This is a genomic window from Micromonospora phaseoli (genome assembly GCF_900109115.1).
GTDB lineage: Bacteria > Actinomycetota > Actinomycetes > Mycobacteriales > Micromonosporaceae > Micromonospora > Micromonospora phaseoli.
Genome location: NZ_FNYV01000001.1, coordinates 509,003 through 564,881, shown reverse-complemented (window position 1 = coordinate 564,881; position 55,879 = coordinate 509,003). Strand labels below are relative to the sequence as shown.

Here is a 55,879-nt window from a genome sequence, read left to right as displayed (position 1 = left end):
CCAGCCGGCAGCCGGCCGGTGCCGTAGTCCGGTTGACCTGCGACGGTTTGACTTCACATGATGTGCGACATGATCAGTTGGCGTCGGCGTCTGCCGGGCTTCAGCGTTTCGGCGGTGCAACGCGACGTGTGTCGACGATTCGCGGTCGAGCCATCGCCGCCGACCCCGCATACGATGGTCGGCTTCGCACTCTCGCGTCCACGCGAGTTGGAGCCGCTCAACGCCCTGCGGCACCCGGTCGCCGGCAACAGTAACGGCTGGTTCGTGTGGCGTGGCCCCGACATTCCCCAGGATGACGACAAGTTCTTCGCACCCTTGCATATTGAGCACCTGGACGAATACGCGCCCGAACTTGGGCCGTACCTTGCACTTCCGCCAGGTTGGGGCGTGGTGCTGGCACCCGACTACGAGGATGTCTGGTACGACGAGACTCTCCTCGATGTCTGACTCCGGCTCGACGGCACCAGTTCCGTAGGCAGGCCACTTCTAGCCGGTCATGTAGCGCATCATCACGTCCCTCAGCCCGCGAGGTCGCGGCGGATTGACGTGTCGGCACCCGGTGGTCCCTGATCGCTGGACTCGACCATTGAGACGCGGAGCGGCCTTCTTGCCGCTGACGCGGGCCAAGTCCCGCCGGCCCTCGGATCGCCCCGGCCGCTGTGCCGGTCTCCCGAATTCAATGAGCGGCCCAACACGGCCTTCCACCGTCCACGATGGCTCGGATTCGCTCACCTGCCAGGGTGGGAAGCGTGCGGCAATCCCCGCCGGGTACCGGCATCCCAGGCTCCCACCTGTGCCGGCCCAAGCACGTCTACGAGCACGAGAGGACGTATCGGCGGAGTGTTGTACATCACGATTCCGCCCTCCGGCGTGAGCCGCCCTTCCGGCGGGCCAGGAGACACGACGAACACCACCAGCGGACCCACGTCCTGACCATGGCTCAGGCTGCGACGTGAACAACGCGACAAGGCCCGAGCGCGGCTCTCGCCGCCGCGTCAGGCACGGCCACGGCAGACCCGACGTCGACCCGCGAGTCGCCAGGCAGATTTCTCCGGCATGCCCGCTTCTCCGGGCGACGAGCGGGCTCTCCCTACGATCGGCGGCGTGTCGACCGCAGGGAGGCCACGGGTGTCCGGGCGCAAGAGGTCTCAGATGAGTGCGGCGGGGGTCATCGTCGTCTCGGCGGTTCTCATCACCGCTGTCATCATGAGTGTGTTCCGCAGCGGCGAGACGCTGGCCGCGCTGCTCGATCTGGTGTGTACCGGGTCAACCTGCCCAGCGGTCGGCCTCGCCTTCACCGGCTGGGCCATCGTGGGCGGGCCGTTCCTGCTCGCCGGCCTGATCATTCTGATCTCGACTTCGGGCGCAACAGCCCGGTACGCGATGCTGGCGTGTGTGGGCCTGGGTGTCGTCGGCTTCACGATCGTGTACGCGGGAATCGACACACTCCACGGCACCTATCCAGACTTCGTACCGCTCCACGTGGGCACTACCGCAGCGGTGCTCGCGTTGATTCTGGGTGCCACGATCAGCGGCGGCCCGGCACACCACAGCTGGGAGCGGCCCCGCTACTCCTCGTCGGCCCGGCTGCCGTCGGCGGCGATGCCGCTACTCGCGGTGGGTGTCTGTGAACTGCTCGCCCTCGCCGCCGTCCTGGTCTGGGTCACCGCGTTCCGCTGACCGAGAGTCCCTCCTGCGCGGGACTCGCGTCCGGGGCAGCGAACGGGCCGCCACCTGTCGGGGTGTAGGCAGGCGGGATGCCGGGTACCTCGCGCCCGACCCCGTATCCCTGCCCAGGAGGATCCCATGACCGTCGTACTCGCCGTTGTCTGCAGCGACGGGGTGGTGATCGGCGCGGACTCCCAGATCACCGATAGCGACCGCGGTCTGAGCTTCCCCGCCCAGAAGCTGCACCCGCTGGGCTCCTGCGCCGCCTGGGGCGGCAGCGGCGCGCGGGGAGTACTCAACGACCTGCGCCCCCTCCTTCAGGACTCGGCCACCGCCATCCTCGAAGCACCCGACATCGGCGGCGAGTTGCAGGAGCGCGTCCTGCCCGTCTTCAAGAAGCACTACGAGAACTACATCCCGGACGTGCCCGGCGAGGACGACGGCGGCGGGGTGTCGGCGTACGTGCTCGCGGCCGGCTACAGCCAGGGCGGGCCGTGGATCGTGGAGATCAACCCCAACGGGCTCATCGGCCGTTACGAGGACGTGGGCTTCCACGCCATCGGCTCCGGCGCGCCCATGGCCCAGCAGGCCGGCGCGCTGCTGTCCCACTTCCGGATGACCACGCGCACCGTCGAGTACGGCGTGGTGGGCGTGGTACGGGTGCTGGAGGCGCTGGATCGGACCTCGCCGTCGGTCGGCGGGCCGTTCAGCGTCGCGTGCATCCGCGAGGAGGGCGCCCACCACCTCGACGAGAAGGAGATCGCCAAGGCGCTGAAGGACTCCCAGCGCTGGCGCGACCTCGAACAGGAAGCACTCGACCGGCTGTTCGACTGACGTCGGCGGGTGACGGCGACGACCGGCATGGTGGCGGCCGTCGGGGTGTCCACCGTGACCTGAGGGCGAGTTTTCGGCTCGGGCGGAATGCCGGCGAACTGGCCCACGAAGCCTGGCGGCACACGGCACACCCATCGAGCCGCGCAACTTCCAACGCTCCTGGCAGACCCGCGGCCAGGAGCATGAGCCAGTGCGAGGTTGCCGACCTGCGCGCATCACCGCACCGCGACCACCGCACCGCAGGGCATCCGGGGGCTCGGCCCCCGGAGCAGAAATTACGAGGCCCCCTGTTCCGCGCATTCTGCGGACAGGGGGCACCTGGGGACTTGTGGGCGATACTGGGATCGAACCAGTGACCTCTTCGGTGTGAAGCGGGACGCGGCGCCGACTCTGACCTGCAGAAACAAGAACCCGCAGGTCGTGGGGGGTGCAGTTGAGTGCCGTTCGATGCCGTTGGGCGCGGTTCAGGGCCGTTCAGCCCACCCGCCTGCTCCCACGTTGCTCCCCGATCCCCGGTAGTCGGCTGGCATCTTGGCGCGTCGCTTCGGCGCGTCTCCGAAGCAACAGCGCCGAGACTGACGGGCACTCAGCGTGACCGGTGTGCTGAGACAGCGCGCACGGTCGGCGGCATGTCCGTGCACGTCCGGCGCCAGCAACGGCGGCTTTGTCGGCTCCGTCATGTGGAACCGACTGTGCCTATCGGATACACGTCTGCCTGGACCCACCGGGCAAGCCATCTCAGATGTCACCTATCGGTGCAGCAACCCATGGTCAGACCGGTGATCTCGGGTGGTCGAAGCAAACCCGACTGTCTTCTCTCGAGGTACGGCCGGACTGGCCGACTCGTAGCGGCAACGGCCTCGGCGGCTCGCGCCACACGCAGACGCAGCCGGTCATCCAGTGCCGGTGGCGGCGTCTGCGCCGCCCGGCACGTTCTCTCGGCGGTCGGCCTCCGCGGCTTTCCGGACGGCGAGCAGCCGGCTGGGCACGACCACCACCGCGTACAGCGCGGCCATCCGCACGCCCAGGGCCCGGTGCGGGTGCGGGTGGCCGTGCCGGGCGAGCCGCGCCAGCCAGCGTCGCTCCAGCCGGCGGCCGGCCGCGGCGACGCCGACGGAGACCGCCCCGGCGGTGGCCAGCACGACGGCACCGGCCAGGACAGCCTGCCGCCGCGCTGATGCATCCCCTCCGGCCGGCTCACCGGCGGGGATCCTGATACCGGCGTCCACGAACGGCAGCCCTGAGCGGGCGCCCGGGATCACCGACTCGGCGGTGCCCGCGACGTCGGCGCGGATGGCACGGACCCCCGGGATCGCCACGGCAACGGTGACCGCCGCCAACGCCCCACGGGCGATGCGCCGGCGGGCCGGGGGCAATTCGGCGGCGGCGATCCAGGCGCCGACGGACGCGACGTCAAGCCCCGCCTCGGCGAGAGCGCGTAGATAGAGCCGCCAGGCGACGCCGGTCGGGATGCTGGTCATCCCCCCACCGTAGAAGCCAGAATCCACCGCCGCGCACCGGCGGCGGCATGATAGTGCGGTCGATCTTGGGCGCCTGTGGCCGATGCTGGTATCCCTGTACCTACTGGTGCGCAACAACCAGGTCAGCCGACCTTGTGAGGTCGCCGTCACCGGCACCGCCGACGGGGTTGGCATCAGCCGATGAAGGAGCACCGCATGAGCGCGCCCGAGCATGCCGTCATCGTTTGCTACCCCCTGACAGGCGGTGGCTTCGGTGAGGAGCAGGAACGGCAGGCAATCTACGACCTCGCAAGCCGTCTGGCAGACGCTGTCGGGGCCGCTGATGCCGGTGACTTCGACGGCCAGGAGTTCGGCGGCGGTGAAGCGGTCCTCTACGCCTACGGCCCCGACGCCACCCGACTCTTCGCGGCGATGGAGCCGCAGCTAAGAGCCTTCAGCCTCCGGCGGGCATTCGAACCTTCCCTACCCGTTCTGTGTGTGTTGCGACGGCGGCTTGGCCGGCCCGCTCAGCTAATGAGCTGGTGCGTCGAGGTTGACCGGGGGCAGTTGGTCCAGCAGCGTTGCGGTCAGCCCGCGTAGCTGTGCGGCGGTGAGTTCGGGCAGTTCGGCGATGCTCTCCTGGGCGATGTCGAGCATGATGAGGGTTCGGGTCCTGGCGTCGGCGTCTTTACACCAGACGTAGCAGCGGTAGGGCGGTGGATCGCCGTCGTGGAGTCCGTTAGCCAGGATCGGTAGCACGACGTGTCGCTCGCCGGGAGCGACGCGGTCGGCGATCGCGGCTTGGTTGAACGTGGCGCCCCAGTGGTGTTCGGCCGCGACGCGGTTGAGTTCCAGGAGTTGGTCAGTGGTGACCTTCCGTGGGACCCGGTCGCGCAGCGGGATCACGCCCGGCGGGTGGTCCCAGCATTGGTTTCGGCTCCTGTGCAGCCAGTCTTCGAGGGCCTCCAACTCGATACGCGGGAAAGGCCCGGCGTGCCACTGCTCGGCATAGCGGCGCTCGCCGAGGGCAGTCAGTAGCCGTCGAGCCGCACCGGCGATCGTGTTCACCACCGTGGTCATGTCGGTCTCAGTACTGAAAACCGGAGTCCCCTCGTGCTCGGGTCGGCTGGGGAACTGGCTGTTGAACCGCAGGACGGTCAGCTCGACCGCGTCGTCGTGCTCGCCGCCGCGGCGCAGGATCCAACGGTATTCGCCTGGTTCGGCTTCCCAGCTCGCTGCGGCGTACTGGTATCCCTGCACGAGCTTGACGAGGGCGTACAGCAGGTCGTCGAGTGCCGGGGTGAGGTACGACGCGGTCATGTGCGCCTCCTGTCCGGCGTCGTCACGGATGGTGGCGTACGCCCATCCGAGGTGGCGGAGCTGGTAGTCGAATTCGATACGGGGGGTCATACGGCCACCTCGTGACGTCGGCATCACATTGCGCGGGTAGTCAGCAGCCCCGCTGCCACCAGGGCAGGCGGGCGGACGCGAAGGAGTCGGCAACGGTGCCGCCCAGGCCGGTCTCATCCAGCAGTGCGACGCGTCGGTGCAGCTCACGTACCGCAATCCGGGGCAGCATGTTGAGAACGAGTTGGAGCCCCGGGTGATCCCGGGCCGGGTTGGCAGTGGTCACACGGCCCCCGGTCCCGCCGTAGCCGCGCGCGGGAACGTCCGCGATGTCAGAGGTGGTACCCAGCCACAACCAGGTCGGTGAGCTCGTCGAGGTCCGTTTACAGTCGGAAACCAGCGGATGCTTGTCGGATCGTTCGCCGGCGACCTCACCGTTGAGCTTTGCAGGCCGACGACGGCGGCCGACGACAGGTCATCGCGGCACGAGGCGATCAACGGAATGACCCCTCATCGGCTTGTCCGAACTGGGCGCCCTGACTCGCCCACACGCTCTGTCGCCGCTCCGAGGATGGCGATGAGGTTATCGATGGTCTGCTGTGCCTCTAACCGGTCGGTTTCGGTGGTCCAGCCTTGATGCCAGGGCCCGCCGGGACTGGCCACGAAGTGCAGCGCTTCGAGCGCGCATGCGGCGAGGCCCGCCATAGGCTCAGGCAGTTTCACCGCGCTCGAGTCGGACACTTGCGCAAGACGGTGCTGTAGGTGCTCCCCGCCGGGGAGAGCCGCGGCCACGAAGGCTGCCACCGCGACTACTTGATCGGGAAAGAATTCCCGCCAGAGGAGGTCGCGGTTGGCAAGGACGTAGCCGAACATATGCCGCAGCACCGCGGCGTGCTGCTGCGGCGGTCGCTCGGCGACATCGTCAAGGAAGTCCAACGCCCCGTCACTGCCGAACGGACCGGGTCCAAAAGTGCCCATGTCACCTCGCCTCGGCGGACGCTCCCGAATCCAACACACGAGCATGGTTCCACAGGTTCGCGCAGCGAGTTCCCGGCCATCCGCTCATTGGCAAGATCGGGTGCACGCACATCGGCTACGAGCGTGCGCCTATCGGTGGAGGTCCGAACAAGGGCCCACCATGATTTGGCTCCACGCAGCGGCGTCGTTGCCCACACCACCCGACGTTGGTGCATCATGGTTTCTCATGTTCGTGGACCAGCGGCAGTTCCCCTTCCTGGCTGACCTTCGGGCACGGTGGGATGCCGTCCGGGATGAGTGCCTTGCTCTGCCGCTTGAGACCTACCAGCCGTGGGTCCAACGCGAGATGTACGGGCAGGGCTGGAGCGTCTATGGACTTGTCGCCTTCGGGGAGCGGATCGAGGAGGCGCTCGGAGCATGCCCGAACACCGCCTCCGCGTTGGCGAAGATCCCTCACCTGACGACCGCTGGGTTCTCTCGGATGGCTCCTGGCACCCACATCAAGCCACACCAGGGATGGGTTACCACCGTTTACCGCGTGCATCTCGGACTCGTCGTGCCGCAGGACTGCGCGCTGCGAGTGGGTGATGAGACCCGGCAGTGGCGCGAAGGGAAGACCTTCGTCTTCGACGACACCGTCACGCATGAGGCGTGGAACTACGGCACCAGTGACCGCGTCGTGCTTCTGTTCGACTTCGTCCGTCCCGGCTGTGAGGACATGCCGCAGGATGAATTGCCGGCCTCGGTGGCCGGTTTCGTACGGCGCGGCGGATGAGCCAGACACGCTCGGTACAGCGCGGTACGCCGCCATGAGCGCGCACGTGATCGAGTGGCCCCGAGGGCCATGCCGCGCTCGATCGGCGGCCAGGTCCGGACACCTGCGCGTCATCCGGGTGCTCAAGTAGATAGCGCAGGAACGTCGGATACTCGCTATGGTGCTCGCGGACGTGGTCGGGACCGGCAGAGGTACGGATGACGCTGACTATCAAGGGTTCACGACACATCACCGTAGATGGCGTCGCCTTCCGCTGGTCGGTTCGGCGTAGACCGACCTACTGTCAAGCCAATGGCTGGTCTCCGCTGACCTTCGTTGTCGAGCAGGCGGAACAGCCAGGCGCCCTGCTGGTCGCATCGCTGCCCTGCGCCCATCCCGGCAACTGGTTCGGATTGCCGAGCCAGCCGGTGCTACCCGCGATGGTGGCTCTCGGTGTCCGTCAGGCTCTGGCCGCCAGTTGGCGACCCTCGCGACCAGGGCCCGCCTTCAAGATATTCCTGCACGACTCGTCGCCCGCCTGGTGACGGTGCCGCGAAGTCGGAAGCCGCACGGGCTGATGAGAGTGAAGAACTCGGACGTGAGGTCGACTACTTTGGCTTTCGGCGCCGGGCTTCCGTGCGGTTCACCGAGGACGAGGCCGTGGTTGAGTTGCCTGGTTCGTTGATGATGTGTGGGTGTATCTGCGCCGTCCAGTCGGCTCTCGCGTGTTCGCGGTGGTTGTCGCGGCGTTGCTGCTGGGGTCCGTCGGTTATCTGTTCAGCCTGCAGTCCACTGTCCGCGCCTCGATGTCCGGGCGGCTCTGCGCTGGCGTGCTCTCGCTGATCGTCCTGCTCACGGCGGCCAGTTTTCTTCATCACGGGTTGCAGCGGTTTCAGGTTGATGTCGACCGACACGGCTGGACGGTGCGGATCGGCCGGTACCGACGTGACCTGCGATGGGCCGAAGTCTCAGCGGTGGTGGTTAAAAACCGGCAGATCGAAGGGCGGGGCCACCGCCGGGCGGGCCCCGCGCTCTACCTGGTACCAGAGCTGGGCGTCAGTCTAAATGTGCCGAGTGACCTGCGAGCCACCGTGGACGGGCGACCGGCGATCGGCTGTTCGACCTGACCGACCCGAAAATCGAGGAGAAGCAGTTCGTCCGCGACCTGGCGAGTCTGGCCGGTGACCGCCTCGAGGTTCGGGTCCACCGCCTCAACCTGATGCTGCTGAGCGAGGACGCCCGGCAACGGCTGAACGGTGGGAGGACTCTCCCCGCCTTTCCACCTGGCGCGCAGGGCGTGCGGACGCAGCGCTGGCTGAACCGGCGGCGCTTCCTGGTGTTCGTCGGCTGGTACCTGTTCGCCGTCGTCCCCGCGTTGCTGCTCACCGGCGTCACGGCCCGGCTGCACGAGGTGCTCGGCGCCGCGGTCGCGGTACTGGGCCTGTTCGCGGTCGTCGCCGCGTACGCCCAGTTCGTCACGCTGTTCAGCGATGCCACCGACCTCGTCGACATCGAGGTGACGATCGCCGGCACGGAACTCGTTCGCGTGATCGGCGACCGCACTGACCGCGACGACATGCATGGCGGCACAGTCGTGGTGCTGCCACCGGGGGCGAAACGCGGCTACGGCAGGGCGTGGCTGCTCGGGTTCCCGCACACCGTGGCGCTACTCAGCGATCCACGCACCGGACGGCTTCGCCACCACGACGACCTGCACGGCCTGTCGGCAGTACTGCACTAGTCGCCACATGACACCGACCGGACCGCCGCCCGGGACATCGACAGCCTCGCCCTGCGGTCCCAGGTCGGCGACCCGACGGAGCCGGACGGCGCCGAGTACGCCCGCCTGTGGATGTCCCTGACCAAAGCCGGCCGCATCCTGCCCTGGGCCGTCGTCGTGGGCTCAGTCCTGCTTGCCGGCGGCTGGATGCTGGAGAGCACCCACTACCTGGGCGACGCGGTCATCCTCATCGGTGTGCCTGTGGCGACCGTCTGGGCGATCTACGCGCTCTACCGGATACTCGCGCTGCTCTGCGCGGCGTGGCAAGCGGTCCGGAAGAACCACTAACCAGCTTCGTGCTCTTGACCACGCTGGCGGACGTTCCACCCGCAACCACCCGCCAGTTCGCCACGACAGGAGCGGCAGCCCACGAAACGGCCACCCGGCGCTGCGCCTTCTCGCGGCATGTCAGTGCGGTGGGAGACGCCAGGAGGAAACACGGCCGGATGGGCATCACGGCCTGAAGCGCGTGGGGCCGGTGGCGCAGAACGATGTGGTCACCGCTCCCCCGCCAGGCAGGCACTGGCCATCAGCCAACGCTCTGTCCCGCAGCGGCTCACCGAGATCGACCTCATAGGGAACCTGATCGTTGCCGGGGCACGCTGCGGCACCGGGCTGCTTCGGAGCGACGCTGAAAGCCACGACGACCTCAGACTCGCTCTTGTGAATTTCCGGCGCCAGGACCTGCCCCGTGACCCCGCTGTTGCAGCCGAGTCGCGAGACGAGGGCAATGAACTTCGTGGACGATCTCTGAAGGCTCTGGTCCGGACCCAGACTCCAGACAGCAGCATCGCCGCCCGCGATCAGCGGTGTCGATGTACTCGACTGGGGCTCAGAGATTTCACCTGATCTTGCGTTGGATGGTTCATTGGCGGCGGCCCCACATGCCGCCGTCAGGGTCGCCAGGGACGCCCACACCAACACCGAGGCAAGTCGAAGTCGGGTCACCACGTCTATGAGACCTGATGCCGCCACCATCGGTTCCACCTGATCTTCGGAACACACGGATCTCGGCAAAGCCGCGAGCGCTTGCTACGGGCGGCGCCGGCAGCACGCCATCTGCGGCAGATCCGTGCGTGGCGGCTCGCGTTTTGGCACGTCGCTTCGGCGCGTTCACGAAGGAACAGCGCCGGAACTGATGGGTACTCAGCATGACCGGTGTGCTGAGACAGCGCGCGCTGTCGGCTGGCAGAAGCGTGCATCGTGGCGCTGGCCGCGAAAGCCGTTGGGCGGCGGCCGGCGAGTAGTGTTCGAGTATTGCGTCGGCTTCTCGAAGATGGGGCCTCACATGGCATCGGGTTCGGTCGACGTCCATGCTCAGCGGGAAGCCGAGGACATCAAGGTCTGGTTCCGGTTCATCCCGCGCGAGGGCTGGTTGCCATTCGATACGGAAGGGTTGTGGGCAACACGGGTTGGCGAGGATCTGGCCCAGGTCCGCAACGTACCGTTCCTGCAGGACGGAGTGGCTGAGGATGACATCATACGTTTCGTGACGGACGCCGACGGGTGGTTCTGGTCTGTGGAACAGGTCCAGGCCTCCGGCAACTGCACGGTGCGAGTGCTTCCGAATCCCGCTGGGCCACTCGGCCGGTCGGCGCGGGCCGTGCACGCCGAGTTCGCGGCTTTCAATCTCGGCGGTGAAGTCTTCAGCGAGCAGTTGCCGCTGGTGGCGTTCAATATTCCGGCCGACGCGGACTTCGCCGCCATCAAGCTGGTGCTGGAACGTGGCCAGAACAGCGGCTGGTGGCACTACGAGGTGGGATCCGGGAGCACACGATGGTGGGACGCCTGACTTCCCTGCATCGATCCACGATTCGCGCCGGGCGACAACTCGACGATCTGCGGCAGATCCAGATGGGTCAGCCAGTGGCTGTCACTGCGGCTTGTAGGTGCTTTCGGGTGTCGTCGTCGAATGCGACGAGTCTTGCAAGTTGGACGTTTGTCGAAGTGGACCTGATCGTTGCTACGGCGATCCGGGCGGCCTGGTCGGCGGGGAAGCCGTACACGCCGGTGGCGATGGCCGGGAAGGCGATGCTGCGGGCGCCGAGTTCGTCGGCGACCTGCAGGCTCCTGCAGTAGCAGGAGGCCAGAAGGTCGGCCTCACCGTGATCGCCGCCTTCCCAGATCGGCCCGACAGCATGGATGATGTGCCGCACCGGTGGGTCGAGGTCGAACGCCGGGGTAGCCACTGCGTCTCCCGGCTCGCAGGGGCCGATCGCACCTCCAGCCTGCGCCAGGCGAGGCCCGGCAGCGCGGTGGACCGCGCCGTCGACGCCACCACCGCCGAGTAGCGACTCGTTCGCGGCCGTGACGATGGCGTCCACGTGCTCCCGCGTGATGTCACCCATCACAATCTCGATCACGACCACAGCAGGATCCTGGCACACCAGACGACGGCGTGCCGGCCCACCGTCGCCAACCGCGCAGCTACTTCATCCGGACAGATCGAAAGCTCCCGCCGCACGATCTGCGGCTAGATCCGTGCACTGTTGGAACCCCCGCGCGGTGCGGTGTAGCTGGCGGGATTGGGAGCGGCCACGTGCCGCCCGAAGGGCGGCCCAGACACGGACCCGGTAGCGAGCGGTACGCGGCAATTCGGATGCGTGCGGCCACAGTGCCCCGCGCGGCGTAAGCCGCGGCGCGTTCGGTATTCGCCCCCGCGAAGTCACGGAGTCAGACCGGCGTCCCGGGCGGAGACTTCAGATGCCGCGTCGCTTCGGCCGTGTAGCCACCGCGACCTGACCGCAGAGCGGTAACGGCAGTGCGGATGAGATCGATGTTGACACCGGCGGCGCCGCTCGGGTCGTGGACCTTGAGCCGGATGTCCAAGCTCACCGCCGTTTCGCCCCATCCCTGTGCCTCGATGTTGATGTGAGCAACTTTGTGTGATTTCAGGTGAGGCAGGTACCCCAGGGGAGCCAGTTCGACCTTATCGGAGCCCAGAGCGTTCATCTTGGACCGCTTCTTGCCGTTGGAGTTCTCGGTTAGGTTGCGGAAGTCTTCGGTCCCTCCCAGGTTGACCTGATAAGAGCTGACCAAGGTCAAGCCGCGCTCCTGCAGCAGATGCAGCAAGGCTTTGTGAACGACGGAGGTACCGAACTGGCTGGCCAGGTCATCGCCGATGAGCGGTAGACCTGCTTGCTCGAAGCGCTTGAGCAGCGACGAGTCCCGTGCGATCGGGTCTGCAGTGGTGTTGACGAATGCCACACCCGCTAGCAGGGCGGCCTCCGCATAGGCTCGCGCGGTATCGGGCCGGCCACTCGGCGCGGAGTAGAGCAGAACCTCTGAACCCCTCAGCGCCTCTGTCACCCGCTGGATCTCTGTCGAGTCCGTCAGCCCTCGCTGCACGTTCACGCCCGATGGGGCAAGGTCCGCATCCAAGCGAGGGAAGTTGTTCGGCGGCGCGAAGATCGCGTGGTGGAGATCCTTGCCGACCTTGCCTTCGGAGAGGGCAAAGGCTGCGACGAGGTCGATATCGCCAACGCCCAGCCCGTTCAACCGGGGCTGATGGACGCCAACCAAGCTACCGGTGCTGCGATAGAGGTTGATTCCCTGTACCAGTGCCGACGTGTTGTTGCCTACACCGACGACTGCCACCCTCGCGTTGTTGATCACAATATGAGGCTACCGTCAGGCGTCCACAAACGAGGCTCCCGCCGCCGCCTGTGTCCGGGGTGGCCTCCAACTGATGTTCGGTACTGCGGTTCACGAAGCACGTTGGCACGTACCCAGCGACAGAGAGCCGCGCGCTGTTGACGACTGAGAGACTCAGTGCCTCTGGTCGACGACAAGTCGGGAGGCATACCACTCTCGCACGAGTGTGCGCCGACGCCACCCGCTCGAGGATCACGCCGCGCGACCCGCGATGGCCGGCGCGCACGCTCCGCGGCAAATCCGCGCACTACGCGTTCGCGGAGCCGGTCCTGCGGACCAGCATGTACCCGTACGGGGGCTCTGCCTCTTCGGGTGGGGTGCTGCCCTGGAAAACCAGGGCGAAACCGGCGGCGGTGAAGCGGTCCTCCATTTCCCGGGCCGAGAGCCAGTACCGATCGAAGTCGATGCCAAGACTGCCGACGCGGCTACCGGGACCGTTACGATGCCCGGTCCCGTCGCCGTGCTTGAACGCCGCCACCAGGTAGCCGCCCGGCCGCACGACTCGGGCCAGCTCGGCGAACGCCCGTACCCGGGCGTCCGGCGCCAGGAAGATCAACGAATACCAGCACACCACCCCGGCCAGCGACGCGTCCCCGAACGGCAGCTCCCGCAGATCGGCGACGTCGTACTCGAAACCCGGATGCTCCCGCCGCGCCACCTCCACCATCCCTGGCGACAGATCCACCCCGCGCGGCGACAGGCCCCGGCCCGCGAGGTACGGAAGAAGTCGCCCGGTGCCGCAGCCCACGTCCGCGACCTCCGCACCCACGGCCGAGGTCAGCTCGGCGAACAGGTCGAGCATCGCCCGCTCGACCGGCATGCTCTCCAGCACCCCGACCAGGTTCTCCGCATACCACTCCGACAGCACATTGTGCGCGTCCCGCAGTTCCTCGGTACTGGCGTCCATCCCCCGCTGGCCCTCCCCGTCGTCGGCCGTCGCGGCGGCGAATCTACCTCAGGACGCCGAGCTGAACACAGAAGGGAACGTTCGACTCCACCCACAGCCGAAGTTGCATTGTGTAACGACCCGATCACGGCAGAGCCGGATGTCTGCGCGTGCCCTCTGGCTGGAGCGAGCTTGTCCTATCCCTGTGCTCCAATCCCGTCATGCATGTCGTCGTTTGCGGCGCACTCGTGGAGAACGGCGCGGTCCTGCTGGTACACCGCAGCCCGACCCGCCGGGCATACCCGGACCTCTGGGATCTGCCCGGGGGGCACGTCGAAGCGGGTGAGTCGGAACTACAGGCCCTCGCGCGTGAGATGCACGAGGAGCTAGGGGTGCACATTTTGGCGGAGTCCTCGTCACGGTTGGGCGACCTGCATGCCAGCAGTGGCGAGGACGCCGTCCACGTGGGCGTCTGGCAAATCAGAGACTGGGTCGGCTCTCCCACCAACCGCGCACCTGAGGAGCATGACGGCATCGCATGGGTCGGGATCAGCGAGCTGGGCGGCCTTCTGCTCGTGTTTGGCGCATTGCCGGCATTGTTTCGTTCCCTGCCTGAGCCTGACCGGCTGCCTCGTCGCGACGAAGCACCGACAACCGCATCGCCGAGCGGCCCGTAGATCCGTCGCTGCTCGGCACTTCCGTCCGGTTGAATCCCCTACATCCGGTCATCGGCATGAGCGAGCGCGCATCCCGGGGCGATGACCTGAACCTTCGAAGGTCGACGCCTTCGGGACCTGCCGAAGAGCTCTCCGGTGGTGGCGACGTCGGTAACCGCGCCCAGTCCGCGGATGCCCTCGATCGTCCAGACGGACGAGGACGGTGGGGCGCTCAGGAAATGCTTGTGGGCCGCGCCATCATGGCATTTGTCCATCCTGAAGCGCGAAGTGGGCTCGCCCCCCCCGGCGGGTGGCGAACCCACTTTGGGACAGGGTGGCGGCGTTTCGCAGAAGCAGGCGTCCGCCTGCGTCTGAGGTCGTCTCGGGAGGGGGAAGAGACTCGCGCGATGAACTCGGGTGTTCCGCGTACGGTCAAGGCGGTCAGCACCTCGCAGTTGATCCGACTGGATACGGAAGCGATCGAGTGCGGGCTGAACCGCAATCCCAGCGCCCGATGGTTGGTCGCGATCGCTAATCTCGCAGCGGTGCACTATCTGTGGCCGGTGCTGGTGCATCCGGCCGCGCACCGGCCTGAGTTCTCGCCGCCCACGCGACCGGCACCCCGCCGCATTACGCAACCTGTTCAACCGGCTCCTCGGCTGTCTGTATCACTGCCTGGCCACCGGCCAGCGATACGACCCTGCAAGGCATTCGCGGCGCGGCAAGACACCGCCGCTGCATAAATCACGACCAGCTCTGTGCCTTTCGCCAGGTCACGTACTCATCGAAGATGTCAGCCAGGCCGCCATGCTCTGTTCGTCGCTGCAGATACTCATCAAGCAGCCGAAACAGCGCTTCGACAGCCACCCGGTTGAGCTCGACCTCCGCCTCAAGCTGCTCGCGCTGCGGTTGCCCATCCGGGAACGCCTGGTGCAGCACCAGCGCCTCCCAGATCAGGTTGTCTCCGCGCCCGCAGCGGGTCACCAGCCACTCCCTGAAGCCTGCAAGCAGCTGCCAGTCGTTGCCGGCATCACAGCCCCGGATAAAGACCGTGAAGTCGTGGAACGAACCGTCCAGCGTGAACATCCCCGGGCGCCGATGCACGTCCGCGAAGAGCTTTCGGTAGTCCATTCGGCCATCCAACCAACCTGAGTGGTCACCGATCCGCCGCCTCGCCGTCGTCTGATGTCGTGTAGCTCGGCACGAGGTGGCACGTGCGGAATGAGAACCGGGCCACCACAGGCGCCCAGCGCCGCCAGGCACCGATCATGTCGCCGGCTGCGTCGATTCGCCCGGCCCGCGTCATCGCCAGCCTGCTCCCAAACTGCTCCCAATTTAAGGGGTGACAGCGAGGAAGCTCGTTACCGACCCTTCCGGTAACGAGCTTCTGACCTGCACATATCGATGGTGGGCGATACTGGGATCGAACCAGTGACCTCTTCGGTGTGAACGAAGCGCTCTCCCGCTGAGCTAATCGCCCTCAGCGCGGACGACTCTACCCGATCCGGCGATCGGAGCGCGAACCCGGGGTCAGTTCGTGGCGAGGTAGCGCAGCACCTGGGCGATCACGTCGATGCCCAGGCTGTACTTGATCGACATCAGGGCGACGGCGCCGACGAAGACGAGGCCGACCGAGCCGATCACCAGGCGTACGGCGAGCGACTGTTTCTTGACCCAGGCCGTCCAGCCGTGGACGTGGCGGCGGGTGAAGGCGAGGAGCCGCTTGGCCCAGTGGAACTCCACGGCCCAGATGCCCAGGCCGGCGATAACGAGCAGCCAGCCGGGACCGGGCAGCGGGATGAGCGCGATGCCGATGGTGACCACGAGGGCACCGAGCACCCCTATCATGATCTTGAGTGCGACGCGCCCGGTGGGATTGGCGCGGATCAGCGCAAGGGTGGTGGATATCCGCTGCCGCCAGAGCGGCGGTTCGCGGCGCTCTGACACGGCTACACCCCCCTGACGCTCCGCGGCTCCGGTCACCCCACCGTGATCACCCTGCCCTAACGGTTTACCCCGTCCGGTGGATCCATTCCCCTCGGCATGGCCGCGTCCCTTCCGTCCGGGCCGACCCCCGGCCACCTGGCCGCGTTGGCCCGCCCGGCCGCGATCGACCACCGAACGGCCACGCCGATCGCCCTGCTCCTTCGGCACCCCGTACCCCCGCTGTTCGGTTGCGCGACCCGTGACGTTCGACGGATCCCGGGCGGTCATCGGCTCCACTGAGGATCGCTTCTTGACCATTTCACCCCCCAGTGTTGCGCGGGCCCGTCACTGCAACGGCCGACTGGACGTTACCGGAGTAAGTCGAGCACTCAACAAACCCGATGCCGGGCGGAATGAACCCACTGGGCAGAACCGGAAATCCTAGATGAATTTTCACGTTCACGTGGTCCTTCCGACTCCCTTCCCACCACTGGGTGAAGTCAGCGCATGGCGGAGCGTAGCCAGGAGTAGCGGCTGAGTATGGGAAAAGCGGGACACGCGCGTTCCGCAGCGGTGCCGGGGGGAGAACGTTCATGAGTGTCATTCGACCGACGACCGTCGAGGTCGAGACGTCGCTGAGGCTAGTCGCACCTGACGCCACCGCCTTGCCGGTGCGCGCCAGTCTGCGCTACGACCCTGCTGACCCGTATGCGGTCCACGTCCTGTTTCATGCCGAATCGGCCGGCGGCGAGGCGGTGAGCTGGTCCTTCGCCCGCGAACTGCTGGTCACCGGGCTCGACGAGCCGGCGGGCATCGGAGACGTGCGGGTCTGGCCCTGGGCCACCCCGCGCGGCGATTTCGTCGCGCTGGCGCTGTCGTCGCCGGACGGCAACGCCCTGTTCGAGGTGCCGCGCAGCGTGCTGGTGCGCTTCCTGCGGCGGACCTACGTCGTCGTCCCGCGCGGTCGCGAGGCCGAGCACCTGGACGTCGACACGGCGGTGAACCGGCTGCTCGCCGGTCGCTGACCTCCGCGAACCACCGGGCCGCGCGGCACTGCCGAGTCCGCGCGGCCCCGGCCTGTCCAGAAGTACGCGGACAGCCTCGACCGCCCCACCAGGCGACCCGGCCCAGACCCGGCCCAGCCGCCGCACCGGTGGATCGCCGGATCAGCCGTGGGTGGTGATGCCGCCGTCGACGGGGATCACCGCGCCGGTCAGGTAGGCGCCGGCCCGGGACGCCAGGTAGATCGCCGTGCCGGCCATGTCCTCGGGGCGGCCGATCCGGCCGAGCGGCACCTGGGTCTCGATGGCCGCCCGGGAGTCCGCGTCGTCCAGCGCGAAGGCCATCATCTTGCTCTCGAACGGTCCCGGCGCGATGGCGTTGACGGTGATCTGCTCGCCGGCCAGCTGGTGGGCCAGGCTGCGGGTCAGCATGTGCACCGCCGCCTTGGTGGCCGAGTACGCGTACACCTCCATGGACGGGACGCGGATGCCGTCGATCGAGCCGATGTTGATCACGCGCGCCGGGTCGTCGGGGGCGGCGGCGGCCCGCAGGGCGGGCAGCAGTGCGGTGGTGAGCCGGAAGACGGCCTTCACGTTGACCGCCCACAGCTTGTCGAAGGCGCTCTCGGGATAACCCTCCAGCGGCGCGCCCCAGGTCGCGCCGGCATTGTTGACCAGCACGTCGAGCCGGTCGTACCGGTCCCGGACCGCCGCGGCGAGCTGCTGCGCGCCCTCGTCAGCGCCGAGGTCGGCGGGGATCGCCTCGCAGCTGCCGTGGGCGGACAACTCCTTCGCGACGGCCTCGCAGACGTCCGCCTTGCGCGAGGAGATGATGACGTGTGCGCCGGCGGCGACGAAGCCACGGGCGATCATCAACCCGATTCCCCGCGAACCACCGGTAATCAGGACGGTTTTGCCGTCGACCGAGAACAGATCCTGCATGCCCATCCCCTCACGGACCGGCCGGACCTGGCCGGTTGTCGGGGCCGTCGCCACTGACCGCTCGGGCGCCACGACGACCAGATCACTACCGCTCGGTAACGTAACCGTCCGGTCGCGCCGGGGACAACCCCGCTCGCCGGAAGCCACTCCGGGGCGGCAGCGGAACTGGACCGGCAGACCGGGGACGGTGGGACGCCACGGCGACCGCAGAGATGCGTCCGGGCCCGTTGCGGGCTAACGTCGCAGGTGATGGTCCCTCCCGGTCACCTCGCCACGGCCCTGCCCGCCGCCGGAGCCGGTCCGGCCGAGATCGATACAGTCACGCTGTGTGACCTTACTTCTGACCCTGAGTGGCGGCGCCACGTGCTGCTCGACCGCGAGTTGATCGTGTTGACCACGGGTGGTCACGGTCTCGCCGAGGTGGACTTCCGTGCACTGCCCTGTCGGCCCGGCACCCTGCTGCGGGTACGGGCCGGGCAGGTGTTGCGCTGCGCGGTGCCCAGGCTGACCGCCACGGTGGTCCGCTGGCATCCGGAGGCGCTGCACGGGCTGGACGTCGACGACGACGTGCCGACCTGGGTTCAGCTCGCCGGCGAGGACGAGGACGCGGTCATCAACGAGGTGAGCCAACTGACCGTCGACTCCCGCCGGCATCAGGGCACCCCGGCCGCCCGCAGCCTGCTGCGGCACCAGTTGAGCGTGCTGCTGCTGCGACTCGGCATGCTGCCGTCCGGGGCGGGGCGGGTGGCGCGTCCGGAGGAGGACACCTTCCACCGGTTGCGCCGGGAGGTGGAGCGCGGCTACCAACACACCCGGCGGGTCGAGGACTACGCCGACCGGCTGGGCTGCTCGGTGCGTACCCTCACCCGAGCCTGCCTGGCGGTGAGCGGGCGCAGCGCCAAGCAGGTGGTGGACGAGCGGGTCGCGCTCCAGGCCAGCCGGCTGCTCGCCGCCACCGACGAGCCGATCGCCCGGATCGGCCGGCAGCTCGGCTTCAGCGAGCCGACCAACTTCGGCCGCTTCTTCACCCGTGAGGTCGGGGTCAGCCCGGGGGCGTTCCGGGCCGCCCGGGAGCAACCCGCACCGGCTCCGATGGTGCGCCCCCGCCCACCCGTCGACGCGCGCAGCGACGCCCACCGGAGATGACGGGGATCTCGGTAGCGCCGGGCGGGTGCTGAGTCGGCCGGCAGGCGCACCGGCCGGTGCGGGTTCGGCATGATGGAGGAGTGCAGATCTCCGCGCGTGGCGACTACGCGGTACGGGCAGCGCTGAGCCTCGCCGCCGCGTACCCGTCACTGCTTTCCACTCAGGCCATCTCCGTGGAGCAGGACATGCCCCGCAAGTTCCTCGAAGCGGTCCTGGCCGACCTGCGCCGGGCCGGCATCGTCCGGGCCCAACGGGGTGCCGAGGGTGGCTACGCGCTGGCCCGGCCGCCCGGCGAGGTGACCATCGGGGCGGTGCTGCGGGCGGTGGAGGGGCCGCTGGCCGGCGTCCGCGGGATGCGGCCGGAGGAGACGAGGTACGAAGGGGTGGCCCAGCACCTGCCGGAGTTCTGGGTGGCGGTCCGCGCGGCGCTGCGCCGGGTGGTCGACGAGGTAAGCCTGGCGGACCTGGTCGGCGGCCGGCTGCCCGCCCACGTCCGGCGGCTGACCACAGTGCCCGACGCCTGGGAACCCCGCTGACTTCCACTGCGGACTGCCCTGGTTTGCCGAATCGGCGTTCAGGGCATCTTCGAGCCCGCAGGGGGACACGACGAAGGGAGCCCGCGATGGGTGTCATGTTGCGCAAGCGCAAGAAGTTTGGGCCGCTGATCCTGCACTTCACGCAGAACGGCTTCTCGTCCTGGAGCATCAAGATCGGTCGGTGGTCCTGGAACTCCCGAGCAAAGGCACACCGGGTCGACCTGCCCGGCCCCCTGCACTGGAAGCAGGACAAGTCCGGGACGTGATGTCCCGAGGTCGAGCGGGGCGCCGGAGTTCACCGGCGCCCCGCTCGACGTTGCGGGCCGAAGGCTGCGATCGGATCGCCAACGTTGTCTCGCTGGTGGTCAGGTTGACCGGGCGGGTGTGACCAGGACGTCGCCGCCGAGCCGCCCGTGCTCCGGTGACCGGGTCACCGCACCCGCGTCGAGCAGCGCGGCCAGTGCCCGCGCCGCGTCCACGGCCCGGTACGCGGTTCCGGTGACGGCGAAGCGGCGCAGCTCGGTGACCGTACGCGGGCCGTGTCGGGTCAACTCGTCCAGCAGGGCGCGGCCCAGCGGCTGCGGATCCACCTCCGGTCCGGGCGACAGCGGTAGGCCCTGCGGATCGCGGCACCGCAGCCCGGCCGCCCACACACTCTCCTTGATGGCCTCCAGGCTGCGGTCCGAGCCGGTGCCGAAGCCGATCCGTCGGTCGACGTCGACCAGTTCCACGTCGGTGGTCAGCGGGAACCCGGCATCGGCCAGCGCCGGCCGCAGCGGGGTGCCCGCGCCGGCGACCACCAGCGCCTCGGCCGGCCGGCCGGTCGCGGCGGCGGCGGTCAGCGCCGCCAGGTTCACCGGGCCGTCGACTTCCAGGTAGGACAGCACCGGCGCACCGGCGGCGCCGGCCGCCCGCAGCGCGACCGGCAGTCGGCTGGCGTCACCGGGCATCAGGTGTACGGCCACGTCGGCCGGCAGTCCCGCCTCGGCGGTGCCGAGCCGGGCCGGCAGCTCTTCGGTGCCGTCGGCGAGCACCAGCACGGTGAGCCGGCCGCCGCGCAGCCGCGTGGCGTGCTCACCGGCCAGCCGCAGGGTCTCCTCGGCCAGCCGCGGGTCGCCACCGTCGTACCCGAGGACGACGGTGGCCCGCCGGGCGCGGCGCAGCGCGGCCGGCACCCAGCTGTCCAGGTGTCGGAGGAACAGTTCGTGCGCTACGGCGTCGGTCGGCATCCTGCTGTTCTACCGCAACCGGCTGCCCGGGCCGGACGGTACCGGTCAGGCCGGCACCGAGATCCCGACGCCGCCGCGGGTGTCCCCGCCGTAGCGCCGGACCTCAGCGGCCAGGTCCAGCCGGCCGATCCTGGTGCGGGCGGCGAGCGCGCTGTCGTCCAACCGGTCGGCCGGCACCAGCCAGACCACCTCGAACTCCAGCCCGTCCGGATCCTGGCCGTAGAGGCTCTTGGTGGTGCCGTGGTCGGAGGTGCCGACCAGCGCGCCCGCCCCGGCCAGCCGGCGGGCGGTGGCGGCCAGTTCGTCGAGCGTGTCCACCTCCCAGGCCAGGTGGTAGAGCCCGACGGTGGCCCGGCCGGCGGTCGACCGGCCGGCGCCCGCGCCGATGGCGAACAGACCGAGGTCGTGGTCGTTGGTGGAGCCGGGTGCCTGGAGGAAGGCGGCGCCATCGAACCCCTCCGGGGTCATCGGCACCCGACGGAAGCCCAGCACGTCGCGGTAGAAGGCGACGCTGCGGTCGAGATCACTGACGTAGAGGACGGCGTGGTTGAGGCGATGGATTCCCATGACGCCAAGGGTAGCCCGCTTTAGTTGAACGTTCAACCATCACCGTATGATGGTGGTCATGACCCGCTGGCTCACCCCGGACGAACAGCGCACCTGGCGGGCGTTCCTGACCGCCTCACGGGCGTTGATGGACACCCTCGACCGCGAACTGCAACGCGACGCCGGCATGCCGCACGCCTACTACGAGATCCTGGTGCGGCTCTCCGAGGCACCCGAGCGCCGGCTCCGGATGAGCGAACTGGCCGACGCCAGCGGCTCCTCACGCAGCCGGCTCTCCCACGCCGTGGCCCGACTGGAGGCGGCCGGCTGGGTCCGCCGCGAGGACTGCCCGACCGATCGGCGCGGCCAGATCGCGCTGCTCACCGACGCCGGCTTCGCCGAGCTGGCGGCCGCCGCGCCCGGCCACGTCGAGGGGGTACGCCGGCATCTGTTCGACGCGCTGCGCCCGACCCAGGTCGAGCAGTTACGCCAAATCAGCGAAGCGCTGACCGAACACCTGAGCAGGCCCTGACCGGATCCTGACCGAACCACTCCGGCGCGGGTCTTGTACATAACGTCGTCGAATGAGCACGATGGGGCGTGCCCTCCGGCTTCGGTGAACTGACTGATCAGGCGCACGACCTGGTTTCCGCCGGCGATCTCGCCGGCGCCCAACGGCTGCTCGCCGACGCGCTGACCGGCGCCGACCCGCGCCCGGCCAATGCGAGCCCCGACATGGCCGAGGCGGCCAGCCTGCACGCGCGGGTGCTGCTCGCGCTGGGCGAGCCGCACTCGGCGCGCGGTTGGGCCGCCTACGCGTACGCCGCCACCGGCGGTCTGCACGGCCGCTCCGATCCGCGTACGGTGGCCGCCGCGGCCACCCTGGCGGCGGTGCTGCACCGGGTGGGCAGCTGGTCCCGGGCCGCCCGGCTGTACCAAGAAGTGATCATCGAACTGACCGCGTCGGACGGGCCGGAGTCGCTGCGGGTGCTCGCCGCCCACGCCGACCTGGCCACCGTGGAGTACGCCCGAGGCCAGTGCCAGGTCGCCCGCGACCGCCTGCAGGACGCCTGGGAGCTGCACCGCGAGGTCTACGGTGACGGGCATCCGAGCGGCATCAAGATGCTGGCCCGACTCGGGTCGATGCAACGCGACTGTGGTCAGTTCGCCGAGGCCCACGACAACCTGGCCCTGGCCCGCGAGTTGGCCCGACAGCACCTCGCCTCCGACGACCCGCTGACCGCCCAGGTGGCGACGTTGGCCCGGGCAGCGGCGAGCCCCGATCACGTCTGCGCCGAGAACCCACCGGTCAGTGTGGAGGACCCGGTCGTACCGTCCGCCCGGGTCCCACCCGCCGGCGACGCCCCACCCGCCCGCACCCCACCCGCCGGCGACGAGACGCAGTCCGCCTGGCGTGCCGCCGAGCCGAGCTGGGCCGCACCGGCCGAGTTCCCACCCGCGACGGCCGAGTTCCCGCCCACGCCAGGGGAGTTCCCGCCCGCGACGGCCGACTCCCGGGCCGCGTGGTCGGCGCCCTCGGAGCCGGACCGGGCCACCTCGGGCGAGGGGCCGGCGAGCTGGTCCGGTCCCGACGACGGCGGCCAGCAGTGGCCGGTGACCCACCACGCCGACGAGCAGCAGCATCCCGCCGAGGGCTACCACCCGAGCCAGGGATACCAGCCGGCGGCTCACTCCCCCGCCGGTGCGGCACATGCGGTCCCCACGCCCCGGCAGCCGGCCGACGGCCCGGCCGGGCCACCGGAGGACTGGTGGGTGGGGCAGCCCGAGCCGGATCCGTATCCCGCCGAGCCGCCGACCGGCGCTCCCGTACCACCGAACGTGGTCGGGCTGACCGGCCCACCGCAGGCGCCCGGGGTGTACCGGCTGCGTCGGGAAGTCGAGCCCGCCCGCCCGCAGTCACCGTCGCGGCTGCTTCCGGTCCCGGTACGCCGCGCCGCCACCCCGCCGCCACCGAACCGGCCGAACCGGCTGGTGCCGATCGTCGCCGCGGGAGTCATCGTGGTGCTGCTCGGTGCCGCCGCGGTCATCGCCGGGGTCTCCCGCGTCGGCGGTGACGATCCGGCGCCCCCGGCCGCGAGCGGCGTCCCCGGCGACTCGACCGCCCCGACGGCCGCCGCCTCCGATGCGCCACCGGTCTCCCCCGGCGCCCCGCCCACCGGGCTCTCGCTGCGCGACAACCGGGACAGCGTGGCGTTGCGGTGGACGTACCCGGCCGGGGCGGAGGGACCGGTGATCGTCGCCGGTGGCCGGACGGGACAGCCGCAGAACGCCTTCGCCGACCTACCGGCCGGCACCGACAGCTTCGTCGTCTACGGCCTCAACCGCAGCCTCGACTACTGCTTCACCGTGGCGGTCGCCTGGTCCACCGACACCATCGCCCGCTCCGGCGAGGTCTGCACCGAGCGTCGCTGACAGTGACGGTCGAGGTCGGGTGGAGGCTGTGTCAGGATCGGCCTCGCCTGGCCGCGCCGTTCGCCGCCCGGTATCTTTGGCAGTTCAGGCACAAAAAAGAACGGCTCTGAAAAGCCGTTCTGAATGCGAATTCTAGCCAACCGGGAGACCGATTGTCAAGGCACTCCGGCGGTTCGCCGTCCGACGACGAGATCGGCCGCGAGCAGGAGTACGTCTCGATGCTCTACCAGCGCCTGGACGACCTGCGGGAGCAGGCGTCGCAGCGGCTCACCGAGCAACTGCGGGCGACCGGCGGCACATTGCAGGCCCGTTCCCAGCGGGACGGCACGGTACGCATGTACGCCGAGCAGGTGGAGCAGTTCTCGGCGGTGGAGAACGGGCTGTGTTTCGGCCGGTTGGACACCGACGGCGGTGACCGCCACTACATCGGCCGGATCGGCATCTTCGACACCGACGGTGACTACGAGCCGCTGCTGATGGACTGGCGTGCCCCGGCCGCCCGAGCCTTCTACCTCGCCACCGCCGCCAATCCGCAGGGCATTAGACGACGCCGGCACCTGCGTACCCGGCAACGCAAAGTGGTGGGCGTCAACGACGAGGTGCTCGACCTGGCCACCGCCTCCCCCACCGCCCACGAGGAGCTGACCGGCGAGGCGTCGCTGCTGGCCGCGCTCAACGCGGGGCGCACCGGCCGGATGCGCGACATCGTCGAGACCATCCAGGTCGAACAGGACCGGATCATCCGCGCCGACCTGCCCGGTGTGCTGGTGGTGCAGGGCGGCCCCGGCACCGGCAAGACCGCGGTGGCGCTGCACCGCGCCGCGTACCTGCTCTACACCCACCGCCGGGAGCTCTCCACCCGTGGTGTGCTGCTGGTCGGTCCGAACCTCACCTTCCTGCGCTACATCTCGCAGGTGCTGCCGGCGCTGGCCGAGACCGGCGTGCTGCTGCGTACCCAGGGAGATCTCTTCCCGGGGGTCAGCGCCCGCCGGACCGAGCCCGCCACCACCGCCGCCCTGAAGGGGCGGTCTGCGATGGTCGAGGTGCTGGCCAACGCCGTACGCGATCGGCAACAGGTGCCCGACGAGCCGCTGGAGATCGAGCTGCCGCAGCGAGAGATCCTCGTGCTCGACCCGCGGACCGTGCAGGCGGCGCGCGACCGGGCCCGGCGCAGTGGCCGGCCGCACAATCTGGCCCGCGCCGTCTTCGACATCGAGGTCATCCATGCGCTGGCCGGTCAGGTGGCCGACCGGATCGGCGCCGACCCGCTCGGCGGGGAGAACCTGCTGGAGGAGGCGGACCTCGCCGAGATCCGCCGCGAGCTGGGCGAGGAGCCGCAGGTCCGGGCCGCGCTGGACGAGCTGTGGCCGTTGCTCACCCCGCAGCGCCTGCTCGCCGACCTGTACGCCTCGACCGACCGGATCGCCACCGCCGGGCCGCAGCTCACCGCCGAGGAGCGGGCCGCCCTGCACCGCGAGCCGGGTGGCTGGACACCGGCGGACGTGCCGCTGCTGGACGAGGCGGCGGAGCTGCTCGGTGAGGACGACCGGGCCGCCGCCGCCCGCCGGGAGCGGATCCGTGCCGTCCAACGCGAGTACGCCGAGGGTGTGCTGGAGATCGCCCGGGGTTCCCGGTCGATCGACGTCGAGGACGAGGCCGAGGGTGGCGAGATCCTCGGCGTGACCGACCTGATCGACGCCGATCGGCTGCTGGAACGGCAGGAGGAGACGGATCGGCTGACCACCGCGCAGCGGGCGGCGGCCGACCGGGGCTGGGCGTTCGGCCACGTCATCGTCGACGAGGCGCAGGAGTTGTCGCCGATGGCCTGGCGGCTGCTCATGCGCCGCTGCCCGAGCCGTTCGATGACCATCGTGGGTGACGTGGCGCAGACCGGGGCGCTGGCCGGCACACCGTCGTGGGCCGATGCGCTGGCGCCGTACGTGGCGGACCGCTGGCGGCTGACCGAGCTGACCGTCAGCTACCGCACCCCCGCCGAGATCATGGCGGTCGCCGCTGGTGTGCTCGCCGAGATCGACCCGACGCTGCGCCCGCCGCGCGCCGTACGCTCCAGCGGCTTCGCGCCGCAGACCCGTGCGGTGCCGGCGGCGCGGCTGGCGGCGGAGTTGGTCGAGGTCGCCACGGCGGAGGCGGCCGGCCTGACCGACGGGCGGCTCGGCGTGATCGTCCCGGCCGGCCGGGTCGACGACCTCGGCGCCACCCTGACCCGGGCGCTACCGGAGGCGGCCGTCGGTGAGCAACCGGACCTGGAGAGCCGGGTCGTGGTGCTGACCGTCGCCGAGGCCAAGGGCCTGGAATTCGACTCGGTCGTCGTGGTCGACCCCGACCGCATCGTCGCCGAGTCACCCCGAGGCCGCAGCGACCTCTACGTGGCCCTGACCCGAGCCACCCAACACCTGACCACCCTCACCCCCACCCCCTGACCACCCACCCCACCCCGTGTTGATCAAGAAGTTCTGGCCAATTTGATCTCTTGATCCCGACCAGAACTTCTTGATCAACTGGGGCGGGTGGGGCGTTTACTCGAAGCTGCCCAGGTGGGTGGCGGGGGCGGACTGGTCGCTGGTGCTGCCGCCGGCCGGGGTGCTCAGGCCGCCGGTGGTGGCGTCGCCGGTGGTGGTCGGGGCGACCTTGCCCCGGTGACGCTCCGGCTGTCGGGCCACCCGGCGGGCGCTGGCCGGACCGGCGGTGCCGCCGGTCGTGGTGATCGCGCCCTGCCCACGGGTCGGCCCGCCGTCGCGCAGCACGGTCGGGTCGATCGGCACGTCAGCCGGATCATCCGGGTCCTGGCGCTGCAGCTCACTCTCCACATCGGTCGGCGGCACGGTCACCTCGTCCAGGGCGCCCTCGCCGTACACCCCGCCGGCGATCCGATCCTCGGCCCGACGGGCGGCGTCCTGTCGCATGTCGTCCTCACGCACGATCCATCACCTCGCAGAAGGGTCGGTCACGGTGCGTGCCCGGTGACCGGCGCGGCAAACCCGCATCCCCGGTTCACCGGTCCGACGCACTGCGCTTGCCTGCCCGCCGTGCCGGCTGCCGATGCTGTGCAGCGGATTCGGCGGGAGATCCCCGCGGGAAGGAGAGGACAGCGTGCGCACCGTACGCCGTACCGCCGTCGCGGCCCTGGCCGCGACGATCGTGACGACCATGCTGGCGGCACCTGCCGCGGCACGCCCGCGACCAGACCGGGACTTCGACCTACAGGCCCACCGCGGCGGACTCGGGCTGCGGGTGGAGAGCACCCTCGCATCGTTCGGCAACGCCCTCCAACTCGGGGTGAGCACCCTCGAACTGGACGTCCAGATCACCGAGGACGGCCAGGCCGTGGTCACGCACGACCGGCGGGTCAGCGCGGCGAAGTGCGCCGACACCGCCGCCGTCACGCCGGGCGACCCCGAGTTCCCGTACGTCGGGAAGTACGTCAACACGCTCAGCCTGGCCCAGGTGCGCACTCTCGACTGCGGCTCGCAGACGCTGCCCGACCGGCCCGGGCAACTCGCCGTCCCGGGTGCCCGGATGCCCCTGCTGCGCGAGGTGTTCGACCTGGTCAAGCGGTACCGCGCGGACGATGTGACGCTCAACATCGAGACCAAGGTGGAGGCCGGCGCGCCGAGCGAGACCGCCCCGCGCGAGCAGTTCGTGCAGGTCACGGCCAGGGAGATCCGGGCCGCCGGGCTGTTGAGGCAGGTGACCATCCAGAGCTTCGACTGGGGCGCGCTGATGCGGATGCGCCGGGTCGAGCCGCGTCTGCCGCTGGTGGCGCTGACCAACTACGACTTCCTCCAGGTGGGACAGCCGGGCGCGTCACCGTGGCTGGGCGGCATGGACATCGACGACTTCGACGGCGACCCGATCGCCGCGATCCGCAGCTTCGGCGCCACCGCCTTCTCACCGGTGCACGGCTTCCCGCAGAACGGCACGGTCACCGATCCCGACTACCGCCCGTACGTGACGAAGCAGATGGTCACGCACGCCCACCGCAACGGGATCAAGGTGATCCCGTGGACGGTGAATGACGCGCCGACCATGGCGAAGCTCGTCGACGACGGGGTGGACGGCATCATCACGGACTACCCGGACCGGCTGCGCGGCCTGCTCACGCAGCGCGGCTACCGGCTGCCCAAGGCGTACGCCTCGCCGTTCGACATCCAGGCGCACCGGGGTGGCCGGGCCAGCCGGCCGGAGAACACCCTGCCCGCCTTCGCGAACGCGCTGGCGAACCGGGCGATCTCCACGCTCGAACTGGACACCGGGGTCACCTCCGACGGCAAGCTGGTGGTGCTGCACGACCGTACGGTCAACGGCGCACACTGCACCGACACCGCCCCGGCCAGACCCCGCGACCCGGAGTTTCCGTACGTGGGCAGGCTGGTGCACCAGCTGAGCCTCGCGCAGCTCAAGACGCTCGACTGCGGCACGAAGACCGCGCCGGACATGCCCGCGCAGGTGCCGGTCCCGGGCGCCCAGATTCCGACCCTGGACGAGGTCTTCGCGCTGGCGAGGGCCAGCGGTCGCGCGGACGTCCGGTTCAACATCGAGACGAAGATCAGCCCGCTGGTCGACGACACCGAGCCGTACCGCAGCTTCACCCGCAAGCTGGTCACCGCGATCCAGCGGGCCGGCCTGACCGGCCGCGCCACCATCCAGTCCTTCGACTGGCGCACCATCACCTACGCCCGGCAGCTGGACCGGCGGATCGAGACGGTGGCCCTGGTGTGGCAGTACGGTCCGGCGGAGTGCGTCACCCTCGCGGACGAGTGCTCGCTGCAGGCGGTGTACGGCGACCGGTCGGTACGCAGCCCGTGGACCGCCGACCTGGACTGGTGGAAGCACCGGAACCTGGGCAAGCTCACCCGGTCGGCCGGCGCCTCGACCATTTCGGCGAACTGGCAGGTGCACGATCCGGCGCAGGGCACCGTCACCGAACCGGACTGGTACCTGCGGCAGAACCCGGCATACTTCCACGGACCGGACGTACGCACCCTGCAGACGCGGTACGGGCTGAAGGTCGTGCCGTACACCGTCAATGACGCCACGGTGATGCAGCGGGTCATCGACCTCGGCGTCGACGGCATCATCACCGACGACCCGGAACTGCTCGTCGGCGTGGCCATCCGCAACGGTCTGCGGTAGCGGGTTACTGCCCGCGACCCCCGGGTAGACCCCTGGTGCCCCCGCCGAGGACGCGAACCGTGCCGTGGCCGACACGCGGTAGCGGGGCGAGGGTCGCAGGTTACGCCTCATCACATCCGAGGAGGACAGATGAGCACGCAGGCTGCATCCACCAGGCCGATGAACCGCCCGGCGCAGGACGTGCAGAATCGCGCGTCCATGCAGGACGCACCCACCCGTCAGATGCCGATGATGCATGACGGGCACCGGGAGCAGATGCCGGCACCGGGTACGGAGACCAAGCAGTCGTTCCTGACGACGGAGTTCTGGATCTACGCCGCCGCCGTCACCGCCGTGGTCATCGCCGCGTTCTGGCGTGGCACCACCGACTACGGGCTGAACCTGAACAACCCGGGCCAGGCGTGGTTCTTCATCACCCTGCTGACCCTCGGTTACCTGGGTAGCCGTGGTCTCGCCAAGGCCGGTAGCCAGCGGCACTCCGGCGAGGAGCGTAAGCGCGGGCGTTGATCCGCACAGGCGGAGCCAGTAGGCCCGCGTACGACGGTGGCCCTCCGGGAAGTCCCGGAGGGCCACCGTTTGATATGTCTAGAACTCCTCGAAGCCGCCGAAGTCCTCGCCACCACCGAAGTCACCGGCGGCCTCGGCGACCTCCTCGTCAGCACCGTCGAAGGCGTTGCCGATCATGTGGCCGGCGAGCATACCGCCCGCTGCGCCCAGCGCCGCGCCGGCGACGACCCCGCCCATGCCGACCCCGCCGCGCCGCTGCGGGTGGCCGAACTTCTGCGCAGCACCGTAGCCCTGCGGGCCGTAGCCGGGCGCGCCGTAGCCCTGCGGGCCGAACGCCTGGGAGCGCAGACTGCCGAAGCGCCCGATCGTCTCCTGCAACCAGCCGTCGACCACCTGCATCCAGTCGGAGCGCTCCGCGTCGGTGTGCGCGACCTGGTAGCGCCCGAAGACATCCTGGCCGGGGACCATGAACCCGCCGCGCTTGTCGCACTCCAGCACCACATCCACGCCGTGCGGGTTGGTGACGAAGGTCAGTTCGAGTTCGTTGATGGTCTGCGCGTACTGCGGTGCGGCGAAGAACTCGATCTCCTGGTAGAACGGCAGCATCTGCTGCACCCCGTGGATCAGGCCGCGCTCCAGGTCAGCCTTCTTGAACCGGAAACCGAGCTGGAGGAACGCCTCCAGGATCCGCTCCTGCACCGGCAGCGGGTGCACGTTGATCTCGTCCAGGTCACCCTTGTCGACCGCGCGGGCGACCGCCAGCTCGGTGCGCAGTCCCAGCGACATGCCGTGCAGACGCTGGCCGTACACCGCGGTGATCGGCGTCTCCCACGGCATCGGCAGCTGGAACGGGATGGACAGCGCCTGCTTAGCGGCGAGTTGCAGTGGGCCGCTGACCACCTGCCGGTGGAACTCCATCACGCCGGCCTGCTCACCGATCTCGACCCGGGTCACCAAGCCGATGGCGATCTGCTCGATGCTCGCCGGCGCCTCCCCGCCGAGCAGGTTCACCTGACCGTCGAGGGCCAGCCCGGGCCTGGTATTCGGGTTGGCCAGGACGGTGTCCACACTCGGACCGCCCACACCCAACGCGCTCAACATCTTCTTGAAGACCATCGGTACTCCTGCGGGGTCTGGTGCCCGTACTCCTCTGAGGAGCGGACGCTGACGGCGGCACTTTATCGAGTGGGGCTGTGAGGTCGCTGAAAACTCTCCGTAGCCGAGCCGGACGGATGACCGGAGAACTTTCTCCGCAAAGTTGTCGAGAACCGGCTCGGCGGCTTCGACCTGCTCGTGAAGGCACCGACAATGGTGCGCAGTCGTGAGGAGACAGCCGTGAAATACATGCTGCTGATGCAGTTCAGCGCCGCCGGGGGCGACTTCCCGCAGCTCCACACCTGGAAGCCGGAGGAGCTTCACGCGCACATCGGCTTCATGGGCGAGGTCGGCGCGAAGCTGGTCGCCGACGGCGAGTTCGTCGACGGGCAGGGGCTCGCCGGGCCGGCGCAGGCCCGGATCGTACGCGCCGGTGCCGGTGGCACCCCGGTGGTGACCGAAGGCCCGTTCGCCGAGACGAAGGAGTTTCTCGCCGGCTACTGGATCGTCGACACCGACACTCCGGAGCGGGCGGTGGAGATCGCCGCCTGGATCTCCACCGCCCCCGGTCCGGGTGGCAAGCCGCTGAACATGCCGATCGAGGTGCACCCGGTGATGTCCGCACCGCCGCAGGACGTGTGACGAACGACCCACTGACCGAGGACCTGCTGCGCGAACTGGCGCCGCAGGTCCTCGGTGTGCTCGCCCGCCGGTTCGGTGACTTCGCCACCGCCGAGGACGCGACCCAGGAGGCGCTGCTGGCCGCCGCCACCGGCTGGCCCCGCGACGGCGTACCGGACAATCCGCGCGGCTGGCTGATCCAGGTCGCGTACCGGCGGATGGTTGAGATGGTGCGGGCCGAGCAGGCCCGGCGGGCCCGGGAGGAGCGGGCCGCGCGGTGGGAGCCGGCAGACCGGCGCAGCGTACCGGCGGCGGACGCGCAGCTGGTCGCGGAGCGCGACGACACCCTGGTGCTGTTCCTGCTCTGCTGTCACCCGGCGCTCTCCCCCGCGTCGGCGATCGCGCTCACCCTGCGGGCCGTCGGCGGCCTGAGCACCGCCGAGATCGCGCGGGCGTTCCTGGTGCCGGAGCCCACCATGGCGCAGCGGATCGGCCGCGCCAAGCAACGCATCCGGGATTCCGGTACGCCGTTCCGGATGCCCGCGGCGGCCGAACTGCCGGCCCGACTGGCCTCGGTGCTGCACGTGCTCTACCTGGTCTTCACCGAGGGACACGTGGCCAGTGCCGGGGACCGGCTGCACCGGGTCGACCTGGCGCACGAGGCGATCCGGCTGGTCCGGGCCCTGCGTGACCGGCTGCCGGACGACAGCGAGCTTGCCGGGCTGCTGGCGCTGATGCTGCTCACGCAGGCCCGCAGTGCGGCGCGCACCGGTGCGTCCGGCGAACTGATCCCCCTCGCCGAGCAGGATCGGGACCGGTGGGACACGAAGGCGATCGCCGAGGGGGTCGCCCTGGTCACCTGGGCCCTGCCCCGGGGGCCGATCGGCCCCTACCAGGTGCAGGCCGCCATCGCCGCCCTGCATGACGAGGCACCGACGGCCGAGAAGACGGACTGGGCACAGATCCTCGCGCTCTACGAGGTGCTGGAGGGCCTGTCGGCCAGCCCGGTGGTGGCCCTCAACCGGGCCGTCGCCACCGCGATGGTGCACGGGCCGGCGGCCGGCCTGGCCGCCCTCGCCACGCTGGACGACGAGGCCCGGCTGGTGGACCATCACCGCCTGCACGCCGCCCGCGCCCACCTGTACGAGATGGCCGGTGACCACGATCGCGCGGTCGCCCAGTACCGTTCCGCCGCCGCGCTGACCGCCAGCCTTCCCGAGCAGCGCTACCTCCTCATGCGAGCCGCCCGCCTCAGCTGAGCCGCCACCGCACAGGCCGGCGCGCACAGCGGGAGCGGGCCTGCGCGGCGGGGTACGACTGGTGGTGGCCGGGTCCGTGGGGACCCGGCCACCGGTGGGGTCAGCGGGGTTCAGCTGGCGGTGCAGGTGGGGGTGGGGGCGGAATTGGTGCCGTTCCAACTGCCGATGAAGCCGAAGTTGGTGCTGGCCCCGGAGCCGAGCCGGCCGTTGTAGTCGACGTTGCGGGCGGTCACGGTTGATCCGCTGCTGGTGACAGCGGCGTTCCAGGACTGGCTCACCGACTGGCCGTTGGCGAACGTCCAACGAACCGTCCAGCCGGTGATGGCGCTGCTGCCGGCGGTCACCCGCACGTCACCCTGGAATCCGCCCTGCCACTGGCCGACGATCGAGTACGTCGCCGTGCAACCGGCGCCCGGCGGCGGGGTCGTCGGCGGAGGCGTGGTGGGCGGAGGCGTCGTGGGCGGCGGGGTCGTGGGCGGCGGGGTGGTGGGCGGAGGCGTCGTCGGCGGCGGCGTGGTGGGCGGCGGGACGCTGTCGTAGACGCTGGCCTGCCGCGAGGTCTGCCGGATGCCGTTGGTGCCGTTGAACAACCGCGTGCCCCAACTGGTCAGCTGGTTCGGGTTGAAGTTGGTGGCCATGTCGAGGTACTCGACGCCACCGCTGTTGCCGCTCCACGACCAGCCCAGCCAGCCGATGCCGTTGGCCTGGGTGTACGAGAGGATGGCATCCTCGTCGGGGTCACCGTCGGAGTGGTTGTGGCCGAACTCGCCGACCACGATGGGCAGTCCCCGGCTGCGGAAGCGCCCCAGGTAGTCACTGATCTCGGCGGCGGTGTCGAAGACGCCGTACATGTGGATCGAGAAGACCGTGTTGCGGGCCGGGTCGGCGTTGAACACCGTCGGCGCGTTGTCACGCATGGTGAAGGACCAGTCCTGACCCCAGTTCGGCGCGTCCACCATGATGGTGTGTTCGATGCCTCCGTTGCGCAGGCGACGGATCGCGTTGGAGGTGTCGGTGGCCCAGGAGGAGTAGTTCTGGTTGCCGTACGGCTCGTTGCCGATGTTGACGATCACGTACGCTTCCTGGCCGTTCAAGGCGCTGGCGATGCTGAGCCAGTAGTCGACCGCGCGGTCGAGGGTGATCGCGCCGCTCTGCTCGCCGTACCCGGTGGTGTCGTGCACCTCCAGCACACAGATCAGCCGGTTGGCCTTGCACAGCTGGATCACGTTGCTGACGTCGGCGGCGCTGTTGCGGGTCCACCGGTCACCGCTGGACAGCACGACCCGCACCGAGTTGGCGCCGAGCGCCTTGACGTTGGCAAAGGAACTGGTCTGAGTCGCGTACCAGGTGTGCGCGTGGTTGACACCGCGCATGATGAACTCGCTGCCGTTGGCGTCGAAGAGCTTGCCGCCGCTGACCGTGAAGCCGGTCGCGGCGTGCGCCGGCGGACCGAAGGCGAACACTGCGGCGACGGTCGCCAGCAGGACGGCGCCGACGCCCGCGAACAGTTTTCTCATGGATTCCTCGCAGGAAGGGTCTCTTTCCCGTGCCCAGGGGGATCAGGTGGTGGCAGGTGTGGTGCGGCTGCAGCCCAACAGCCGCTGACCGTGGCCCGGCGAGGCAGGCATCAGCGTATGCCGATGGCTTTACGAAAGCAACCGGTTCAGTAGACCGGCGGCCCGTGACGACCCAGAAATAACAAGTCGTCACGGGGGCGAACATCCCCACCACAGGATGTGCACCATGCCGGCGTCTGAACCGGTTCAGGTAGACGGTAGGCAGGCATCCGGCGAACCGTCAAGCATCGGGCAGGGTTGACCGAACCGGGCGCGGGTATCCGGAACGGTCCGTCGGGGCATCGGAAGGAGACGTCCATGGTCAGCGTCGGCTACACCCTGATGTGCGAACAGGCAGGCCCCAAGGAACTCGTCGACTACGCGGTGCGGGCGGAGGCGGCCGGTTTCGACCACCTCGTCATGTCCGACCACTACTATCCCTGGCTGGAGTCGCAGGGTCACTCACCGTACGCCTGGTCGGTGCTGGGCGCGGTCGCGCACGCCACCTCCCGCGCGGAGCTGATGTCCTTCGTTACCTGCCCGATCCGCCGCTACCACCCGGCGGTGGTGGCGCAGAAGGCCGCCACCCTCGGGGTGCTCTCCGACGGCCGGTTCACCCTCGGCCTCGGCGCCGGGGAGAACCTCAACGAGCACGTCGTCGGCGGCTGGCCGCACGTGCAGCAGCGCCACGAGATGTTCGAGGAGGCGTTGCAGATCATCCGGCCGCTGCTGAACGGGGAGACGCTGACCTTCTCCGGCAACCACTACGACGTGCCGGACGCGTACGTGTGGGACCGGCCCGACACACCGGTGCCGATGGCGGTGGCCGCGTCCGGCCGGCAGTCGGCCACCCTCGCCGCCGAGTACGCCGACGGGATGATCGCCACCGATCCGGAACCGCACCTCGTGGAGATGTACGAGCAGGCCGGCGGCGCCGGGCGGCCCCGCTACGGGCAGGTGGCCATCTGTTACGGCCCGGACGAGGCCGAATGCCGCAAGATCGCCCACGACCAGTTCCGCTGGTTCGGCCTGGGCTGGAAGGTCAACACCGACCTGCCCGGACCCGACTCGTTCACCGCCGCCACCCAGTTCGTCCGCGAGGACGACGTGGCGCAGGGCATCTCCTGCGGCCCCGACATCGACCGGCACGTCGAGGCGTTCGGGAAGTTCGTCGACGCCGGCTTCACCCACGTGGCGCTGGTGCAGATCGGCGGCGACAGCCAGCCGATGTTCCTGGACTGGGCTCAGGAGCAGCTGCTGCCCCGGCTGCGCGAGCTGTGATCCGGTCTGGCGGGCGGCACCCGGCCACCTCGCTACGGACCACGGAGTGCGGTGCCGCCGCCAGCCGTTCCGGCCCGACGCTGCTGCGTCTCGCCCTGTCCGCGCCACGGGCCGCGACCGGTCTGACCAGCGAGTGGCGCACGGTCGACGGTCTGCGCACCCACGTGCGCCGAAGCGACGACCTCGGCCAGTCGACCCTGCCGGTGCTACTGGTGCACGGGCTGGCCGTGTCGCACCGCTACCTGACACCGCTGGCGGTGACACTGGCCGGCACCCACCCGGTGTACGCGCCGGACCTGCCCGGCTTCGGTCTCAGTGCCCGCCCTCCGCGCGCCTACGACGCCCAGCAGCACTCCGACCACCTGGCTGCCCTGCTCACCGCGTACCGGCTGCCACCGGTCTGCGTGGTGGGCCACTCGTTCGGCGCGGAGGTCGCCGCCGCGCTCGCCGCACGCCACCCGGGCAGGGTACGCGCGGTGGTGCTGGCCGGGCCGACCAGCGATCCGCAGGCCCGCTCGCGGCGGGCCCAGGTGGGCCGCTGGCTGGTCGACACCACCCGAGAGGCGCTCTGGCAGGCCCCCGTTCTGCTACGCGACGTGGTCGACGCCCGTCCGTGGCGGGTGTGGGCCACCTTGTCGCACTCGATCCACAACCGAGTCGAGGACGACCTCACCCGGATCGCCGCCCCCACTGTGGTGGTCACGGGCGCACGCGATCCCCTCGTGCCGACGGCCTGGCGGGCGCGGGTCACCCAGCTGGTGCCCCGGGCCCGAACCGTGGTGGTGCCCGGCGCGGCACACAACGTCGCGACCACGGCACCGCGGCAGGTCGCCGACACCGTCCGGGCCCTGCTCGGTACGAGCATCCCGACGAGCTGACAGAAGGACGAGACCATGCGCATCGGCAACACGGAGATCCGCCCCGCCGGCGGCGGCGTCGGCTGCCTCCTGATGATCCTCTTCTCGATCGTCGCCTCGATCGTCCTGACCGTCCTGCTCAACCTGCTCGTCTGACGCGCGCCACGATCAGCGGCGCACGCCACGATCAGCGGCGCACGCCACGATCAGCGGCGCACGCCACGATCAGCGGCGCACGCCACGATCAGCGGCGCACGCCGAGGACGCTCAGTGCCTCGCGGGTCGCCTGACGGGCCGGGTCGAGGACGCCCCGGCGCAGCCACCGGGCGGCCGGTGAAACGGTCGCCCGCCAGGCAGCGCCGACCGCCCGGCCCGCCGGTACGACGGCGTGCCGCCACACCCAGCGCCCGGCCCACAGCATCGGACGCCCGGTGAGCGCCCAGCACCACCACAGGACACGGCCAGCCGCCCGCCAGGCCCAGCCGAGCACGACGACCACCAGACCGGCCAGAGTGGCGAGCCCCCGGCCGACCAACCGCCCGGCCGGGGTGAGCACCCGGACCAGCCAGACCAGCGGCACCCACAGCAGGTAGTAGAGCGGCACCAGGACCATGACCCGCAGCAACCAGGCCAGGGCCAGGCCGCAGCCACGCAGCAGCCTCCCGAGGAGCTGGCCGCACCACCGCAGCGGAGGCCACAGGGTGCCGCGCCAGAGCCGGACCAGACTGCGCCACAGCCAGGTCAACGGCGACCAGACCAGGTTGCGCCACGCCCAGGTCAGCGGCAGCCAGACCAGGGTTTGCCAGAGCCATCCGGCGGCCCGCAGCGACCAGCGCAGCGGAATCCAGAGCAGGTGGCGCAGCAACCAACCGAACGGGCGCAGCAGCCAACGATCCAGGAACCGCATCGTCGGGGCGAACACCCAGCGGGACAGGCCACGGCCGGTGGCCACCAGCGCTTCCCAGACCAGCCGCACCGGCAGCACCACCACCAGTGCGATCCCCCGCGCCAGCAACGTCACCGGCGACGAGGTGCCGGACGCCCGCTCAGCCCGCCGAGGCGGCGACGATTCGATCACGACCGAAGAGGCTAGCCGTCCCCGGCCCCTGATCGGGTGATCCGCCAAGTCCGCCTGTGCTGTCTTTCGGTCAGTACCGCGCGGGGTAGCCCTCGAACAGACGCGGTTCGGCCAGGACCCACCGGTCAGCGGGGAGGGAGCGGGGGCGGCGACAGGTCGAACTCCGCCAGCACCGGATAGTGGTCGGAGGCGAGTTCGGTCTCGGCGTCGCGGACCACCCGGACGCGGGTGAGACGGGCGGCCAGCGCGCCGGTGCCGAGCAGGTAGTCCAGGCGCATGTCGGCGAACTCCGCCCCGCCGTGTCCGGTCGGCGCGGTCGGCCCGGTGGCGGCGCCGAGGTCGACCAGCCCGGTGGCGAGCAGCCGGGCCACCGCGCGGCTGTCCACCGTCCGCCCGTCGGAGCGCAGGTGCCGGCGGCGGTACCCGGGCGGCAACCGGCCGACCCGCTCGACGTGCTCGTCGTACGGGTCGAGGGTGTTCAGGTCGCCGGCGAGCAGTGCCGGGCCGGCACGGGAGCGACGCAGCGCGGCGGCCGCCCAGCCCGCCTCGACCAGCCGGCGGGTCCCCGAGTACGGACAGAGGTGGGTGCCGAGCACGGTCAGCGGCCCGGCGTCGGTGCCGACCACCACCCGCTGCGCCGCGTGGTGGAACGGCCGGCGGACCGGCCCGGCGGTCAACACCGGCCAGGCCGGGCGCACCAGCACCGCGACCGGCTGCCCCAGCCAGGAGTTGGCCAGATACGGCCGCAGCCCGACGCGGGCGGCGAACCCCGGTACGTCGAGGCCACGCAGTTCCTGGACCGCGAGCACGTCCGGCCGCTGCTCGGCGACGACCTGGGCCACCCGGTCGCGCCGGTCGGGACCACCACGGTCCTGCCCGCCGGTACGGATGTTCCAGGTCATCACCCGCAGCACGGCCGGCTCAGCCCGGTCGTCCGGCCCGGGCCAACTCGTCGTCGAGGGTGTCCACGTCCTCCGACTCGATGGCCGGCTGGTTGCCCTCGTCGACGTCCTCGTTGGGGCGGATCACCCAGTAGAGCAGTCCGATCCATGCCGTGGTCAGCAGGATCGCGCCCATGAAGTCCGTGGGGTGGTGCATGCCCCGGTACATCCGGGAGACCGCCACCCCGACCGGCATGACCACGGCGAGCGCTACGAAGATCCACCGCCACCAACGGTCGGTGCGCGGGAAGACGATCACGGCGATGGCGACCCACAGGCAGAGGGTGGCGGCGATGTGGCCGGAGGGGAACGAGGAGGTCGGCATCGGACCATCCAGGTTCTCCACCGGCGGACGCGGCCGGTCCACCGCCGCGGCGGTGGCGAGGAAGAGGGTCAGCTCCCCGAACATGGTCAACGCCACGAACAGCAGTGGCCGCCAGCGCCGCCAGATCGCCAGCACCAGCGGGCAGAAGATCAGCGAGATGAGCATGATGGCGTGGGTGTCGCCGGCCTTGCTCCACCACCAGCTCAGGTCGTCGAGGGAAGCAGTCCCGTGTTCGGCGAACCAGGCCGGCACCGTCTCGTCGAGCCGGGCGAGGAAGGTGCCGTCGGCGTAGTAGCTGACGAACATGCCGAAGCCGTAGAGGGCGCCGAAGACCAGCACCCAGCCGACCATGATCTCGGCGATACCGGCGCGGGCGTGCGGCAGCAGCTTCTCCTCGTCCGGCGCGGGCGCCACCTCGTGCGCGGCCTCCGGCTCCAGCCCCTCCGTCAGCGGCGTCGCCGGCCGGCCCCGCTCCAGACGCCAGAGCCGGAAGGCGTACGCGGTGACGCCGAGCCAGGCCGCGCCGAGCAGCCAGGCACCGATCACGTCGGAGAGGAAGTGCACGCCCAGCGCGACCCGGGTGAACCCGATCAGGAAGACGACGGCGCCGACTCCGATCATCGCCGGCCGGCGCCAGCGAGGGGCCATCGCCGGCAGGAACACCAGCAGCAGCGCCCCGTAGGCGACCAGCGACCCGAGGGCGTGCCCGCTGGGAAAGCTCTGTCCCGCGTACGCGCCGATCGGCACGTCGACCTCGGGGCGCAACCTGTCGACCAGCGTCTTGAGCGACGGGTCGAGGATCAGCGCGCCCGCACCGGTGGCGATCAGGAAGACCGCGAGCCGGCCCTGCCGGCGGATCAGCAGCCCGACCACGGCCACGGTGACCAGCCAGATGATGACCGAGCGTCCGCCGAGGTCGGTGATCGCGTTGAGCACCGTGACCAGTGGGCCGATCGGCGCCACCTGGTCGTTGAGCCACCGCGCGACGCCATGGTCCACGTCGTACAGCGGCGACCACTTCACGCGCACCAGCACCAGCACCAGTCCGAAGCCGACCCCGGCACCGAGCACGAGCGCCAAGCCGGCGAGCGTACGTTCGGTGAAATGCCCGAGGGGTCGTCGCAATGTGTCCCGCACCGCGCCCACCGCAGCCTCCTTCGCCTCCGGCGTGCCGCGATACCCGCGGACGGCGCCTCTGGCGACGCGCTGTACCCGATCGGGCGCCTGAGTACACCCGCGACGCGCGGATCTAGAGCGCGGTCATCTCGCCGGTGTCGTGCACGGGGACCCGCTGCGGGTTCGGTTCCCACAGGTCCGGCCTCGCCGGCTCCTGCACGCCGATGCGCACCGCCTCCAGTTGAGCGGCGAAGGCGAGCCCGCCGAAGAGCGCCATTCCGGTGAGGTTTGCCCAGAGCAGCAGCGCCATGATCCCGGTCAGCGCACCGTAGGTCTGCCCGAAGTCCTCGCTGAACCGCACGTAGCCGGCGAGCAGCAGGCTGGCCAGCCACCACAGGGCGGTGGCGATGCCGGCGCCGAAGAGGAGCCAGGACAGGCCCGGCTGGTGGCGTCGGGGCGCGTGGCGGAACAGCACCGCCACGGCGAGCACCGTCAGCGCGAGACTGAGTGGCCAGCGCACCACGTCCCAGACCGTGCTGGCGAGGTCACCCCAGGCGTAGTGGCGTTCGACCGAGTCACCCAACGGCCCACCGCCGACCAGGATGAGGAAGCCGGCCAGCGCCGGCAGGCCCGCGGTGACGGCGAGGACGGCGGCCCGCAGGTACTTCCACAGGGCCGGGCGGTCCCGCTCGACGCCGTAGATCCGGTTGGCACCCCGTTCGATCTGCGCCATGGTGCTGGTCAGCGCCACCAGACCGGTGAGCAGGCCCAGGGTGAGCGCCACCTCGCCGATCTCCTCGACCTGCTCGGCGCCCGTGCCTTCGCCCTCGCCGAGCAGGTCGGCGACCATCTGTTGGCTGGCGCCGGGGGTCAGCGCCAGCACGGTGTCGGCGACCACCTCGCCGCCCTCCGCCACGCCCAGCTCGGAGATCAGCCCGGTCAGCGCGATCAGGAAGGGCACCACGGCGAGGCAGAGCTGGAACGCGAAGGCCCGGGAGTGGCTGAACCCGTCGCCGTAGCGGAACCGGGTGAAGGCGTCGCGCAGCAGATGCCAGCCGCCCTCCCGGCGCAGCGTCTGCCACGCGTGGTCGGCACAGAGCTGCTCGTCGGACATCAGCCGGGTCTCCGGCACGATCCGGGTACTACTCACGGGTGCAGCCTTCCGTTCGCGACTGCGGGGCTCGCAAGCTCACTCCTCGCGCTCACCGGGGCAGCCCTTCCGTTCGCGACTGCGGGGCTCGCAAGCTCACTCCTCGCGCTCACCGTGACCCTGCTCTACGAGGCGCTCGCCTCGCTTGGCGGCGGCAGCCGCGTCGTCGGCCAGGTCGGCTGCCTGTGCCGGCCGTGGTACACACAGCCACAGCGCCCGCCGGCGAATCTGCACCCGCAGTTCGCGGCCGGGCTCGATCAGGTCGCCGTCCAACTCGCGCGGCTGAGTTCGGTTGCTGGTTATCTCCACCCGGCGGGCGCGGTACACCTCCAGCCGCGGGACCCGGTCGCTACGGCGCAGCACCGCCCAGCCGAGGGCGAGCCAGTGCCGCAGCGTCCGTGGGGTGAGCACGGCGACGTCAAGGTAGCCGTCATCCGGCTCGGCCTCGGTGAGCAGCGTCAACCCGCCCTGGAGCCGGCCGACGTTGGCGACCAGCACCGAGCGGGCCCGGCGGCGCAGCGGCGGCTGGTCGTCGAGCCGGATCCACACCCTCATCGGCCGGTCCCGCAGGTGCCGTGCGGCACCCACCACGTACGCCGGCCAGCCGATCCGCCGTTTGGTCGTCTCGCTGGTGGCGTCCAGCATCTGGGCGTCGAAGCCCATGCCGGCCATCACCGCGAAGTGGTGTCCATCCACCTCGCCGACGTCCAGCAGCCGCCGTCCGCGCTCCACGGCCACCGCCAGCCCGGCGGCCAGGTCGTCGGAGAGTCCCAGGTTGGCCGCGAGCAGGTTGCCGGTGCCCTGGGGCAGCACGGCGAGCGCCACCTCGGTGCCGACCAGGGCGCTGACGCAGGCCATCACGGTGCCGTCGCCGCCGCAGGCGAAGACCACGTCCACGCCGGCGGCGAGGGCCTGCTCGGTCTGGCCGCGACCGGGATCGTCCACGGTCGTCTCGAACCAGAGCGGCTCGGGCCAGCCGGCCGCGGCGAGCGTGTCGCCGACGGTGCGGCGCAACGCGTCGGGATCGGTCACCTTGACCGGGTTGACTACCACTGCGCTACGCAGCGGCCCTTCCTGCCGTCCAGCTTCCACGGCGTCAGTGTGCAGCACGGTGCGGGGTTGGGCGACCCGACGCCGATGTGGGTCGGTTCACCCGGGCGGCGTCGGTCGACGACGTTTAGAACGGCGGCCCGCCGGGCACGGCGAGCCCTCAGGCGGCGGTCCGCAGGGCGGCCTCCACTCGGCGACGCGTGTCGGCCAGGTCGACGCCGGCCTCGGTGAGCACCAGCGCGGCGAGGCCGTTGCCCTCGCGCAGCAGTCCGAGCAGGATGTGCTCGGTGCCGATGTGCTTGTGGCGCAGCCGCACCGCCTCACGCAGGGACAGCTCCAGCACCTTCTTCGCCCGGGGCGAGAACGGGCCACCGACGTGCCGTCGTCGGCCCCAGCGGCGGCGCGGCGCCGGCATGGCCTCGCGCAGCGCGTCCGGGCCGAAGGATTCCTCGATCCTGGCCACGATGGCCGACAGGTCAATGCCGATCTCGCGCAGTGCGGCGGCGTCGGCCTCGCCCAGGCCGCTGCGGCCGGTCTCAGCGTGTCGACGGATGCGCTCGCGCAGGTCTTCGGCGGTGACGCCGACGTCGCGGAGCACCCGGACCGCCAGGCCGACATCCTCGCCGTCGCCGTCGCCGCCGAGGATGGCGAGCAGCAGATGCTCGGTGCCGACAGGCCGCTCGCCTTCGGCGCGGGCCTCGGCGCGGGCCTGCCGCACGACGCCGCGGGCGCGGTCGGTGAACCGTTCGAACATCACGCCTCCCAGGAGGATTCGACCGCCGGTCGTCCGGCGTGCTTCTTGTGGACCGCCTGCCGGCTGACCTCGAGGGCGTCGGCGATCTCCTGCCAGGACCAGCCCTGCCGTCGGGCGTTGTCCACCTGGACCACCTCAAGCCGTTCGAGGAGCCGGCGCAGGGCGCGAACCGCGCGCAGGCCGACCCGGGGGTCGGTGCTGCCGGCCGCGGCCGCGAGTTCCGTCGCCTGACTCATGCCGTCAACCTACATTGACGCCACACATCTGTCAACCTATGTTGACGCGACCGTGGTCGAGTGGGCCGTGGAGCGGATGGCACAACGAGCCTGTCGAGGTGAGCCCACAAGTCGAGGTGAGCGCCGATCCCGCCCCGAGCGCGTACCGCCGCGACTAGCCTCGGAAACAGGCCGGGCGCGACAGCGGCGGAGGTGATGCCAGATGGCCGCAGCCAGCGACGCGCCGGTGCTGGTCGGGGTCGGTCCCGACGACGCGCTGCCGGTGGTCCGGCTCGCCGCCCAGGTGGCCGCCGCCCACGGACGCGCACTGCACCTGCTGCACGCGTTCAACTGGGCCGCGTTCGACGCGCCGGCCGTATCCGGCTCCCGCACCGATGCCGAGCAGTTGATCGCGCAGGCCGTCGCGGCGGTCAACGAGAGCGAGCCGGGCCTACCGGTCACCACCGAGATCGCCGAGGGTTCCGCCGTGGCGAACCTCGTCCGCAGGTCCGAGGTGGCCTTCCTGGTGGTCGTCGGTGACGGCGGGATGGCGCACTGCGACCGATGCATCCCGGCCGACAGCCCTGCGGTGCAGGTGGCCGCCCGCGCCGACTGCCCGGTGCTGGTCGCCCGGCGGGACCCGCCGCCAGCCGGTCCGGTACTGGTCGGGGTGGACGGCTCGGCGTCCGCCGAGGTCGCCCTGAGCTGGGCGTTCGCCTGCGCCGCCCGGCACAGCTCGCGGCTGCTGGCGATCTGGGTGGTCAACTCCGACGAGGCGATCGAGGAGGCCACCGAGCGACTCGGCGAGCTGGTGTCCCGCTACCGCCTCGGCCACCACGACACCGCCGTTGAGTGCCACGTCATCCGGGGCGAGCCCGGTGAAGTGCTGGTCGACCAGTCGCGATCGGCGCAGCTGGTGGTGGTCGCCGCCCGGGGCGAAGAGCCGTGGCGCGGCATGCTCGGGGCGGTCAGCCAGTCGCTTCTCTATCACGCACCGGCCCCGGTGATCGTGGTCCGTGGCGTCTCCGGCCCACCGAGCCGCAACAGGTCGTGACACCCGAGCCGGTAGGACCAACGGCCCTGATCCATGACCGCCGATCTGGGCCAAGCTGATACAGGAAACCGCGCGTTGCGGATGCAGGATTCACCGACCCGGGAGAGGCTCACGCAGTATGGACACCGCGATAGACCCGCAGAGCACCCTGACCGATGACGAACTGCGCCGGCTGGACGCCTACTGGCGGGCCGCGAACTATCTCACCGTCGGGCAGATCTACCTGCTGGACAACCCGCTGCTGCGCGAACCGCTGTCCGCCGAGCACATCAAGCCGCGGCTGCTGGGGCACTGGGGCACGTCACCCGGCCTGAACCTGATCTACGCCCACCTCAACCGGGTCATCGTCGCCCGCGACCTGTCGGCCATCTACATCACCGGCCCGGGGCACGGCGGCCCGGCGCTCGTGGCCAACACCTGGTTGGAGGGCACCTGGAGCGAGCGGTACCCCGGCACCGGCCGCGACGAGGCCGGCATGGCCCGGCTGTTCCGTCAGTTCTCCTTCCCCGGCGGTATCCCCAGCCACGTGGCGGCCGAGGTGCCGGGCTCGATCCACGAGGGCGGCGAGCTGGGGTACGCGCTCAGCCACGCCTACGGTGCCGCGTTCGACAACCCGGACCTGCTGGTCGCCTGCGTCATCGGGGACGGGGAGGCGGAGACCGGGCCACTGGCCGGCAGCTGGCTGTCCAACGTCTTCCTCAACCCCGCCCGCGACGGCGCCGTGCTGCCCATCCTGCACCTCAACGGGTACAAGATCGCCAACCCGACCGTGCTGGACCGGATCCCCGAGTCCGACCTGCTCGACCTGATGCGCGGCAACGGCTACCAGCCGTACGTGGTGGCTGGTGACGAACCGGCCGAGGTACACCGGGCGCTCGCCGCCACCCTCGACCGGGCGCTGGACGAGATCGCCGCGATCCAGCGCCGCGCCCGCTCGGGAGCGCCCGCCGAACGTCCCCGCTGGCCGATGATCGTCCTGCGTACCCCGAAGGGCTGGACCGGCCCCAGCAAGGTGGACGGCAAACAGGTCGAGGGGACCTACCGCGCCCACCAGGTACCCCTGTCCGGGGTCCGCGACAACCCGGATCACGTGGCCGAACTGGAGCGTTGGCTGCGCAGCTACCGGCCGGAGGAGCTGTTCGACGCCACCGGCGCCCCGGTCGCCGAACTCGCCGCGCTGCCGCCCACCGGAGAACGCCGGATGAGCGCCAACCCGGTGGCCAACGGCGGCGTGCTGCTGCGGGACCTCAACCTGCCCGACTTCCGGGACTACGCCGTCGACGTGCCGCACCCGGGCTCGACCGTCACCAGCGCCACCGGTGAACTCGGCAAGTGGGTACGCGACGTCATCGCCGCCAACCCGCAGACCTTCCGCCTCTTCGGACCGGACGAGGTCGCCTCGAACCGGCTCCAGGCGGCCTTCGAGGTCACCGACCGGGTCTGGATGGCGGGTACGGTCCCCGGCGACGACCATCTCTCCCCCGACGGGCGGGTGATGGAGGTCCTCTCCGAGCACCTCTGCCAGGGCTGGCTCGAGGCCTACCTGCTGACCGGTCGGCACGGCATCTTCACCAGCTACGAGGCGTTCATCCACATCGTCGACGCCATGGTCAACCAGCACGCCAAATGGCTGAAGGTGACCCGGGACATCCCGTGGCGGATGCCGGTGGCGTCGCTGAACTATCTGCTCTCCAGCCACGTGTGGCGGCAGGACCACAACGGCTTCTCCCACCAGGACCCGGGCTTCATCGACCACGTGATGAACAAGAAGGCCGAAGTCGTCCGGGTCTACCTGCCCCCGGACGCCAACACCCTGCTCTCCACCATGGACCACTGCCTGCGCAGCCGGCACTACATCAACGTGGTGGTGGCCGGTAAGCAGGCCGCCCCCAGCTGGCTGACCATGGACGAGGCCATCGCACACTGCCGACGCGGCGTGGGCATCTGGGACTGGGCCGGCACCGACGACGGCAGCGAACCGGACGTCGTCCTCGCCTGCGCCGGAGACGTGCCGACGCTGGAGACCCTCGCCGCGGCGGACCTGCTGCGTCGGCACCTGCCGGAGCTGAAGGTACGGGTGATCAACGTGGTCGACCTGATGCGGCTCCAGCCGCCGAGCGAACACCCGCACGGCCTGCCGGACTCCGAGTTCGACACCCTGTTCACCCAGGACAAGCCGATCATCTTCGCCTACCACGGCTACCCGTGGCTGGTCCACCGCCTCACCTACCGCCGCACCAACCACGACAACCTGCACGTCCGTGGGTACAAGGAGGAGGGCACCACCACCACGCCCTTCGACATGGTGATGCTCAACGACCTGGACCGCTTCCACCTGGTGATCGACGTGATCGACCGGGTGCCCGGCCTGGCCGCCCGCGCCGCGCACCTGCGGCAGGAGATGACCGACGCCCGCCAGGCGGCCCGCGACTACACCCGCCGGTACGGCGAGGACGACCCCAAGGTCGCCGAATGGCGTTGGATACGTGAAACCGACGAGGGAGCACCGTCATGAGTGACACGGAGATCGTGGTGGGCTACGACGGCTCACCGGACGCCACGGCGGCGCTGCAGTGGGCGCTGCAACAGGCCCGGCAGGACGACCGCGCGGTCCGACTGGCGTACGTCTTCGAATGGCTCACCGTGGCCGGCTGGGTCGGGCCGGGCGTGACGCCGGGAATGTGGCCCGACGAGCAGGCCCGGCGGCAGGTCGAGGAGCTGGTCGGCAAGGCGGCGGCCGACGCCGCCGCTGCGCACCCCGAGCTGACCGTACGCGGGGATGTGCTCGACGGGCCGCCCGCCCTGGTCCTGGAGGAGATCTCGGCGCAGGCCGGCCTGCTGGTGCTGGGCAGCCGCGGGCACGGCGGCTTCGCCGGTCTGCTCGCCGGCTCGACCGCCGTCACCGTCACCGCGCACGCGCACTGCCCGGTGGTCGTGGTGCGCAGCGACTCGGCCGCGGGTGCCCGCACCGGGCACGTCGCGGTCGGCGTGGACGGTTCGGAACCTTCGCTGCTGGCCCTCGGCTTCGCCGTCGAGCAGGCGTCGCTGCGCCGGGTGCCGCTGCACGTGGTGCGCGCCTGGCAGCCCCGCCGTGACCAGTGGAGCCTCACCGGCGAGCAGGCCCGCGACGCGGCGCTGGCCGACCAGCGCGCCGATCTGGACGAAGCGCTGCACCGCTGGCAGGGAACCTTCCCGGACGTCGAGGTCAGCGTCGAGACGGCCGCCGCCGCGCCGGCCGGCCTGCTGATCGACGCCAGCCGCAACGCCCAGCTGATCGTCGTCGGCACCCGGGGGCGCGGCGGGCTGCGCGGAATGCTGCTCGGCTCGGTCAGCCAGCAGCTCATCCAGCACGCGCACTGCCCGGTGGCGGTGGTCCGGGAACGCTGATCCCGACCGCGTCGGCCGGCCCGGATCAGGCCGGCCGCCGCGGGCCGGGATCAGGCCGGCCGCCGCGGGCCACCGCCGAGCGCGCGCAGCGCGTTGAGGATCACCAGCACGTCGATCCCCTCCTGAAGGAACGCCCCGGCCACCGGGGGTAGCCGGCCGGCCGCCGCGAATCCCATCGCGAGCACCGCCAGGCCCATCCCCACCGTGGCGCTCTGCACGGCGATCCGGCGGGCGTACCGGGCCACCTCGACCGCGTCGGCGAGCGGATCGAGCCGGTCGACGGTCAGCACGGCGTCGGCGACGTCGGCCGAGGCGGTCGCCCCGGTGGCACCCATAGCCACGCCCACGTGGGCCTCCGCCAGTGCAGGCGCGTCGTTCACCCCGTCGCCGACCATCACCGTGACCGCCCGCCCCGCCTCGGCACGTACCCGGCTCACCTTCTCCTGCGGCGTGCACCGGGCCAGCACCTCGTCCACGCCGACGGCCTCGCCGACCCGCCGGGCGACCTCCGGCCGGTCCCCGGTGACCATCACGATCCGGGCCAGCCCGGCCGCGCGCAGCCGGTCCACCGCGCGGCGGGCGTCGGGGCGTACCGGATCCTCCAGCAGCACCGCGCCGAGCGGCCCGGCGTCGTCGGTCACCCAGACCACGGAATGCCCCGCATCCTGCGCCCGGGAGCGGGCCTGCCCGGCCCACTGCGGCGGTTCCCCACCCAGCTGCCCGACCCGGATCCGCCGCCCGGCCACCCGCCCGCTGACTCCCCGGCCGGGCTCCTCGGTCACCTCTGTCGGTGTGTCCAGCCGAACCCTCTGGTCATGGGCGTGGCGTACCAGGGCCGCCGCCAGCACGTGCGGAGACAACTGCTCCACCGAGGCGGCCAGACGCAGCACCTCGTCGGGTTCGCCGCCCGGCGCCACGACGATCTCGGCGACCCGGGGACGGCCGGCGGTGAGGGTGCCGGTCTTGTCCACCAGCAGGGTGCGTGCCCGCCCCAGCGTCTCCAGCGATGCGCCGTCGCGCACCAGCACCCCCCGCCGGGCCACCCGCGACAAACCGGAGACGATGGCGATGGGGGTGGCCAGCAGCAGCGGGCACGGGGTGGCCACCACCAGCACCGCCACCGCCCGGACGAACTCCCCGGACACCGCCCAGCCCAGGCCCGACAGAGCGAGGGTGAACGGCACGAAGGCGGCGGCGTACCGGTCGGCCAACCGCACCGTCGGGGCCTTGCGGGCGGTCGCCTCCTCGGCCAACCGGACGATCCCGGCGTACGTGCTGCGACCGGCGCTCTCGGTGGCCCGCAACCCGAACCCGGCGCCCGCGTTGACCACGCCACTGGCCACCTTCTCGCCCGCCGCCCGCTCCACCAGCCGGGACTCGCCGGTGACCACCGACTCGTCCAGCGTGGCCGGCGACTCGGCCACCCCGTCGACCGCCACCACGTCGCCGGGGCCGACCAGCAGCCGGTCGGCCACCGCCACCCGGTCTGACGGCACCACCTCCACGCCGCCGTCGGCGGTACGTCGCCGCGCGGTACGGGGGGCCCGAGCGAGCAGGGCACGCAGGTCACGGGTCGCCCGGCGCTGCGCGTACGCCTCCAGGGTCCGGCCGGTGGCCAGCATCAGCGCGATCACCGCACCGGCCAGATACTCGCCGACGCCGAGCGCGCCGGCCAGCGCCAGTACCGCGATCACGTCCACCCCGAACCGCCGACGCCAGAGGTCACGCAGCACCGAGGCGGCGGCCGGCAGCAGCGCGATCACGGTCGCCAGCGCCCATACCGCGTCGGCGGCACCGGGCTGCCCGGACAGCCGTACCGCCGCGCCGGCCAGCACCAGCGCGGTGAGACCGGTCAGCGGCGTGAACAGCAACCACCGGCGGCGCCGAGCAGGCCGCTCGGGTTCGGGCCGCGCCGGCCGTGCCGGCAGGCACTCGGGCGCGTCGCGATCCGGTCCACCCGCGGCCGACGGCTCTGTCACCCGCGAATCGTCCCAACCTCCGGGGAGCGGTGTCGGGCGCTCCGGTCAGAATGCGGGCCCAAGTGCCCGCCGACGCGGGGCATCCGGGACGTGCGGGCGGCCTGCCGATGGCGCACGATGAACCGGACCGGCCCACGGCCGTACCGAGGTGCGGCACGATGGGCAGAGACGGAAAGGTCGTGAGGATGAGCCAACAGACGCCGGCTACCCACCGCCCGCTGACCACCGCCCTCGCGGAGGCCGCCGCGATGGCCGGTCACGCGCCGTCGGTGCACAACAGCCAGCCGTGGCGCTGGCGGGTGCTTCCCGACGCGCTGGAGTTGCGGGTGGTCCGCGACCGCCAGTTGGCGGCGACCGATCCGGAGGGCGAGCTGATCACGCTGAGCTGCGGGGCGGCGCTGCACCACGCCCGGCTGGCGCTGGCCGCCGAGGGGTGGGCGGCGACCGTGCAGCGGATGCCCGACCCGGCCCAGCCCGAACTGCTCGCCCGGCTGACCGACCTCCGCTCCACCGGGGTCGACCCGGACGCGATGCGGATGGTGCAGTGCATGCAGGTGCGGCACACCGACCGGCGGCCGGTCAGCGACGAGCCGGTCGGGGAGGAGCAGCTGAACGCGATCGCGGAGGCCACCGCCGGGGAGGGCGCCCGGTTGGAGATCCTCGACCGCGACCAGGTGCTGCAGTTGGCGGCCGCCGCCTCGCACGCCGCCACGGTCGAGGCGGACGATTCGCAGCTGCGTGCGGAGCTGGACTACTGGACCGGCCGCACCGGCGGCGTCGGGCTCAGCCCGGAGGTGCTGCCCGAGCAGCCGCCGCAGACCACCGTGCCGGGGCGGGACTTCCGCCGCCCCGGCACCCTGCCGGCCGGTCCGGGGCATGATCAGGCGGCATCGTACGGGGTGCTGTACGGCGACGAGGACACGCCGACCAGTTGGCTGCGGGCCGGCGAGGCGCTCTCGGCCGCCTGGCTGGTGGGCACCCGGCTGGGCATCTCCATGGTGCCGCTCAGTGGGGTGGTGGAGGTCCCCGGCACCCGGCAGATCCTGCGCCAGGTGCTGGCCGGGATGGGCCACCCGTACCTCGCCCTGCGCATCGGCGTCGCGGACCCGGACCACGCCGGACCGCCGCACACCTCCCGACTGCCGCGCGAGCAGGTGGTGGACACCTCGGCGGTGGACGGTGGCGCCTGACCGCAACCGCACACCGCTGGGCGTTCTGTCCGGGCGGCCCGCCCGCTAGCATCGCTGGGTGACCGTCGGCGCACCCAACCCCCGGCACGAGCCACCGTCGCTCGGGCTGAGTCCGCTGTCCAGGGTCCGTCTGGACGAGCTGCTCCAGGAGATGCTGGACCGCGTCGGCGAGGTGGTGACCAGCCGGGAGCGGCTGCGGGCGCTGCTCGACGCGGTCGTCGGCATCGGCACCGACCTGGATCTGCGCAGCACCCTGCAACGGATCGTGCAGTCGGCCTGCGACCTGGCCGGCGCCCGCTACGGCGCCCTCGGTGTGATCGGCCCGGACCGACTGCTGTACGACTTCATCACCCACGGAATCTCTGCCGAACTGCACGCGCAGATCGGGGACCTGCCGCACGGTCGGGGCGTGCTCGGTCTGCTGATCGACGACCCGAAGCCGCTACGGATGCCGGACATCACCCAGCACCCGCAGTCCTACGGGTTCCCGCAACACCATCCGCCGATGCACACCTTCCTCGGCGTGCCGGTACGCATCCGCGACCAGGTCTTCGGCAACCTCTACCTGGCCGAGAAGCAGGGCGGCGCCCAGTTCACCGACGACGACGAGGAGATCGTCGTGGCGCTCGCGGCGGCGGCCGGCGTGGCGATCGAGAACGCCCGGCTGTACGCGCTGGCCCATCGGCGGGAACGCTGGCTCGCCGCCACCGCCGAGATCACCTCGCTGCTGCTCGGCGAGGTGCGCCGCACCGACGCGCTGACCCTGGTGGCGCGCCGTGCCCGGGAGGTCGCCGAGGCCGAGCTGGCCCTGGTGCTTCTCTACGACGACGACGCGGAGCACTTCACGGTGGAGGTCGTGGACGGCGTCGGCGCTCAGGCCCGTGCGTTGGTCGGTGCGGTGCTACCGGCCGCGGACACCAGTTTCGCCGGTCATGTGGCCCAGCGCCGGCACGACTCGGTGGACGACCTGGCCCACGCCGCCCCCTGGCCGGCGATGCTGCACACCGGGCCGGCGGTGATCTCGCCGCTCGCCACCGCGGACACCCTGCACGGCGTGCTGGTGATCGCGCACAGCGCCGAGCACAGCGGTGTCACCGACGACGACGTGACCCTGCTCGGCAGCTTCGCCGGACAGGCCGCGCTGGCCATGGAACGCGCCCGCGGTCAGGAGGAGCGGGAGCAACTGGTGGTCCTCGAGGACCGCGAGCGGATCGCCCGGGATCTGCACGATGTGGTGATCCAGCGGCTGTTCGCCACCGGCCTGCAACTGCAGAGCTCGGTGCCGCTGACCGCGCGGCCGGAGGTCGCCAAGCGGATCAACGCCGCGGTCGACGACCTGGACACCACCATCAAGGACATCCGCCGCACCATCTTCGAGCTGCGGACCCCGATGAGCGCGGCGCTGCGCACCGAGATCCGGGAGGCGGTGGAGGCGGCCGCGGAGTCGCTGGGTTTCCGGCCGAGGCTGGAGCTGACCGGTCCGGTCGACAGCGCCATACCGGACGAGGTCCGTCCCGACCTCACCGCCGTGCTCCGCGAGGCGCTGTCCAACGCGGTACGGCACGCCGGAGCCTCCCGGGTGTCGGTGGCGGTGAGCGTCGACGCCGCCCAGGTAACCGTCACCGTCACCGACGACGGGGTGGGGTGCGACCCGGCCGCCGCCCGGGGTGGGCTGGTGAACCTGCGCGAGCGCGCCGAGCGGCACGACGGCACCTTCGAGGTACGCCCAGCCGAGCCGCGCGGCACCGAGCTGCGCTGGTCCGTCCCGCTGCGCGACTGACCGCCGTAACTGGCAGCCCTCGGCTGGCGCGCCGGACGGGCGGACGTCAGCGGTTCTTGCCCAGCAGGCGAGTGGCCAGCACGGCTGCCTGGGTACGCCGTTCCAGGCCCAGCTTGGCCAGCACGCTGGAGACGTAGTTCTTGACCGTCTTCTCGGCCAGGAACATCTTGCCGGCGATCTCCCGGTTGGTCAGCCCCTCGGCGACGTACTCCAGGATCCGCCGCTCCTGCTCGGTGAGCGCCTGCAGCTCGCGGGGCTGCTCCACACCGCTGCGGATGCGTTCCAGCACCCGTGTGGTGATCGCCGGGTCGAGCAGCGACTGACCCGCCGCCACCCGGCGTACCGCGTCGACCAGGTCGGTGCCGCGGATCTGCTTGAGCACGTACCCGGAGGCCCCGGCCATGATGGCCGCGAACAGCGCCTCGTCGTCCTCGTACGAGGTGAGGATCAGCCCCTTGATCGAGGAGTCCACGGCCCGGATGTCCCGGCAGACGTCGATGCCGTTGCCGTCGGGCAGCCGGGCGTCGAGGATCGCCACGTCGGGCCGCAGTGCCGGAATCCGGCGGGCCGCCTCCGGTGCGGAGCCGGACTCACCGACCACCTCGATGTCGCCACTGGCGTGCAGCAGGTCGGCGAGGCCACGACGGACGACCTCGTGGTCGTCAAGCAGAAACACCCGGATCATCCCCTGTTTCTACCCGCTCCCCGCCACCCCTCACACGGGCCAAAGGTCCCAACCCCCACCCCCCAACCCTGTTGATCAAGAACTTTGCGTCTGGTATCGGGCCGGATCCCGACCAAAACTTCTTGATCAACAAGGGGGTGGGCGGGGTGGGGTGGGTGGGGCGGGTGTCCTGGGGGTTCGGGACGTGTGGCCCTGCTCGGCCGGGGAGCGGCGGGGGCACCGTTGGGCTGTACCAGGTGAGCGCGAGGGGGCACGACCATGGAAAACGGCTACACCGTCGAGCAGCTGCGGTCCGCCGCGACCGATGCGATCCGGGCACCGTCCCTGCACAACGTCCAGCCGTGGCGGTTCCGGCTGCGCGACGGCGGGATCGAGGTGCTCGTCGACCCGACCCGGCGGCTGCCCGCCACCGATCCGAGCGGCTGGGGCGCCCGCGTCGCCTGCGGGGCGGCGCTGTTCAACCTGCGTCTGGCCCTCGCGGCGGCGGGTGCGCCGGCGACGGTGCGGCTGCGCCCCTACCCGGCGGAGCCCGACGTGCTGGCCCGGCTACTGCCGGACCTGCCACGGCGGCCCTCCCCCGCCGAGCAGGACCTCTACTCGGCCATCCCCCGCCGGTTCAGCAACCGCGCCCCGTTCTGGCCGGACCCGGTCCCCGCCGACGCCCGCTGGCGGCTCGGTGAGGCGGCTCGCGCCGAGCACTGCTGGCTGGAGCTGCTGATCGGGGTGAGCGCGGTCAACGCGTTCGCCGAGATCGCGCACGGCGCGCACCGGGTCCTCGAACGTGACCCCGCCTACGGGGCGGAGCGGGAGGCGTGGGTACGCGCCGAGCACGCCCCCGACGGGATTCCCGCCGCCGCCGGGGGCGTGCAGGCCGAGCCGCAGGACCTGCTGCCGTCCCGCGGCTTCGGCGGCGTGCAGCGGGCGCCCGGCCGCGACTTCGAGCCGGAGCCGCTGGTCGCGGTGCTCGGTTCGGCCGGCAACACCGCCGTCGACCAGGTCGTCGCCGGTCAGGCGTTGCAGCGGATGCTGCTGACCGCCACCGACGCCGGGCTGTCGGTGTCGATGCTGTCCCAGCCGATCGAGGTGCCGTCGGCCCGGGAGCAGCTTCGGATGTCACTGGGCCGGTTCGGTACACCGCAGATGGTGATGCGGATCGGGTACGGCCAGCCCGGCTGGCCCACCCCCCGCCGCCCGGTCGACGAGGTGCTGGACCTGCCCGTACACCTGGCGTGACGCGCCGGCGCGGCAGCGCGCAGGCCCGCGTCAGGCGGACGTCAGGCGGACGTCGCCGGTTCGCCGAGCGCGCCGAGCAGCTCGGTCTCCCGCGCCGGGTCGAGGCCGATCGGTTCCCGGGCCGGACGACCGGCGCGAGCCGGCACGCCGCCTACCTGCCGCAGCCAGGCCCAGGTGTCGGCCACGGTGTCGGCCACCGGCCGACAGGTCAGCCCAGCGGTGTGGGCGCGGCCTACATCGATCTGCTGCATCCACCGGTACTCGTGCCCCGCCGGGATCCAGACGGGCAGATCGTTCCAGGGCTCCACGCCCGCCGCGAGCAGGCGCTCCGGGTCGACCCAGTGCAACCGGGCGGCGGCGCCGGTGGCCGTCACGCAGGCGGTCAGCAACTCCCCCATGGTGGTGTGGCCGGGCCGGCTCACCACGTTGACCGGTCCGCCCAGGCCCGCGGTCGCGGCGTCCAGCAGGAAGACGGCCAGGTCGCGGACGTCGACGTACTGCACCGGCAGGTCGGCGGGGCCGGGCACGAGCACGTCGCCGCCCCGGGTGATGCGGTGCAGCCACCATGGCAACCGGCCGATGTCCTCCCCGGGGCCGAGGATCAGCCCGGCCCGGGCGAGCAGCACCCGGTCACCGAAGACCGCCCGCAGGGCCTTCTCCGCACCCGCCTTCAGGGTCGGGTAGTCGCCGTCGAGGGCGTCCGGGTCGGCGTCCACCAGCGGGGCCTGCTCGGTGACGCCGGTCGCCACCGGGGGCGCGTAGACCGAGCCGCTGGAGACGTAGACGTAGTGCCCTACCCGCGCGGACAACGCCTGCGCCGCCGTCCGCGCGGCCTGGGGCGCGCCGTCCCAGGTGTCGACGACGAGGTCCCACTCTCCGTCGGCCAGCGCGGCGAGCCCGCCGGGCGTCGTCCGGTCACCCACCAGCCGCCGTACGCCCGCCGGAGGCGCCCCGTGCCGTCCCCGGTTGAACACCGTCACCGACCAGCCTCGGTGGACCGCCTCGGCGACCGTCGCCCCGCCCACGAATCCAGTTCCGCCCAGCATGAGGAGTCTCATCTGCCTCATCCTGCCCATGGTCGACCCGGTGCAGAATGCCGTTTCACCCTCAGCAGATCTGCTGAGGACAGATCCGGCCGTGGTCGACGGACCGGCACCGTGTCCGGCGGACGCAGAACGAGTCCGCCGGACACGGCCGGGCGGCGCCGCGGGCACGGCGGGCACCACCAGCCAGCTCCTTCATCGAAGGTTGGCGAATCCAATCGTCGGCCGTCCGCCGTGAGGACGTCAACAACTTCCGGAAAAGTATCGATAGTTTAACGTCGGGCGACCGGGGCGGCGGCGCTGTCGCGGACGACGAGTTCGGTGGCCAGCTCCAGCCGAGGACTCTCCACCTTCTCGCCCCTGGCCAGCCGCAACACCGTACGAGCCGCCAACATCCCCATCTCCGCCAACGGCTGCCGCACCGTGGTCAACGGCGGCGAACACCACCGCACCTCCGGCAGGTCGTCGAAACCCACCACACTGATGTCGTCCGGCACCCGCAACCCCCGCTGACGCACCGCCTCGTACACACCCAGCGCCATCTGGTCACTCGACGCGAAGATCGCCGTCGGCGGGTCGGTCAACCCCAGCAACCGCCCCCCACCGGTGAAGCCCGCCTCGTGGTAGAAGTCCCCGGGGCAGACCAGGTCCTCGTCGAAGGAGAGCCCGGCGGCCTCCAGGGCGGCCCGGTAGCCGTCCATCCGCGCCCGGCTGCACATCAACTGCGGCGGACCGGCGATGAAACCGATCCGCCGATGCCCCAGACCGATCAGGTACTCCGTCGCCCGCAGGC

55 protein-coding genes, 1 tRNA gene and 2 pseudogenes are annotated in these 55,879 nt (G+C 70.9%); 29 read left to right on the top strand and 29 right to left on the bottom strand.

Features of this window, described 5'->3' with window-relative positions; translation table 11 throughout:
- Window positions 1–69: 69 nt before the first annotated feature.
- The 3 genes from BMY89_RS02660 (at window position 70) to BMY89_RS02650 (ending at window position 2,502) form a co-directional block, all read left to right on the top strand.
- A complete protein-coding gene (locus tag BMY89_RS02660; protein WP_232521016.1) occupies window positions 70–447 on the top strand; it encodes an immunity protein Imm33 domain-containing protein in 378 nt (125 codons plus the stop codon).
- A gap of 705 nt (window positions 448–1,152) precedes the next feature.
- Window positions 1,153–1,680, top strand: coding sequence for a hypothetical protein (locus tag BMY89_RS02655; protein WP_092374211.1), 528 nt, complete (start codon window positions 1,153–1,155; stop codon window positions 1,678–1,680).
- Window positions 1,681–1,806: 126 nt separating this feature from the next.
- Complete coding sequence (locus BMY89_RS02650) at window positions 1,807–2,502, top strand: proteasome protein (RefSeq protein ID WP_092374208.1); 696 nt, start codon at window positions 1,807–1,809, stop codon at window positions 2,500–2,502.
- Between the two features lie 893 nt (window positions 2,503–3,395).
- Here the strand turns inward: BMY89_RS02650 and BMY89_RS02645 are convergent.
- Complete coding sequence (locus tag BMY89_RS02645) at window positions 3,396–3,983, bottom strand: hypothetical protein (RefSeq protein WP_092374206.1); 588 nt, start codon at window positions 3,981–3,983, stop codon at window positions 3,396–3,398.
- 195 nt (window positions 3,984–4,178) lie between these two features.
- On the opposite strand from BMY89_RS02645, the gene BMY89_RS29755 reads away from it, so the two are divergent.
- Window positions 4,179–4,562, top strand: a complete 384-nt coding sequence (locus BMY89_RS29755) for a hypothetical protein (protein ID WP_139217885.1) — start codon at window positions 4,179–4,181, stop codon at window positions 4,560–4,562.
- Here BMY89_RS29755 and BMY89_RS02640 read toward each other — a convergent pair.
- From BMY89_RS02640 to BMY89_RS02630, 3 genes are all read right to left on the bottom strand, one after another.
- Window positions 4,494–5,372 carry a hypothetical protein gene (locus tag BMY89_RS02640; protein ID WP_092374203.1) on the bottom strand — a complete coding sequence of 293 codons (879 nt, stop codon included), beginning with the start codon at window positions 5,370–5,372 and terminating at the stop codon, window positions 4,494–4,496. The genes BMY89_RS29755 and BMY89_RS02640 overlap by 69 nt on opposite strands.
- Window positions 5,373–5,412: 40 nt before the next feature.
- Window positions 5,413–5,595 (bottom strand): hypothetical protein, encoded by a 183-nt coding sequence (locus tag BMY89_RS02635; protein ID WP_139217884.1) that lies wholly within the window; start codon window positions 5,593–5,595, stop codon window positions 5,413–5,415.
- Window positions 5,596–5,819: 224 nt separating this feature from the next.
- Window positions 5,820–6,287, bottom strand: coding sequence for a DUF4259 domain-containing protein (locus BMY89_RS02630; RefSeq protein ID WP_175510266.1), 468 nt, complete (start codon window positions 6,285–6,287; stop codon window positions 5,820–5,822).
- Window positions 6,288–6,513: 226 nt separating this feature from the next.
- Between BMY89_RS02630 and BMY89_RS02625 the strand changes: the two genes are divergently transcribed.
- From BMY89_RS02625 to BMY89_RS30765, 4 genes are all read left to right on the top strand, one after another.
- Window positions 6,514–7,062, top strand: a complete 549-nt coding sequence (locus tag BMY89_RS02625) for an aspartyl/asparaginyl beta-hydroxylase domain-containing protein (RefSeq protein WP_092374194.1) — start codon at window positions 6,514–6,516, stop codon at window positions 7,060–7,062.
- A gap of 674 nt (window positions 7,063–7,736) precedes the next feature.
- On the top strand, window positions 7,737–8,168 hold the full coding sequence (locus BMY89_RS30775; RefSeq protein ID WP_232521015.1) for a hypothetical protein: 432 nt from the start codon (window positions 7,737–7,739) through the stop codon (window positions 8,166–8,168).
- A gap of 92 nt (window positions 8,169–8,260) precedes the next feature.
- Window positions 8,261–8,782, top strand: coding sequence for a hypothetical protein (locus tag BMY89_RS30770; protein WP_232521014.1), 522 nt, complete (start codon window positions 8,261–8,263; stop codon window positions 8,780–8,782).
- Between the two features lie 111 nt (window positions 8,783–8,893).
- On the top strand, window positions 8,894–9,109 hold the full coding sequence (locus tag BMY89_RS30765; RefSeq protein WP_232521013.1) for a hypothetical protein: 216 nt from the start codon (window positions 8,894–8,896) through the stop codon (window positions 9,107–9,109).
- 165 nt (window positions 9,110–9,274) lie between these two features.
- Here BMY89_RS30765 and BMY89_RS29750 read toward each other — a convergent pair whose 3' ends face one another.
- Window positions 9,275–9,808: a hypothetical protein gene (locus BMY89_RS29750; RefSeq protein WP_139217883.1), complete on the bottom strand. Its 534-nt coding sequence runs from the start codon at window positions 9,806–9,808 to the stop codon at window positions 9,275–9,277.
- A gap of 301 nt (window positions 9,809–10,109) precedes the next feature.
- Between BMY89_RS29750 and BMY89_RS02610 the strand changes: the two genes are divergently transcribed.
- Entirely contained in the window at window positions 10,110–10,613 is a 504-nt protein-coding gene (locus tag BMY89_RS02610; RefSeq protein WP_170147590.1) for a DUF4265 domain-containing protein, read from the top strand.
- A gap of 67 nt (window positions 10,614–10,680) precedes the next feature.
- Here the strand turns inward: BMY89_RS02610 and BMY89_RS02605 are convergent, their stop codons facing one another.
- The 3 genes from BMY89_RS02605 to BMY89_RS02595 form a co-directional block, all read right to left on the bottom strand.
- Window positions 10,681–11,190 carry an O-acetyl-ADP-ribose deacetylase gene (locus BMY89_RS02605; RefSeq protein WP_092374189.1) on the bottom strand — a complete coding sequence of 170 codons (510 nt, stop codon included), beginning with the start codon at window positions 11,188–11,190 and terminating at the stop codon, window positions 10,681–10,683.
- Window positions 11,191–11,494: 304 nt separating this feature from the next.
- Entirely contained in the window at window positions 11,495–12,436 is a 942-nt protein-coding gene (locus BMY89_RS02600; RefSeq protein ID WP_092374186.1) for an inositol-3-phosphate synthase, read from the bottom strand.
- Window positions 12,437–12,722: 286 nt separating this feature from the next.
- Complete coding sequence (locus BMY89_RS02595; protein ID WP_092374183.1) at window positions 12,723–13,382, bottom strand: class I SAM-dependent methyltransferase; 660 nt, start codon at window positions 13,380–13,382, stop codon at window positions 12,723–12,725.
- 200 nt (window positions 13,383–13,582) lie between these two features.
- Between BMY89_RS02595 and BMY89_RS02590 the strand changes: the two genes are divergently transcribed.
- Window positions 13,583–14,038: an NUDIX domain-containing protein gene (locus BMY89_RS02590; RefSeq protein WP_092375443.1), complete on the top strand. Its 456-nt coding sequence runs from the start codon at window positions 13,583–13,585 to the stop codon at window positions 14,036–14,038.
- A 723-nt stretch (window positions 14,039–14,761) separates the two neighbouring features.
- Here BMY89_RS02590 and BMY89_RS02575 read toward each other — a convergent pair.
- The 3 genes from BMY89_RS02575 to BMY89_RS02565 form a co-directional block, all read right to left on the bottom strand.
- The gene (locus tag BMY89_RS02575; protein ID WP_092374177.1) at window positions 14,762–15,148 is read right to left on the bottom strand and encodes a hypothetical protein; all 387 of its coding nucleotides are present in this window, start codon (window positions 15,146–15,148) and stop codon (window positions 14,762–14,764) included.
- 274 nt (window positions 15,149–15,422) lie between these two features.
- Window positions 15,423–15,497 (bottom strand) — tRNA-Val (locus tag BMY89_RS02570).
- Window positions 15,498–15,547: 50 nt separating this feature from the next.
- Entirely contained in the window at window positions 15,548–16,099 is a 552-nt protein-coding gene (locus BMY89_RS02565; protein ID WP_092375441.1) for a TIGR02611 family protein, read from the bottom strand.
- A gap of 437 nt (window positions 16,100–16,536) precedes the next feature.
- On the opposite strand from BMY89_RS02565, the gene BMY89_RS02560 reads away from it, so the two are divergent.
- Entirely contained in the window at window positions 16,537–16,968 is a 432-nt protein-coding gene (locus tag BMY89_RS02560) for an SsgA family sporulation/cell division regulator (protein ID WP_007457244.1), read from the top strand.
- Window positions 16,969–17,109: 141 nt separating this feature from the next.
- Here BMY89_RS02560 and BMY89_RS02555 read toward each other — a convergent pair whose 3' ends face one another.
- Window positions 17,110–17,886: a glucose 1-dehydrogenase gene (locus tag BMY89_RS02555; protein ID WP_092375439.1), complete on the bottom strand. Its 777-nt coding sequence runs from the start codon at window positions 17,884–17,886 to the stop codon at window positions 17,110–17,112.
- A 249-nt stretch (window positions 17,887–18,135) separates the two neighbouring features.
- Between BMY89_RS02555 and BMY89_RS02550 the strand changes: the two genes are divergently transcribed.
- The 3 genes from BMY89_RS02550 to BMY89_RS02540 all read left to right on the top strand — a co-directional run bounded on the left by BMY89_RS02550 (window position 18,136) and on the right by BMY89_RS02540 (window position 19,834).
- The gene (locus tag BMY89_RS02550) at window positions 18,136–19,032 is read left to right on the top strand and encodes a helix-turn-helix transcriptional regulator (protein WP_092374174.1); all 897 of its coding nucleotides are present in this window, start codon (window positions 18,136–18,138) and stop codon (window positions 19,030–19,032) included.
- 80 nt (window positions 19,033–19,112) lie between these two features.
- The gene (locus BMY89_RS02545) at window positions 19,113–19,568 is read left to right on the top strand and encodes an RrF2 family transcriptional regulator (protein ID WP_092374171.1); all 456 of its coding nucleotides are present in this window, start codon (window positions 19,113–19,115) and stop codon (window positions 19,566–19,568) included.
- Between the two features lie 86 nt (window positions 19,569–19,654).
- Window positions 19,655–19,834, top strand: coding sequence for a DUF4236 domain-containing protein (locus BMY89_RS02540; protein ID WP_092374168.1), 180 nt, complete (start codon window positions 19,655–19,657; stop codon window positions 19,832–19,834).
- A 99-nt stretch (window positions 19,835–19,933) separates the two neighbouring features.
- Here the strand turns inward: BMY89_RS02540 and BMY89_RS02535 are convergent, their stop codons facing one another.
- Both BMY89_RS02535 and BMY89_RS02530 read right to left on the bottom strand, forming a co-directional pair.
- Window positions 19,934–20,797, bottom strand: coding sequence for a hypothetical protein (locus tag BMY89_RS02535; RefSeq protein WP_092374165.1), 864 nt, complete (start codon window positions 20,795–20,797; stop codon window positions 19,934–19,936).
- Window positions 20,798–20,842: 45 nt separating this feature from the next.
- Window positions 20,843–21,364: a VOC family protein gene (locus BMY89_RS02530; protein ID WP_092374162.1), complete on the bottom strand. Its 522-nt coding sequence runs from the start codon at window positions 21,362–21,364 to the stop codon at window positions 20,843–20,845.
- Between the two features lie 49 nt (window positions 21,365–21,413).
- Between BMY89_RS02530 and BMY89_RS02525 the strand changes: the two genes are divergently transcribed.
- The 3 genes from BMY89_RS02525 (at window position 21,414) to BMY89_RS02515 (ending at window position 26,217) form a co-directional block, all read left to right on the top strand.
- Window positions 21,414–21,875 carry a MarR family winged helix-turn-helix transcriptional regulator gene (locus BMY89_RS02525; RefSeq protein WP_092375437.1) on the top strand — a complete coding sequence of 154 codons (462 nt, stop codon included), beginning with the start codon at window positions 21,414–21,416 and terminating at the stop codon, window positions 21,873–21,875.
- 68 nt (window positions 21,876–21,943) lie between these two features.
- A complete protein-coding gene (locus tag BMY89_RS02520; RefSeq protein WP_092374159.1) occupies window positions 21,944–23,776 on the top strand; it encodes a tetratricopeptide repeat protein in 1,833 nt (610 codons plus the stop codon).
- A gap of 218 nt (window positions 23,777–23,994) precedes the next feature.
- Window positions 23,995–26,217, top strand: coding sequence for a HelD family protein (locus BMY89_RS02515; RefSeq protein ID WP_092375434.1), 2,223 nt, complete (start codon window positions 23,995–23,997; stop codon window positions 26,215–26,217).
- A gap of 96 nt (window positions 26,218–26,313) precedes the next feature.
- Here BMY89_RS02515 and BMY89_RS02510 read toward each other — a convergent pair whose 3' ends face one another.
- Window positions 26,314–26,715: a hypothetical protein gene (locus BMY89_RS02510; RefSeq protein ID WP_092374157.1), complete on the bottom strand. Its 402-nt coding sequence runs from the start codon at window positions 26,713–26,715 to the stop codon at window positions 26,314–26,316.
- 172 nt (window positions 26,716–26,887) lie between these two features.
- Between BMY89_RS02510 and BMY89_RS30760 the strand changes: the two genes are divergently transcribed.
- The gene (locus BMY89_RS30760) at window positions 26,888–28,930 is read left to right on the top strand and encodes a glycerophosphodiester phosphodiesterase family protein (protein WP_232521011.1); all 2,043 of its coding nucleotides are present in this window, start codon (window positions 26,888–26,890) and stop codon (window positions 28,928–28,930) included.
- A gap of 129 nt (window positions 28,931–29,059) precedes the next feature.
- A complete protein-coding gene (locus BMY89_RS02500) occupies window positions 29,060–29,437 on the top strand; it encodes a hypothetical protein (protein ID WP_092374153.1) in 378 nt (125 codons plus the stop codon).
- Window positions 29,438–29,515: 78 nt separating this feature from the next.
- On the opposite strand, the gene BMY89_RS02495 is transcribed toward BMY89_RS02500, so the two are convergent.
- Window positions 29,516–30,553: a sporulation protein gene (locus BMY89_RS02495; RefSeq protein ID WP_092374151.1), complete on the bottom strand. Its 1,038-nt coding sequence runs from the start codon at window positions 30,551–30,553 to the stop codon at window positions 29,516–29,518.
- A 228-nt stretch (window positions 30,554–30,781) separates the two neighbouring features.
- Between BMY89_RS02495 and BMY89_RS02490 the strand changes: the two genes are divergently transcribed.
- Together BMY89_RS02490 and BMY89_RS02485 are read left to right on the top strand one after the other, a co-directional pair.
- Window positions 30,782–31,174, top strand: coding sequence for a YciI family protein (locus tag BMY89_RS02490; protein WP_232521061.1), 393 nt, complete (start codon window positions 30,782–30,784; stop codon window positions 31,172–31,174).
- Window positions 31,171–32,412 carry an RNA polymerase sigma factor gene (locus tag BMY89_RS02485; protein WP_170147589.1) on the top strand — a complete coding sequence of 414 codons (1,242 nt, stop codon included), beginning with the start codon at window positions 31,171–31,173 and terminating at the stop codon, window positions 32,410–32,412. The genes BMY89_RS02490 and BMY89_RS02485 overlap by 4 nt, the downstream gene beginning before the upstream one ends.
- A gap of 110 nt (window positions 32,413–32,522) precedes the next feature.
- On the opposite strand, the gene BMY89_RS02480 is transcribed toward BMY89_RS02485, so the two are convergent.
- A complete protein-coding gene (locus tag BMY89_RS02480; RefSeq protein ID WP_092374146.1) occupies window positions 32,523–33,929 on the bottom strand; it encodes a cellulase family glycosylhydrolase in 1,407 nt (468 codons plus the stop codon).
- 357 nt (window positions 33,930–34,286) lie between these two features.
- Here BMY89_RS02480 and BMY89_RS02475 point away from each other — a divergent pair, with 357 nt between their 5' ends.
- The gene (locus BMY89_RS02475) at window positions 34,287–35,249 is read left to right on the top strand and encodes a TIGR03557 family F420-dependent LLM class oxidoreductase (protein WP_092374143.1); all 963 of its coding nucleotides are present in this window, start codon (window positions 34,287–34,289) and stop codon (window positions 35,247–35,249) included.
- Complete coding sequence (locus BMY89_RS02470) at window positions 35,246–36,127, top strand: alpha/beta fold hydrolase (RefSeq protein WP_232521010.1); 882 nt, start codon at window positions 35,246–35,248, stop codon at window positions 36,125–36,127. Before BMY89_RS02475 ends, BMY89_RS02470 begins: the two co-directional genes overlap by 4 nt.
- 223 nt (window positions 36,128–36,350) lie before the next feature.
- Here BMY89_RS02470 and BMY89_RS02465 read toward each other — a convergent pair whose 3' ends face one another.
- The 8 genes and pseudogenes from BMY89_RS02465 to BMY89_RS02435 form a co-directional block, all read right to left on the bottom strand.
- Entirely contained in the window at window positions 36,351–37,184 is an 834-nt protein-coding gene (locus BMY89_RS02465; protein ID WP_092374140.1) for a hypothetical protein, read from the bottom strand.
- 125 nt (window positions 37,185–37,309) lie between these two features.
- Window positions 37,310–38,086 (bottom strand): endonuclease/exonuclease/phosphatase family protein, encoded by a 777-nt coding sequence (locus BMY89_RS02460; RefSeq protein WP_232521009.1) that lies wholly within the window; start codon window positions 38,084–38,086, stop codon window positions 37,310–37,312.
- Window positions 38,087–38,105: 19 nt separating this feature from the next.
- Window positions 38,106–39,596: a phosphatase PAP2 family protein gene (locus BMY89_RS02455; protein ID WP_092374134.1), complete on the bottom strand. Its 1,491-nt coding sequence runs from the start codon at window positions 39,594–39,596 to the stop codon at window positions 38,106–38,108.
- 103 nt (window positions 39,597–39,699) lie between these two features.
- Window positions 39,700–40,716, bottom strand: a complete 1,017-nt coding sequence (locus BMY89_RS02450) for a YihY/virulence factor BrkB family protein (protein WP_092374131.1) — start codon at window positions 40,714–40,716, stop codon at window positions 39,700–39,702.
- 96 nt (window positions 40,717–40,812) lie between these two features.
- Entirely contained in the window at window positions 40,813–41,808 is a 996-nt protein-coding gene (locus BMY89_RS02445) for a diacylglycerol/lipid kinase family protein (protein WP_232521008.1), read from the bottom strand.
- A 145-nt stretch (window positions 41,809–41,953) separates the two neighbouring features.
- Window positions 41,954–42,133: pseudogene (locus BMY89_RS31660) on the bottom strand (Clp protease N-terminal domain-containing protein); the annotation flags it as partial.
- Window positions 42,134–42,322: 189 nt separating this feature from the next.
- Window positions 42,323–42,520: pseudogene (locus BMY89_RS31655) on the bottom strand (Clp protease N-terminal domain-containing protein); the annotation flags it as partial.
- Complete coding sequence (locus tag BMY89_RS02435) at window positions 42,520–42,756, bottom strand: HTH domain-containing protein (RefSeq protein WP_013732409.1); 237 nt, start codon at window positions 42,754–42,756, stop codon at window positions 42,520–42,522. The pseudogene BMY89_RS31655 and the gene BMY89_RS02435, both read right to left, overlap by 1 nt.
- Before the next feature lie 202 nt (window positions 42,757–42,958).
- Here BMY89_RS02435 and BMY89_RS02430 point away from each other — a divergent pair, with 202 nt between their 5' ends.
- From BMY89_RS02430 to BMY89_RS02420, 3 genes are all read left to right on the top strand, one after another.
- Window positions 42,959–43,789: a universal stress protein gene (locus BMY89_RS02430; protein WP_092374122.1), complete on the top strand. Its 831-nt coding sequence runs from the start codon at window positions 42,959–42,961 to the stop codon at window positions 43,787–43,789.
- A gap of 118 nt (window positions 43,790–43,907) precedes the next feature.
- The gene (locus BMY89_RS02425) at window positions 43,908–46,304 is read left to right on the top strand and encodes a phosphoketolase family protein (protein WP_092374118.1); all 2,397 of its coding nucleotides are present in this window, start codon (window positions 43,908–43,910) and stop codon (window positions 46,302–46,304) included.
- Window positions 46,301–47,176 (top strand): universal stress protein, encoded by an 876-nt coding sequence (locus BMY89_RS02420; protein WP_092374115.1) that lies wholly within the window; start codon window positions 46,301–46,303, stop codon window positions 47,174–47,176. The genes BMY89_RS02425 and BMY89_RS02420 overlap by 4 nt, the downstream gene beginning before the upstream one ends.
- A 50-nt stretch (window positions 47,177–47,226) precedes the next feature.
- Here BMY89_RS02420 and BMY89_RS02415 read toward each other — a convergent pair whose 3' ends face one another.
- Window positions 47,227–49,155, bottom strand: a complete 1,929-nt coding sequence (locus BMY89_RS02415; RefSeq protein WP_092374112.1) for a heavy metal translocating P-type ATPase — start codon at window positions 49,153–49,155, stop codon at window positions 47,227–47,229.
- 185 nt (window positions 49,156–49,340) lie between these two features.
- On the opposite strand from BMY89_RS02415, the gene BMY89_RS02410 reads away from it, so the two are divergent.
- Window positions 49,341–50,345, top strand: coding sequence for an Acg family FMN-binding oxidoreductase (locus tag BMY89_RS02410; RefSeq protein ID WP_170147588.1), 1,005 nt, complete (start codon window positions 49,341–49,343; stop codon window positions 50,343–50,345).
- A 106-nt stretch (window positions 50,346–50,451) separates the two neighbouring features.
- Window positions 50,452–52,125, top strand: coding sequence for a GAF domain-containing sensor histidine kinase (locus tag BMY89_RS02405; protein ID WP_092375423.1), 1,674 nt, complete (start codon window positions 50,452–50,454; stop codon window positions 52,123–52,125).
- A 46-nt stretch (window positions 52,126–52,171) separates the two neighbouring features.
- Here BMY89_RS02405 and BMY89_RS02400 read toward each other — a convergent pair whose 3' ends face one another.
- Window positions 52,172–52,810 (bottom strand): response regulator, encoded by a 639-nt coding sequence (locus tag BMY89_RS02400; RefSeq protein WP_092374109.1) that lies wholly within the window; start codon window positions 52,808–52,810, stop codon window positions 52,172–52,174.
- A gap of 258 nt (window positions 52,811–53,068) precedes the next feature.
- Between BMY89_RS02400 and BMY89_RS02395 the strand changes: the two genes are divergently transcribed.
- Entirely contained in the window at window positions 53,069–54,043 is a 975-nt protein-coding gene (locus BMY89_RS02395) for an Acg family FMN-binding oxidoreductase (RefSeq protein WP_092374106.1), read from the top strand.
- A 41-nt stretch (window positions 54,044–54,084) separates the two neighbouring features.
- Here BMY89_RS02395 and BMY89_RS02390 read toward each other — a convergent pair whose 3' ends face one another.
- A complete protein-coding gene (locus tag BMY89_RS02390) occupies window positions 54,085–55,101 on the bottom strand; it encodes an NAD-dependent epimerase/dehydratase family protein (protein ID WP_092374103.1) in 1,017 nt (338 codons plus the stop codon).
- 257 nt (window positions 55,102–55,358) lie between these two features.
- A partial coding sequence (locus tag BMY89_RS02385) for a substrate-binding domain-containing protein (RefSeq protein ID WP_175510265.1) occupies window positions 55,359–55,879 on the bottom strand: 521 nt, incomplete at its 5' end.

What these genes read in the sequence shown, in the direction of transcription:
- BMY89_RS02660 (WP_232521016.1), top strand. Translation starts at nt 70, where the DNA reads ATGATCAGTTGGCGTCGGCGTCTGCCGGGCTTCAGCGTTTCGGCGGTG.
- BMY89_RS02655 (WP_092374211.1), top strand. Translation starts at nt 1,153, where the DNA reads ATGAGTGCGGCGGGGGTCATCGTCGTCTCGGCGGTTCTCATCACCGCT.
- BMY89_RS02650 (WP_092374208.1), top strand. Translation starts at nt 1,807, where the DNA reads ATGACCGTCGTACTCGCCGTTGTCTGCAGCGACGGGGTGGTGATCGGC.
- BMY89_RS02645 (WP_092374206.1), bottom strand. Translation starts at nt 3,983, where the DNA reads ATGACCAGCATCCCGACCGGCGTCGCCTGGCGGCTCTATCTACGCGCT.
- BMY89_RS29755 (WP_139217885.1), top strand. Translation starts at nt 4,179, where the DNA reads ATGAGCGCGCCCGAGCATGCCGTCATCGTTTGCTACCCCCTGACAGGC.
- BMY89_RS02640 (WP_092374203.1), bottom strand. Translation starts at nt 5,372, where the DNA reads ATGACCCCCCGTATCGAATTCGACTACCAGCTCCGCCACCTCGGATGG.
- BMY89_RS02630 (WP_175510266.1), bottom strand. Translation starts at nt 6,287, where the DNA reads ATGGGCACTTTTGGACCCGGTCCGTTCGGCAGTGACGGGGCGTTGGAC.
- BMY89_RS02625 (WP_092374194.1), top strand. Translation starts at nt 6,514, where the DNA reads ATGTTCGTGGACCAGCGGCAGTTCCCCTTCCTGGCTGACCTTCGGGCA.
- BMY89_RS30770 (WP_232521014.1), top strand. Translation starts at nt 8,261, where the DNA reads ATGCTGCTGAGCGAGGACGCCCGGCAACGGCTGAACGGTGGGAGGACT.
- BMY89_RS30765 (WP_232521013.1), top strand. Translation starts at nt 8,894, where the DNA reads ATGTCCCTGACCAAAGCCGGCCGCATCCTGCCCTGGGCCGTCGTCGTG.
- BMY89_RS02610 (WP_170147590.1), top strand. Translation starts at nt 10,110, where the DNA reads ATGGCATCGGGTTCGGTCGACGTCCATGCTCAGCGGGAAGCCGAGGAC.
- BMY89_RS02595 (WP_092374183.1), bottom strand. Translation starts at nt 13,382, where the DNA reads ATGGACGCCAGTACCGAGGAACTGCGGGACGCGCACAATGTGCTGTCG.
- BMY89_RS02590 (WP_092375443.1), top strand. Translation starts at nt 13,583, where the DNA reads ATGCATGTCGTCGTTTGCGGCGCACTCGTGGAGAACGGCGCGGTCCTG.
- BMY89_RS02575 (WP_092374177.1), bottom strand. Translation starts at nt 15,148, where the DNA reads ATGGACTACCGAAAGCTCTTCGCGGACGTGCATCGGCGCCCGGGGATG.
- BMY89_RS02560 (WP_007457244.1), top strand. Translation starts at nt 16,537, where the DNA reads ATGAGTGTCATTCGACCGACGACCGTCGAGGTCGAGACGTCGCTGAGG.
- BMY89_RS02555 (WP_092375439.1), bottom strand. Translation starts at nt 17,886, where the DNA reads ATGCAGGATCTGTTCTCGGTCGACGGCAAAACCGTCCTGATTACCGGT.
- BMY89_RS02550 (WP_092374174.1), top strand. Translation starts at nt 18,136, where the DNA reads ATGGTCCCTCCCGGTCACCTCGCCACGGCCCTGCCCGCCGCCGGAGCC.
- BMY89_RS02540 (WP_092374168.1), top strand. Translation starts at nt 19,655, where the DNA reads ATGGGTGTCATGTTGCGCAAGCGCAAGAAGTTTGGGCCGCTGATCCTG.
- BMY89_RS02535 (WP_092374165.1), bottom strand. Translation starts at nt 20,797, where the DNA reads ATGCCGACCGACGCCGTAGCGCACGAACTGTTCCTCCGACACCTGGAC.
- BMY89_RS02530 (WP_092374162.1), bottom strand. Translation starts at nt 21,364, where the DNA reads ATGGGAATCCATCGCCTCAACCACGCCGTCCTCTACGTCAGTGATCTC.
- BMY89_RS02525 (WP_092375437.1), top strand. Translation starts at nt 21,414, where the DNA reads ATGGTGGTCATGACCCGCTGGCTCACCCCGGACGAACAGCGCACCTGG.
- BMY89_RS02515 (WP_092375434.1), top strand. Translation starts at nt 23,995, where the DNA reads ATGCTCTACCAGCGCCTGGACGACCTGCGGGAGCAGGCGTCGCAGCGG.
- BMY89_RS02500 (WP_092374153.1), top strand. Translation starts at nt 29,060, where the DNA reads ATGAGCACGCAGGCTGCATCCACCAGGCCGATGAACCGCCCGGCGCAG.
- BMY89_RS02495 (WP_092374151.1), bottom strand. Translation starts at nt 30,553, where the DNA reads ATGGTCTTCAAGAAGATGTTGAGCGCGTTGGGTGTGGGCGGTCCGAGT.
- BMY89_RS02490 (WP_232521061.1), top strand. Translation starts at nt 30,782, where the DNA reads ATGCTGCTGATGCAGTTCAGCGCCGCCGGGGGCGACTTCCCGCAGCTC.
- BMY89_RS02480 (WP_092374146.1), bottom strand. Translation starts at nt 33,929, where the DNA reads ATGAGAAAACTGTTCGCGGGCGTCGGCGCCGTCCTGCTGGCGACCGTC.
- BMY89_RS02475 (WP_092374143.1), top strand. Translation starts at nt 34,287, where the DNA reads ATGGTCAGCGTCGGCTACACCCTGATGTGCGAACAGGCAGGCCCCAAG.
- BMY89_RS02460 (WP_232521009.1), bottom strand. Translation starts at nt 38,086, where the DNA reads ATGACCTGGAACATCCGTACCGGCGGGCAGGACCGTGGTGGTCCCGAC.
- BMY89_RS02435 (WP_013732409.1), bottom strand. Translation starts at nt 42,756, where the DNA reads ATGAGTCAGGCGACGGAACTCGCGGCCGCGGCCGGCAGCACCGACCCC.
- BMY89_RS02430 (WP_092374122.1), top strand. Translation starts at nt 42,959, where the DNA reads ATGGCCGCAGCCAGCGACGCGCCGGTGCTGGTCGGGGTCGGTCCCGAC.
- BMY89_RS02425 (WP_092374118.1), top strand. Translation starts at nt 43,908, where the DNA reads ATGGACACCGCGATAGACCCGCAGAGCACCCTGACCGATGACGAACTG.
- BMY89_RS02420 (WP_092374115.1), top strand. Translation starts at nt 46,301, where the DNA reads ATGAGTGACACGGAGATCGTGGTGGGCTACGACGGCTCACCGGACGCC.
- BMY89_RS02410 (WP_170147588.1), top strand. Translation starts at nt 49,341, where the DNA reads ATGAGCCAACAGACGCCGGCTACCCACCGCCCGCTGACCACCGCCCTC.
- BMY89_RS02400 (WP_092374109.1), bottom strand. Translation starts at nt 52,810, where the DNA reads ATGATCCGGGTGTTTCTGCTTGACGACCACGAGGTCGTCCGTCGTGGC.
- BMY89_RS02395 (WP_092374106.1), top strand. Translation starts at nt 53,069, where the DNA reads ATGGAAAACGGCTACACCGTCGAGCAGCTGCGGTCCGCCGCGACCGAT.
- BMY89_RS02390 (WP_092374103.1), bottom strand. Translation starts at nt 55,101, where the DNA reads ATGAGACTCCTCATGCTGGGCGGAACTGGATTCGTGGGCGGGGCGACG.